At 63.5% G+C, this 57,671-nt stretch carries 48 protein-coding genes and 1 pseudogene (2 of these 49 only partly in view); 32 read left to right on the forward strand and 17 right to left on the reverse strand.

Annotated elements, in window-relative coordinates:
• Positions 1-535, forward strand: partial view of a hypothetical protein gene (locus tag D2E22_RS06060; protein WP_126032207.1) — the 3' portion only. The gene continues 341 nt to the left of window position 1, outside the view; the window shows 535 of its 876 coding nt (coding positions 342-876); its start codon lies off the left edge, out of view; the stop codon is at positions 533-535.
• Positions 536-607: 72 nt separating this feature from the next.
• On the opposite strand, the gene D2E22_RS06065 is transcribed toward D2E22_RS06060, so the two are convergent.
• Positions 608-970, reverse strand: a complete 363-nt coding sequence (locus tag D2E22_RS06065) for a DUF488 domain-containing protein (protein WP_126032208.1) — start codon at positions 968-970, stop codon at positions 608-610.
• Between the two features lie 183 nt (positions 971-1,153).
• On the opposite strand from D2E22_RS06065, the gene D2E22_RS06070 reads away from it, so the two are divergent.
• The 5 genes from D2E22_RS06070 to D2E22_RS10680 all read left to right on the forward strand — a co-directional run bounded on the left by D2E22_RS06070 (position 1,154) and on the right by D2E22_RS10680 (position 9,441).
• Entirely contained in the window at positions 1,154-2,716 is a 1,563-nt protein-coding gene (locus D2E22_RS06070; RefSeq protein WP_126032209.1) for a DUF3375 family protein, read from the forward strand.
• Positions 2,713-3,945: a DUF4194 domain-containing protein gene (locus tag D2E22_RS10675; protein WP_241218243.1), complete on the forward strand. Its 1,233-nt coding sequence runs from the start codon at positions 2,713-2,715 to the stop codon at positions 3,943-3,945. Before D2E22_RS06070 ends, D2E22_RS10675 begins: the two co-directional genes overlap by 4 nt.
• A gap of 53 nt (positions 3,946-3,998) precedes the next feature.
• The gene (locus D2E22_RS06080) at positions 3,999-7,487 is read left to right on the forward strand and encodes an ATP-binding protein (protein WP_126032301.1); all 3,489 of its coding nucleotides are present in this window, start codon (positions 3,999-4,001) and stop codon (positions 7,485-7,487) included.
• Positions 7,487-8,665: a DUF3322 and DUF2220 domain-containing protein gene (locus D2E22_RS06085; RefSeq protein ID WP_126032210.1), complete on the forward strand. Its 1,179-nt coding sequence runs from the start codon at positions 7,487-7,489 to the stop codon at positions 8,663-8,665. Before D2E22_RS06080 ends, D2E22_RS06085 begins: the two co-directional genes overlap by 1 nt.
• 137 nt (positions 8,666-8,802) lie before the next feature.
• Positions 8,803-9,441 (forward strand): DUF4190 domain-containing protein, encoded by a 639-nt coding sequence (locus D2E22_RS10680; protein WP_241218246.1) that lies wholly within the window; start codon positions 8,803-8,805, stop codon positions 9,439-9,441.
• Positions 9,442-9,969: 528 nt separating this feature from the next.
• On the opposite strand, the gene dtd is transcribed toward D2E22_RS10680, so the two are convergent.
• The 6 genes from dtd to D2E22_RS06120 form a co-directional block, all read right to left on the reverse strand.
• On the reverse strand, positions 9,970-10,449 hold the full coding sequence (gene dtd / locus D2E22_RS06095; protein ID WP_126032211.1) for a D-aminoacyl-tRNA deacylase: 480 nt from the start codon (positions 10,447-10,449) through the stop codon (positions 9,970-9,972).
• A gap of 97 nt (positions 10,450-10,546) precedes the next feature.
• Positions 10,547-11,446 carry a carbohydrate kinase family protein gene (locus D2E22_RS06100; RefSeq protein WP_126032212.1) on the reverse strand — a complete coding sequence of 300 codons (900 nt, stop codon included), beginning with the start codon at positions 11,444-11,446 and terminating at the stop codon, positions 10,547-10,549.
• Between the two features lie 117 nt (positions 11,447-11,563).
• Positions 11,564-12,787 carry an ROK family transcriptional regulator gene (locus D2E22_RS06105; RefSeq protein ID WP_126032213.1) on the reverse strand — a complete coding sequence of 408 codons (1,224 nt, stop codon included), beginning with the start codon at positions 12,785-12,787 and terminating at the stop codon, positions 11,564-11,566.
• 225 nt (positions 12,788-13,012) lie between these two features.
• Positions 13,013-13,699 carry an NAD(P)H-binding protein gene (locus D2E22_RS06110; RefSeq protein ID WP_126032214.1) on the reverse strand — a complete coding sequence of 229 codons (687 nt, stop codon included), beginning with the start codon at positions 13,697-13,699 and terminating at the stop codon, positions 13,013-13,015.
• 296 nt (positions 13,700-13,995) lie between these two features.
• Entirely contained in the window at positions 13,996-14,523 is a 528-nt protein-coding gene (locus D2E22_RS06115) for an NUDIX hydrolase (protein ID WP_126032215.1), read from the reverse strand.
• Entirely contained in the window at positions 14,520-16,103 is a 1,584-nt protein-coding gene (locus tag D2E22_RS06120) for an aminopeptidase P family protein (protein ID WP_126032216.1), read from the reverse strand. The genes D2E22_RS06115 and D2E22_RS06120 overlap by 4 nt, the downstream gene beginning before the upstream one ends.
• 308 nt (positions 16,104-16,411) lie before the next feature.
• Between D2E22_RS06120 and D2E22_RS10685 the strand changes: the two genes are divergently transcribed.
• The 11 genes from D2E22_RS10685 to D2E22_RS06170 all read left to right on the forward strand — a co-directional run bounded on the left by D2E22_RS10685 (position 16,412) and on the right by D2E22_RS06170 (position 33,928).
• Positions 16,412-17,569, forward strand: a complete 1,158-nt coding sequence (locus D2E22_RS10685; RefSeq protein ID WP_206431379.1) for an SNF2-related protein — start codon at positions 16,412-16,414, stop codon at positions 17,567-17,569.
• An 85-nt stretch (positions 17,570-17,654) separates the two neighbouring features.
• On the forward strand, positions 17,655-19,574 hold the full coding sequence (locus D2E22_RS10690) for a helicase-related protein (RefSeq protein ID WP_126032218.1): 1,920 nt from the start codon (positions 17,655-17,657) through the stop codon (positions 19,572-19,574).
• Positions 19,571-23,644, forward strand: a complete 4,074-nt coding sequence (locus tag D2E22_RS06135; protein ID WP_126032219.1) for an Eco57I restriction-modification methylase domain-containing protein — start codon at positions 19,571-19,573, stop codon at positions 23,642-23,644. Before D2E22_RS10690 ends, D2E22_RS06135 begins: the two co-directional genes overlap by 4 nt.
• Positions 23,645-23,654: 10 nt before the next feature.
• Positions 23,655-27,377, forward strand: coding sequence for a DISARM system helicase DrmA (drmA, locus tag D2E22_RS06140; RefSeq protein ID WP_126032220.1), 3,723 nt, complete (start codon positions 23,655-23,657; stop codon positions 27,375-27,377).
• On the forward strand, positions 27,370-29,463 hold the full coding sequence (drmB, locus tag D2E22_RS06145; RefSeq protein ID WP_126032221.1) for a DUF1998 domain-containing protein: 2,094 nt from the start codon (positions 27,370-27,372) through the stop codon (positions 29,461-29,463). Before drmA ends, drmB begins: the two co-directional genes overlap by 8 nt.
• A complete protein-coding gene (gene drmC / locus D2E22_RS06150; protein ID WP_126032222.1) occupies positions 29,463-30,239 on the forward strand; it encodes a DISARM system phospholipase D-like protein DrmC in 777 nt (258 codons plus the stop codon). Before drmB ends, drmC begins: the two co-directional genes overlap by 1 nt.
• Before the next feature lie 208 nt (positions 30,240-30,447).
• Positions 30,448-30,600: a hypothetical protein gene (locus D2E22_RS10520; protein ID WP_164518437.1), complete on the forward strand. Its 153-nt coding sequence runs from the start codon at positions 30,448-30,450 to the stop codon at positions 30,598-30,600.
• Between the two features lie 261 nt (positions 30,601-30,861).
• Positions 30,862-31,422 carry a GNAT family N-acetyltransferase gene (locus D2E22_RS06155; protein ID WP_126032223.1) on the forward strand — a complete coding sequence of 187 codons (561 nt, stop codon included), beginning with the start codon at positions 30,862-30,864 and terminating at the stop codon, positions 31,420-31,422.
• Positions 31,423-31,591: 169 nt separating this feature from the next.
• Complete coding sequence (locus tag D2E22_RS06160) at positions 31,592-31,873, forward strand: hypothetical protein (RefSeq protein ID WP_126032224.1); 282 nt, start codon at positions 31,592-31,594, stop codon at positions 31,871-31,873.
• A gap of 224 nt (positions 31,874-32,097) precedes the next feature.
• Positions 32,098-32,376, forward strand: a complete 279-nt coding sequence (locus D2E22_RS06165) for a hypothetical protein (RefSeq protein WP_126032225.1) — start codon at positions 32,098-32,100, stop codon at positions 32,374-32,376.
• Between the two features lie 313 nt (positions 32,377-32,689).
• Positions 32,690-33,928, forward strand: a complete 1,239-nt coding sequence (locus D2E22_RS06170) for a hypothetical protein (RefSeq protein ID WP_126032226.1) — start codon at positions 32,690-32,692, stop codon at positions 33,926-33,928.
• Positions 33,929-34,079: 151 nt separating this feature from the next.
• On the opposite strand, the gene D2E22_RS06175 is transcribed toward D2E22_RS06170, so the two are convergent.
• Positions 34,080-34,808 carry a response regulator transcription factor gene (locus D2E22_RS06175; protein ID WP_241218248.1) on the reverse strand — a complete coding sequence of 243 codons (729 nt, stop codon included), beginning with the start codon at positions 34,806-34,808 and terminating at the stop codon, positions 34,080-34,082.
• Between the two features lie 95 nt (positions 34,809-34,903).
• Between D2E22_RS06175 and D2E22_RS06180 the strand changes: the two genes are divergently transcribed.
• Positions 34,904-36,526, forward strand: a complete 1,623-nt coding sequence (locus D2E22_RS06180; RefSeq protein WP_126032228.1) for a bifunctional folylpolyglutamate synthase/dihydrofolate synthase — start codon at positions 34,904-34,906, stop codon at positions 36,524-36,526.
• Between the two features lie 551 nt (positions 36,527-37,077).
• Here D2E22_RS06180 and D2E22_RS06185 read toward each other — a convergent pair.
• Together D2E22_RS06185 and D2E22_RS06190 are read right to left on the reverse strand one after the other, a co-directional pair.
• Positions 37,078-38,070 (reverse strand): annotated as a pseudogene (locus D2E22_RS06185) (lipid II:glycine glycyltransferase FemX); the annotation flags it as partial.
• A gap of 48 nt (positions 38,071-38,118) precedes the next feature.
• Positions 38,119-39,648: a UDP-N-acetylmuramoyl-L-alanyl-D-glutamate--2,6-diaminopimelate ligase gene (locus tag D2E22_RS06190; protein WP_126032229.1), complete on the reverse strand. Its 1,530-nt coding sequence runs from the start codon at positions 39,646-39,648 to the stop codon at positions 38,119-38,121.
• 168 nt (positions 39,649-39,816) lie between these two features.
• Here D2E22_RS06190 and D2E22_RS06195 point away from each other — a divergent pair, with 168 nt between their 5' ends.
• Both D2E22_RS06195 and D2E22_RS06200 read left to right on the forward strand, forming a co-directional pair.
• Complete coding sequence (locus D2E22_RS06195; RefSeq protein ID WP_338142153.1) at positions 39,817-40,530, forward strand: sigma-70 family RNA polymerase sigma factor; 714 nt, start codon at positions 39,817-39,819, stop codon at positions 40,528-40,530.
• Between the two features lie 47 nt (positions 40,531-40,577).
• A complete protein-coding gene (locus tag D2E22_RS06200; protein ID WP_420897246.1) occupies positions 40,578-40,817 on the forward strand; it encodes a hypothetical protein in 240 nt (79 codons plus the stop codon).
• A 99-nt stretch (positions 40,818-40,916) separates the two neighbouring features.
• On the opposite strand, the gene D2E22_RS11005 is transcribed toward D2E22_RS06200, so the two are convergent.
• Positions 40,917-40,991, reverse strand: a complete 75-nt coding sequence (locus tag D2E22_RS11005) for a 50S ribosomal protein bL37 (protein WP_369803150.1) — start codon at positions 40,989-40,991, stop codon at positions 40,917-40,919.
• 85 nt (positions 40,992-41,076) lie between these two features.
• Positions 41,077-42,030 carry an aldose 1-epimerase family protein gene (locus D2E22_RS06205; protein ID WP_126032231.1) on the reverse strand — a complete coding sequence of 318 codons (954 nt, stop codon included), beginning with the start codon at positions 42,028-42,030 and terminating at the stop codon, positions 41,077-41,079.
• Positions 42,031-42,235: 205 nt separating this feature from the next.
• On the opposite strand from D2E22_RS06205, the gene D2E22_RS06210 reads away from it, so the two are divergent.
• Positions 42,236-43,261, forward strand: a complete 1,026-nt coding sequence (locus D2E22_RS06210; RefSeq protein ID WP_277600010.1) for a 4-hydroxy-3-methylbut-2-enyl diphosphate reductase — start codon at positions 42,236-42,238, stop codon at positions 43,259-43,261.
• 49 nt (positions 43,262-43,310) lie between these two features.
• On the opposite strand, the gene ybaK is transcribed toward D2E22_RS06210, so the two are convergent.
• The 3 genes from ybaK to D2E22_RS06225 all read right to left on the reverse strand — a co-directional run bounded on the left by ybaK (position 43,311) and on the right by D2E22_RS06225 (position 45,925).
• Positions 43,311-43,820, reverse strand: a complete 510-nt coding sequence (gene ybaK, locus D2E22_RS06215; RefSeq protein WP_126032233.1) for a Cys-tRNA(Pro) deacylase — start codon at positions 43,818-43,820, stop codon at positions 43,311-43,313.
• 107 nt (positions 43,821-43,927) lie between these two features.
• Positions 43,928-44,986, reverse strand: coding sequence for a type I glyceraldehyde-3-phosphate dehydrogenase (gene gap / locus D2E22_RS06220; RefSeq protein ID WP_095613388.1), 1,059 nt, complete (start codon positions 44,984-44,986; stop codon positions 43,928-43,930).
• Positions 44,987-45,172: 186 nt separating this feature from the next.
• Positions 45,173-45,925, reverse strand: coding sequence for a thiamine diphosphokinase (locus tag D2E22_RS06225; RefSeq protein ID WP_126032234.1), 753 nt, complete (start codon positions 45,923-45,925; stop codon positions 45,173-45,175).
• A 402-nt stretch (positions 45,926-46,327) separates the two neighbouring features.
• Between D2E22_RS06225 and infC the strand changes: the two genes are divergently transcribed.
• The 11 genes from infC to D2E22_RS06280 all read left to right on the forward strand — a co-directional run bounded on the left by infC (position 46,328) and on the right by D2E22_RS06280 (position 57,368).
• Entirely contained in the window at positions 46,328-47,017 is a 690-nt protein-coding gene (gene infC, locus D2E22_RS06230; protein ID WP_026645145.1) for a translation initiation factor IF-3, read from the forward strand.
• Positions 47,018-47,034: 17 nt separating this feature from the next.
• On the forward strand, positions 47,035-47,226 hold the full coding sequence (gene rpmI, locus D2E22_RS06235; RefSeq protein ID WP_095613566.1) for a 50S ribosomal protein L35: 192 nt from the start codon (positions 47,035-47,037) through the stop codon (positions 47,224-47,226).
• Positions 47,227-47,273: 47 nt separating this feature from the next.
• Positions 47,274-47,657, forward strand: coding sequence for a 50S ribosomal protein L20 (gene rplT / locus D2E22_RS06240; RefSeq protein WP_095613567.1), 384 nt, complete (start codon positions 47,274-47,276; stop codon positions 47,655-47,657).
• A 355-nt stretch (positions 47,658-48,012) separates the two neighbouring features.
• A complete protein-coding gene (gene xerD, locus D2E22_RS06245) occupies positions 48,013-48,936 on the forward strand; it encodes a site-specific tyrosine recombinase XerD (RefSeq protein WP_126032235.1) in 924 nt (307 codons plus the stop codon).
• A 107-nt stretch (positions 48,937-49,043) separates the two neighbouring features.
• Positions 49,044-49,883, forward strand: a complete 840-nt coding sequence (locus D2E22_RS06250) for a ParA family protein (protein ID WP_126032236.1) — start codon at positions 49,044-49,046, stop codon at positions 49,881-49,883.
• A gap of 234 nt (positions 49,884-50,117) precedes the next feature.
• Positions 50,118-50,927: an NUDIX hydrolase gene (locus D2E22_RS06255; protein ID WP_241218250.1), complete on the forward strand. Its 810-nt coding sequence runs from the start codon at positions 50,118-50,120 to the stop codon at positions 50,925-50,927.
• Between the two features lie 97 nt (positions 50,928-51,024).
• Positions 51,025-52,437, forward strand: a complete 1,413-nt coding sequence (locus D2E22_RS06260) for an MFS transporter (protein WP_126032237.1) — start codon at positions 51,025-51,027, stop codon at positions 52,435-52,437.
• Between the two features lie 238 nt (positions 52,438-52,675).
• Complete coding sequence (typA, locus tag D2E22_RS06265; RefSeq protein WP_126032238.1) at positions 52,676-54,610, forward strand: translational GTPase TypA; 1,935 nt, start codon at positions 52,676-52,678, stop codon at positions 54,608-54,610.
• Positions 54,611-54,724: 114 nt separating this feature from the next.
• Complete coding sequence (locus D2E22_RS06270) at positions 54,725-55,225, forward strand: alcohol dehydrogenase (protein WP_126032239.1); 501 nt, start codon at positions 54,725-54,727, stop codon at positions 55,223-55,225.
• A 5-nt stretch (positions 55,226-55,230) separates the two neighbouring features.
• Positions 55,231-56,268 (forward strand): prephenate dehydratase, encoded by a 1,038-nt coding sequence (locus D2E22_RS06275; RefSeq protein ID WP_126032303.1) that lies wholly within the window; start codon positions 55,231-55,233, stop codon positions 56,266-56,268.
• A 56-nt stretch (positions 56,269-56,324) separates the two neighbouring features.
• Positions 56,325-57,368 (forward strand): prephenate dehydrogenase, encoded by a 1,044-nt coding sequence (locus D2E22_RS06280; RefSeq protein WP_241218270.1) that lies wholly within the window; start codon positions 56,325-56,327, stop codon positions 57,366-57,368.
• On the opposite strand, the gene D2E22_RS06285 is transcribed toward D2E22_RS06280, so the two are convergent.
• Complete coding sequence (locus D2E22_RS06285) at positions 57,358-57,606, reverse strand: DUF6725 family protein (protein ID WP_126032240.1); 249 nt, start codon at positions 57,604-57,606, stop codon at positions 57,358-57,360. The two genes, D2E22_RS06280 and D2E22_RS06285, sit on opposite strands and share 11 nt — an antisense overlap.
• A protein-coding gene (locus D2E22_RS06290; protein ID WP_164518438.1) for a CdaR family transcriptional regulator crosses the window boundary here: on the reverse strand, positions 57,603-57,671 show its final stretch. Its footprint extends 1,071 nt past the window's final position; only the last 69 of its 1,140 coding nucleotides appear in the window; the start codon falls outside the window, past its right edge; it ends in the stop codon at positions 57,603-57,605. The genes D2E22_RS06285 and D2E22_RS06290 overlap by 4 nt, the downstream gene beginning before the upstream one ends.

Below are 57,671 nucleotides of genomic sequence, written 5' to 3' on the forward strand. Positions count from 1 at the left end.
GGGCGCGAAGAACCTGCACGAGCAGTCTTGGCGTGCGGATGGCAATGACGTTGAAAACGGATTGGCGCTGCATCGGTCGCTGCGCGCCATCGGACAGGTCGAGGAAGCCAATGCGCTGGAGCGGCAGCTGCGCCTGCGTTTTCGTGGCGATGACCATGTACGAGCCGCACTGAACGACGCGCGATTCTCCGACAGTTGGATCCACGCGCGAACGTCGCAATCGAAGGCAGCCTCGGCTACATCGGATGGACGGCCGTTGGCGCGGCACGGTTTCACGGCGTGGCTGAAGCGCTTCCTCAATGTAACCGAGCAGGGAAGGAACCCGTTCGCGGGACTCGGCTTCGGGCAAAAGATGGTGCTGGGCGGCAAATGGATGCTGGCCGTAATCTGCATCTGCCATGTCGCCGCGGTCATCGTCGGCGCGCTCGCCGTATGCGTGATGGAGCCAGCCGGATGGCTCCTCCTCGGAGTCGCCGCCCTGGTCATGACCTCGAAAGCGCGAGGGAAGCAGCATGGACGCCGCAAAGAGGAGTGAGCCGACTTATGAAGCTTATGAAGCTCCGTTCAGACATGAAATGAGACGTCGAAGTCATCCCGTCTCCGTGACCTACTTCGCTGCCATGCGCTCCTCGAGGTAGTCGCGCAGCAGACGGGCGTGGTTGACGTCCGGGTCTCGCGCGCCATAGATGAGCGTGACCTTCGGATGGTCGCGGATGATCCGCTCGAGCTGCTCGACCGCCGGGTTCGCGTCGAGCTCGAGCCGGTAGCTTTCAGCGAACTCGAGAATCCGGTTCGGGTCGTGGCCCCACGCCTTGCGCAGCTCGGTGCTCGGAGCGATCTGCTTCATCCACAGGTCGAGATGCTCGCGTTCCTTGGACATGCCGCGCGGCCACAGCCGGTCCACGAGGATCCGGTAGCCGTCGTCCTCGTCCGCCGGCGCATACGCGCGCTTGATCGTCAACTCCGTCATACCCGCCAGTCTAGGATTCGCATCCGGCTGCGCAACCGATGTTCGCCCGTCACGCAATGGTTCCGTATCTGCACCCGGATCACCGTTGCCTCATCGGTCCGCGCGCCGCGCTTTCGCTACAATGGAAAATGGCATGTCCACGGACGAACGGACGTGCGGAATGATGTGAGAGAAAGGCGGCAGATGGCGGATGTGAGGACCGAGCTCGCGCAGTTGCGGCCTGTGTACGAGACCGGCGTGCTGCGCATGCTGCTGCACAAGTACGCGGACGTCTACATCGCGATGCTGCGTTCGTGCTTCGATCCGCTGACCGCCGAGGTGCCACAGGAGCGGCTGCTGTCGAGGATGCGCGAGGCGATCGGCGAACTGGCCGCCGCCGGCGAGTACGCGCCGCGCGAGGGCGAGGACGACATGATGGCCGCGCGCCGCATCCTCAAGGAGCTCAAATCCGAGGATGCCGGCGACTATGCGTGGATCGCCGACTCGATGGACCGGCGCCAGCACCGCGTCATGTGCCGCCTCACGCAGCGCGCGCACCGCGCGATCGAGGCGCTCGCGACGTTGCAGCGGCGCACCGTATCGCTCTCCGGCGCGCAGGTCAATTCGATCATCATGGAGATCGAGAACGCGCGCAAACAGCTCACCGTGAACGTCGGCGAACGCATCGAGTTGCTGGAGGACGAGATCGCGCAACGCCAACGGCAGATCGACGAGCTCAAGGCGCACGGCATCGAGGACCGTCCGACGCGCGAGCAGGTCTCCGACATCATCAACGTCGTCTACAACACGCTGCGCGGCGTGCCGGTGGATCTGCGGGAACTCGTCATCGCCGAGCGCGACAACGGCGACGCGCTGCGCCGGCGCATCGACGACGGCACGATGAGCGGCGACGAGATGCTCACGTTCTACCATGAGCAGTTCGACCGTGTCTACAACCTCAGCGACGAGGGCCGCCGTTTCAACGACGCGTTCCAGGTGATGTACGCGCCGGAGAGCCGCGCCGAACTCAACGAGGCGCTGCAGGACATCTCGAACAGCGAATGGCTGCATGGCGAAGCCGACGACCTGATGAGCGTCGTCAACCGCGAGTTCGACGACATCTACCGCGGCATCGACGACGTGCGCCGCCAGATCCGCGTCACCGACGAAAGCATCCGCCTGATCGTGCGCCAGCAGACCGATATGCAGTTCCGCACGATGTCGCGCAGCCTCGCGCGGCTGTTCACCCGGTTGAGTGACGAGGCGCGCACGAAGTCGAGGCGTCGTTTCGACGCGGGCGTCGCCGAGGCGTCGCTGCCGACGCTGCGCCGACGCCCGAGGCGGACGCCGGCGCGGGCCGTCGCGCCGGCGATCGCGGAGACGTCGGCCGCCCCGATCGCCGATCTGGCCACGATCGTCGCGGCCGGCGGCCCGCGCGTGCGCCACATGGTCGCTCTGATCGCCGCGAACCCGGTGCGGGTCGGCGCCGACGTGGACATGGCGGCGAGTTTCAACGCGTTGCCCGCCGACGAACGCAGGGAAAGCGAGGTCGTCGGTTTCCTCAGCTATTTCGGCGGCGAAGGCGATGCGGAGACGCATGACGGCGATGATGAACGCGTCTGGCGCTGCGTCGGCGCCGACGGCCGGGAACGCCGCTGGCGCACGCGTGCGCTGCTCGTGCCGCAGCGGGCGCTCGACGGTTTCCTCGAGGAGACGGACGCGGCGCCGATGGCGGCGACCGTGCGCGGCGACGGGGCGGCGGCATGACGGACGACGGCGTGAACGACGACATGACGAGTACGACGGGCCAGGCGACCGGGCCGACGATGACGGATGGAAAGGTGGCAGAGGCGATGACGAAGCACAACGATGCCGACGTGGACGCCGGCGTCGTCTCCGCGGCGAGCGGCGGCGACTGGCGGGAGGGCGTCGACGACGGGGCCGGGGTCGCCGACCTCGCGAACGTGCACGCACTGTTTGACGGCGACATCGGCGACATGCCGGCGCCGGCGCGTGAGGCGGCGATCGCGCTCAAGCGCAACCGCGCGATCAGCGGCGAGCTGTACCGGCAGGCGCGCGAGTACATGGACGACGTGCGCCGTTCGCTCAACAACGACCTGCTCGTGCCGGTCGTCGACGAATACTACGGCGTCATGTACGCCGAGCCGATCCGGGCCGACGAGTACGCCATCCGTTCGCTCAAGACGCGCGTGACGCTCAGCGCCGAGGAGGCGGCGGTCGTCGCGATGCTGCGCCGCAAGGTGCTCGAATACGAGAACGTGGGCGTCGACGCCGCCTCGTGGATCGTCTCGCGCGAGGAGATCGTGCAGGCGTTGAGCGTCGGCGGCGGTCCCTTCGCCGGCCGCAACAGCGAGGAGGCGGTCGTGCAGCGCGCCGACCGGCTCATCGGCGCGATGCGCACCTACGGGTTCCTCGAGGACGGCGGCGACGACATGATGTACGTGATCACGAAGCTCGTACCGGTCGTGCTCAACGCAGATCGCATCAACCGCTGGCTCGGCCTGGACGACGAACATGACGCCGCGGATGACGATGTCGCCGATGACGACGCCAACCGCGACGCCGCAGCCGTCGGCGACGACGACGGACACGCCGAAACGGAAGCCGCGACGCCGGACACGGACGTCGATATGGCCGCGACGCGCGCGCCGCGGACGTCGGCTCACGCGGACGATGTGGACGCCGACGGCGACTTTGGCGACATCCTCGGCATCATCGGCGCGTCCAGCGCCGCACCCGACGAGCGCGACGAGGACGACGATGCGACCATTGTAACTGACGGCATCGTAACCGACATGACCGCAGCCGACGATGCTGCAGCCGACGATGAAACGACTGCGGAAGCCACTGCGGACGACGGCGACGCGGACGATGTGGACGACGACTCCGTCGCCGACGGCAACGCGGATAGCGGAACCGCCGACGACGTATCCGCAGGCGCGAGAAGCACGACGACTGAGGAGGTGCTGTTTTGAGCGGGACGACCGATGAACTGTATGCGCCGATCGAGCTGCTGCCGCAGCATTGGATGCTCAAGGAACGCCAGCTCGTCAACTGGGGGTCGTACGACGGCCGCCACATCTTCCGGCCGTCGATGGCCGAGGACGGCACGGTGACATTGCTGACCGGACAGAGCGAATCGGGCAAGTCAACGCTCGTCGACGCTCAGGTCTCGCTGCTGTACCCGGCGAACGCGGCCTTCAACAAGGCGTCGAACGCCGGCCGCTCCGACCGTTCCGACTACTCGTACCTGCTCGGCCTGCGCGGCATCCGCAACAACAACGGCCACGACGAGCCGCTGTACCTGCGCGGCCACGACGCGAACGGCGACCCCTACGCCGTCTGGGGCGCGATCGTCGACGAATACGAGGACACGGCGAACAGCGGATCGCTGTGGATCGCGAAGCTCATGTGGCTGCCGGCGGACGGCGCGTCGGAGTCGATGACGAAACTGTACGCCGTGTCCGAGCGTCCGATAGACCCCGTCCTGCTGGACGCGCGACGCGACGAGAAGTTCACGATCCCTCTGCTCAAGCAGCTCTATCCGGGCGTCGTCGCCTACAACTCGGCCAAGCAGTTCCACGAGGACGTCTGGAAACGCTTCGGGCTGACCGAGGCCGCGTGCAGGCTGCTGCACCGCATGCAGGCGTCGGACGCGCCGTCGCAGCTCGACGACATCTTCCGCAAGGGCGTGCTCGACGAACCGCGCGCGATCAGGTCCGGCCGCGACGCGGTCGAGGACTACGAGCAGTACGCGCAGAACTTCTCGAGCATGGAGCGCAACCGTGCGCGCGTGCGCCAGCTCGAGGCGATCATCGACGAATACGGCCAGTACGAGTCCGCTGACTCCGGCGTGCGTGCGCTGCGCGCGATCGATCCGGAACGGGACGCCGCCGCCGAACTGCGCGCGCAATGGCTTGACATGCGTCTGACGCAGGACGTCGTCAACGTGCTTCCGGAATACGAGCGCCTCGCCGAACGCAGCGCCGAAGCCGCCGACGGGACGCATGCGCGCGTCGCGCGGCTCGAAGGCGAGGTCGCCTCGCTCACCCGCCAGCTCAGCGGCTCCGGCGGCGACGAGATCGAGGGGCTCGAGCATGACCTCGCGCAGGCGAAGCGGGATCTGGGGCAGGTAGCCGAACGCGCCGAGAAGCTCGCGCCGTACTTCACGAAGGCCGGCGAGGAGCTGCCCGGGACGCGCGAGGAATGGCAACGGCTCGCCGATGACTATGCGGCGCGCGAACGCGAATACGACGCGCGGCGCGAGACGCTCAAAGGCCGGCAGTACGAGGCCTTCACCGCACACAAGCAGGCGCAGGAGCGACTCGACGAACTCAACAGGGACTATGCGCGCAAGGAGCGTTCGCGCACGCGCATCACTAAGGAGATGGACGAGACGCGTGCGATGATCGCGCGCGCCACCGGACTGCCGGCCGCCGAACTGCCGTATGTGGCCGAGCTGATGGACGTCGCCGACGACGCCGAGGACTGGCGCGCCGCGATGAACGTCGTCTACGCGCCGATCGCGCCGATCCTGCTCGTCGACCGCCGTCACGAGGACGGCTTCGCGGCGAAGGTCTCGACGATCCCGCGCGAGGCGATGCCGCGGCGCAACTGGCAGTTCGTCGACGTCGACGACGCTGCGGACGCCGCGCCGCGCTCAGGATGGCTCTCCGGCAGGCTCATGTTCAACGACGAGTCGCCGTTCGCCGCGTGGGTGCGCCGCCGCGTCTGCGAGCCGCGCACCGATGCGCGATGCGTCGAGGCGATCGACGACCTCGACGAGGACGGCCGTCAGGTGCAGCGCGACGGCCAGATCAAGGACGGCCGCCGCGGCAGCCATGGCACGAAGGGCATGACGCAGGTCATCGGCTTCGTCACCGAAGGCTACCTCGCCGAGCTGCGCCGCGAGATCGGGCAGGCCGGCGATGCGCTTGCGCATGCGCAAGCCCGGGTCAAGGAGCTCGACGCCGAGTCACGCAGGCTCGAGGACGCCCATGCGCTCGCCGAACGGCTGCACGACTACAGCTGGCAGGACGTCGACGCGAATGGCGTGCAGTTGCGGATCGAGGCGCTGCTGGCGAGGATCGACGAACTGAAACACGATCCGCAGATCGCGCAGATCAGCGCCGCGCTCGAAGCCGCCCAAAAGGAACTCGCGAAGGCACGTGCCGCCGCATACGGCGCCGAGGACGACCAGCGGCGCGCACAGGCGGCGCTCGCTGCATCACGCAAGTGGATCGCCGACCGCGAACAGCAGATCCGGGACGGCGCCCCGGCCGTTGACGAGGCGTGCGCGACGCTGCTCGAACGCTGCTACTTCGCCTATTTCGGCGACGGCACAAAGGAGGCCGGCGAACGCGTCCGCCGCCTGCTCGCCCTCGACGACCAGGCGAACGGCTCGCACGGCGGCCATGCACGCGCGAACGCGACGTCGGCGCGTCGATTCGTGGAGCTCAAGGCGTCCATCACCGACGGCGTGCGCGCCAGGATCGGCGAACTCGCCGCGCAACGCGAAGCCAGACGCCGCTCGTGCGAGGCGAGCATGCGCACCTATCTCGACCAGTACGCGTCCGGGGACGCGCGCATCAGCGCCGACGTCGAGAACGCGAAGTACTTCATGCACGACTTCGAGGAGCTCAGACCGAACATGATCGGCGACGAGGCGGTGCACGTCGAGTACTTCAACTCGCTCAACAAGATCTACCAGGACCTCGCCGAGCTGCAGCAGATGCTCAAGGTCGACACGCAGCGCATCCGCGAGCAGATCGACAAGATCAACCGGCTGCTCGAACGCTATCCCTTCGGGGCGCGGCACGGTCGGCTGTCGATCGTCGTGCAGGTGGATGGGCCCGATCCGGCGTTCCTCGCCGCGCTGGGCAGGCAGGTCGAGCAGATGAGCGCGTTCCGCGAAGGCGGCAGCCGCGACGTCGACCGTTGCAGGACGTTGTTCGCCCGGTGCGCGCCGTTCATCGCGCAGCTCAAGGAAAGCTTCGACGACTCCGCCGGCAACGGGCACGGCAACGCGAATCTCGATCCACGCAGACGTTCGCGTTTCTACGGATCGGTCGCGCACGCGGATGGCCTGACCGAACGCATCAACTCGACCGGCGGCGGTTCCGGCGGCTATCTGCAGGAGCTCACGTCCTTCGCCTACGGCGCGGCGCTGATGTACCTGCTCGCCAACGACAACGCGACGCGGCCGTCCTACGCGACCGTCTTCCTTGACGAGGCGCTCATCAAGGCCGACGGCCAGTACACGCGCCGCGCGCTGAGCGTATTGCCGGGACTGGGCTTCCAGGTCATCGTCTCGGCGCCCGAATCGAAGACGAACGAGATCATGGGATCGGCGTCGAAGACGGTCATCGCGAGGAAGGACCCGGACAGCGGGCGCACGATGCTCGAGATCGCGCTCATCGATGGCGACGGGAAGACGATGGATGGTGTCGGCGGTGGAGGGGCGGCCGATGTCTCCGAAGCCGGCGCGCACGACGGGGACGACAAGGACGACGCGTGATGAGCGGCACGCGCGCCGCGCATCCGCAAGGTACGGCGACGCCCGACGATCTGCGTGCATGGGTCGCGCGGACCGTCGAGCGTGAGATGTTCGCCATCGACGATCCGTGGCCGCGCACGAAGGCGGTGCGTTGGCCGAAGGAAGCGACGCTCATCGCAGACGTCAACGCCGTGCACGACGCGAACAACGCGCTCAAGGACTTCGCCGCGCGCCACGGCTGCGACGTGACATGCACGGCGCGGCGGCTCGGCGCGCGCGTCATGCTCGTCGACCACGTCACCGTGCCGGACGAGCGCACCGCGCTCGCGATCGCCGGAGCAACGCTGCGGCGTGAACGCGAACGGACACTTGTACGCGCCGCGCAGCTCGCGCGGGAGTGCAGCGTGGCGCCGGCGATTGCGATGCAGGCGGTGCAGCGGCTTCGCGACGAGACGGACGTCGATTTCGCGCTGTTCGCGAGGGCGGCCGCATGGTTCGCCGCGCATCGCGACGATATCGCATCGATGACGGCGCGCGAGGTGCCGCTCGAGGGGTTCTCGGCGAAATGGCTCGGCGGCGCGCGCTCGCGGCGGCGGTCGGCGATCTGCATGGTGCTCGGCGTCGACACGCTGCCGTTGCGCGAACGTCCCGACGAGCTGCGCTACCGTTACCTCGATCCGGCGGCCGCCGGCGAGCCTGACCGCATCGCCGTGACGCCGCAACACACGCCGGAACGGCCGGTGCGTCGCGCGATCATCGTCGAGAACAAGGACACCTATCAGGCGATGCCGGCATTCTCCAACGCGGTATGCGTGTTCGGCTCCGGCTTCGCCGCCGTGCGCGCGGCGAGGCTGCTGCCGTTCCTCACCGATTGCGACGTCGTGTACTGGGGTGATCTCGATGCCTCCGGTTTCGAGATCCTCTCCGCCGTGCGGGCGTCCGGCATCGACTGTACGAGCATGCTGATGGATCGGGAGACCTACGCATACTCCATGCGCTTTGGTACAGGACTTGATGCGCGCAGCCACGCAATCGGCGTGCGTGAGCCGCTTGCGCGCGCGGCGATGCGGCTCGACGACGACGAATACGCGCTGTACCGCACGCTGTGCGGGGTGGGGGAGGCGGGGGTGCCGCGCATCGAGCAGGAACGCATCCCGATTGCGCACGCAGTCGCGGCGTTGCGGTCGATGGGCTGGTGAGACCGGCGCAAGGCGATGGGCGTGCCGTGGATCGTATGCCAAGGAGACGGGCCGCATGCGGGAACGGATTGTGAGGGTCGTGCGTACGATTCGCGGTCAATGCGCGGGATTTTCGGAGGTCCTTTAGGATGGAGGGCATGGCAAACGAGAATGGACCCTCGCCGATGGACGCGATGGGCGGCGACGCCCAGGTCCCGTACGGCGATGCGGTGAAGGGACACGACGACGATGCTGCCGCCGGCGCCGGCATGACGCCGAGGCAGCCGGAATACGGCGCCTACGCCAATCCAGGGATGAGCGACGACGAACGCTATCCCTTCGGCAAACCGGAGGAGCCGGCGGCGAATGCTGCGGCGCAGCCCGGACAGCCGGGGCAGTATCCGCAGGCGCCCTATCCGGGTGTGCAATACCCGGACGGCCAGCAGCAGGGCGCGCCGTACGGCGGCCCTTACGGGCAGCAGCCCGGCGGTTACTACGGTCAGCCGGACCCTTACGGAACGAACCGCCAACGCTACCAGAGCTATGAGCGGCGTACCGGGACGCCGGAAGGCAACGGCTATGACGGCATGTGCATCGCCGGATTCGTGATGTCGCTGATCATTCCGCTGTTCGGCCTCATCTTCTCGATCATCGGGCTCGTGAACGTGCGGCGTACCGGCAAGCGCGGACGCGGATTCGCGATCGCCGGGATCATCATCAGCGCGCTGTCGATGCTCATGTCGTTCCTGATGCTGAGCACCGGCATGCTGCAGCACATGATGAACATCCTGATGTGATGTCGCGTGTGGCGCGGGACGCCTAAGGCGCATGCCATACGCCATACGGGACACTGAGGCGCGTGGAAGTGCGCCCTGCGGCGCATGCATACGCACTGCAGGACGCTGGGGCGCGAAGTAGCGTCACGCAGTGCGCGCGCATACGCGATGTGAGACGCTGGAGCGCCGGGGTGCGGCACGGATTGCGCATGCATACGCTGCGCGGGACACGGGGTGCATATGTGCTCCCCGAGGGCGCATATGTGCGCAGAGTAGGGCGCTGGGGCACCGGCGCGCGTGCCGGCGCGCGTATGCGTGCGCTGGGCGTGACGCTGAGGTGGGGCGGTGTGTGCCGGAGCGCGTACGGATGCGCTGGGCGTGACGCTGGGGCGCCGGTGCGCGTGCCAGAGCGCGTATGCGTGCGCGGTGCCGTACGCATACGCACCGGTGGTGGTGTATAGTGATGTGCATCCGCGTTTCCGCGGGTGACTGCGGGAAGAAGTACGGGAATTCGGGCGGCGATCGGTGACGGTCGCCGCCCGAATTGCGTCAGATGCCGAGTTCCTCGGTGTCGAAGAGAATCGTGACGGGGCCGTCGTTCGTCAGCGACACGTTCATATGCGCGCCGAAGCGGCCGGTCTTCACGTCGAGTCCCTGCGCGCGCAGCGCATCGTTGAACCCGAGCCAGACCTCTTCGGCGTGCGCGGGCGCGCCGGCGGCGACGAAGCTCGGGCGGTTGCCCCTGCGCACGTTGCCATAGAGCGTGAACTGCGAGATCGACAGGATCGCGCCGCCGACGTCGTGGATCGAACGGTTCATCCTGCCGTCCTCGTCATCGAAGACGCGCAGATTCGCGATTTTATGGGCGAGCCACGCGACCTGCCGCTCGCCGTCGGCGTCGCTCACGCCGACGAGCAGCATGTAACCCACGCCGATCCGCTGTTCGGGGAAGGTCGGGTCAATCTCGCCGGTCGTCTCGTCGGTCACGGTCACGGACGCCCGACTCACTTTCTGCAATACAACGCGCATGCCTGCACTGTAGCGCGGCCGGCGGAACGGCGATGGCGCCCCGCGGCGGGTTGCCACGGGGCGCGTCGGCGCGCAATGCGCGGGGCGCGGATGCGGCTCATTGGCCGAGGATGTCCTTGAGGTAGTCGGGCATCGTCTGCGGATAGGCCGGCCATGCACCCTCCTGCGTGCACACGAACGCGGCCGTGTTGACGGCGGTGCGGTGCGCCAGACCGAGCGAATCGCCCGAGAGGATGCGGCCAGTGAAGGTGCCGGAGAATGAGTCGCCCGCGCCGACCGTGTCGACGACGGTCACGCGCGGCGTGCTCAGCGTCGAGATCTCGCCGTCGTTCGACATGATCGTCGAGAACGTCGCGCCGCCGGTGAGGATCAGGTAGCGCAGGTCGTACTGCTCGATGAACCATTTGCAGGCCTCTTCGTCGGAGGTGTCCTCGATGCCGAACATGCCGCGCAGCAGCAGCAGCTCCTCGTCGTTGATTTTGAACACGTTCGCGTATCCGAGCATCTCCTCGATGAGCTTCTTCGAATACATGTCGCCGCGCAGGTTGACGTCGAAGAACCTGAGCGCGTCCTTCTTCGTGTGCTTGAGCAGTTCGATGATCGTGTCATGCGATTCGGGGGAGCGCAGCGCGAGCGTGCCGAAGCACACGGCGTCGGCCTGCTCGATGATGTCGATGAGCTGACGGGTGTAGGAGATGTGGTCCCAGGCGACGTTCTCGACGATCGTGTACTCGGGGATGCCGTTCTTGAGCGCGACCTCGACGGTTCCGGTCGGCCATGCGTTGCGCTGCAGGACGGCGTGGATGCCGGACTTCTCGGCGGCGATTGCGAGCTCGTCGCCGAGGTCGTCCTCGCCGACCGCGCTGATCGAGTACGCCTCGGCGCCGTTCATCATCGCATGGTAGGCGAAGTTGACCGGCGCGCCGCCCGCGCGCTTGCCGGTGGGGAGCATGTCCCACAGGAGCTCACCGAGGGAGACGACGATTGGCTTGGCCATGATGACCCTTCTTTCTTCTGTTGGTTGTTGATGGGTTGGTCTGTTGTGGTTGGTCGTTGATTGGCGGATCGGCCGGCCGGGTCCGGCGTCCGGGGGGGGGGGAGACGTGCGGATACGTCAGTCGCCGCGTCGTCGCCGCGCAAGGTCGGCGAAGCGTGACGGCTGCTCCAGGAACGCGGTGATCGCGACGGCGGCCGCGCCGGTGACCGCCGCGTCGGTCGGCAGTTCGGAGAGCGTGACTGCCGTCGTCTCCGCCAGCTCGGGCAGCACGCGGTCGTCGACGACATGCATGGCCGCTTCAAGCAGCGGCGCGCCGGCATGCGAGACGATGTCGCCGATGATGATGCGCCGCGGATTGAAGGCGTTGATGATCGTGACGAGACCGTATCCGACGTACGTGCCGGCGCGGCGCACGAGTTCGAGGGCGCGCGCGTCGCCGTTCGAGGCGAGCGTGAACAGCGCCTCGCACGCCTCGATGTGCGTCATCCGGTCGGAGCCGGCGACGATGCCGCCGTCCTCGTCGAGCGTCGCGTCGAGCGCCTCGTGGATCGCGACGGCCGAGCAGTAGCGTTCGAGGCAGCCGTAGTTGCCGCAGTCGCAGCGCCTGCCGTTGACGTCGATGCTCACATGGCCGATCTCGGTGGCGGTGCCGCGCGCGCCGTCGATCGTATGGCCCCGTTCGACGACGCCGAGGCCGACGCCTTCGCCGATCAGATAGTACGCGAGGTCGTCCTGCGCGTCGTCGGCGCCGAACAGCTGCTGCGCGAGCGCGCCGGCGCGTGCGTCCTGTTCGATGAACACCGGCACCGCGAAGGCGTCGGCGAATTCGGCGGGGAAGTTGACGTCGCGCCACTGCCGCATCGACGAGACGACGGCCGTGTGCCCGCAGTCGCGCAGATAGGGGCCGGGCACGGCCATGCCGATCGCGACGACGGTGTTGAAGCGCGCCATGATGCGCCCGATGAGCGCTTTGAGGGACGCGATCATGTCCGCGATCGACGGATGGTCGGCCGTCATATCCACCCAGATCTGCCGCGCGTCGCCGGCCAGGTCGAACAGGCCGACCTGGATGAGGCTGCGGGCGAACTTGACGCCGATGACGTGGAAGCGCTCCGGATTGAGCAGCAGGCCGATCGAGCGGCGGTTGCGAGCGCCTTCGATTTCGCCGGTCTCGCCGATGAGGCCCTCGTCGATGAGTTTCGCCGTGATCTTCGTGATCGCGGCGGGCGTCAATCCGAGCGCCTTCGCGATCTGCGCGCGCGAGGAGACGCCGTTGTTGTACAGGAAGCGCATGACGCGCGAACGGTTGTACTCCGACTGGTTGGGTTGCTCGGCCGCCATCGCGCCTCCCTGTGTCCGCCGCCGCGTCCGTGGCTTCCATAGCCGCGGACGTTATTTGATTAACTGCGTTAAATGTTAACGTCGTTAATTTATGATGGCAAGTCGACACGCCGAGGCGTGGGGGGATGGATACGACGACGGCCGGCGTCGCTCTGCTGCATTCATGCAGACGCGGCGCCGGCCGTCACGGTCGGAGAGGAAGAGTCGGCGGAAGAGCCGCCTGTGTCACTCGGACAGGTGCTCGGTCGAATTCGACAGCATCCACGACGGACGGTCGCCTTCGGTTCCCGGCTTGTCGAGGCCGATCGATGCGCGGAGCTCCTCGCCCGGATTGAGCAGCAGCGTGACGACCTCGCTCGCGACGGACTTGCGCGACACCTCGGTGCCCCGGAACAGTTCGCCCTTCTCGGTGGTCTCGAAGTCCACCTCGTCCTTGTCGGTCAGCCATGCCGGGCGGATGATCGTGTACTCGAGGTCGCTCGCCTCGATGACGTCGGCGGCCTTGCGGTAGTTGATCAGGTAGTCGCCGAGGATGCGCGCGTTCCACGCGCCGAACTCGCCGGGCACCTCGCCGTGGATGCCGAGCGACGAGATCCAGATCAGGCGCTTGACGCCGGCCTTGTCCATCGCGGACACGGTCGCCTTCGCCATCGGGATGATGTCCTCGCTGCCGTCGCGGCCGCCGGCCAGATTCGCGTAGACGGCGTCGGCGCCTTCGATCGCCGGCAGCACGTCGGCTTCGGACTTCGCGTCGCCGGTGACGACGGTCACATGGTCGTTGTCGAGCATCGCGGCGCCGAGCTCGTTGTCGCGGTGGATGAACAGCGTCAGTTCGATGTCGTCATGCTCGAGCAGCATCTGCTCGGCGATGCGCGCGATGCGTCCGTTCGCTCCGAGAATCGTAATCTTCATGGGTATCACCTCGTATGATCCGGGCGCCCGTCGGGGCGTCGATGGTGGCGGACGGGGCATGTGGCAGCCCTCGACCGCATTGCTGCCGTTCATCTTAGGATGGTTCGGACGATGATGCGCCGTGCTTGCTCTCAGCTCATTTTTGCGAAAACTGGGTCCGGCCGCGCCGCGGTGTCGAGCCGGGACGCGATGTTGTGCGCGAACGGATGAATCGGGAATACGGCATGCGCATCGCCGACTCCATCCCCTTGGCGGCGTCCGGGCGATGACGGCCGCCACCAAGCGGACGAAGCGGGTCAGCGGCGGATCGTCGTGCCTCGGAACGTGAACTGCGCGCGGGCGTCGCCGTCGTTGCGCCGGCGCAGGAAGTCGCGCGCGGCCGCGATGCGCTCGCGCGAGCTCGCCGTCATCGGCTCGGGCAGCTCGTCGGGGTCGAACCAGCCGACCGACAGCGATTCGTCGTCGGCGACGCGCGGCTCGCTGCAGCCGTCGGGGGCGACCTCGGCGACGAACAGATGGTCGAGGTACTGCGTGCGGTCGCCGTTGGCGTAGACGGTGACATGGTCGTCGGCTTCGACGGAGACGAGGTCGGTGACGATGACGTCGACACCGGTCTCCTCCTTCGCCTCGCGCGCGACCGTGTCCGCCGGCTGCTCGCCGGGCTCGATGATGCCGGAGACGAGCGCCCACTTGCCGGTGTCCGAACGTTGTTCGAGCAGCAGCAGACCGTTGTCGTCGACGATGTACGCGCAGACGCCCGTGAGCCATAGCGGCGCGTGGCCGATATGCTCGCGCAGTTCGAGGATGAACGTCGGCGTCGTCATCGTGCGTCCTTCGCGCCCTCGGCGGCCATCTGCGCCATCCAGGCCTCGACGTCGTCGATCTGCTTGGGGATGCCGGCGGAGATCCATTCGGGGCCGTCCTCGGTCATCAGCACGTCGTCCTCGATGCGGATGCCGATGCCGCGGTATTCCGGCGGGATCATCAGGTCGTCCTCGCGGAAGTAGAGCCCCGGCTCGATCGTGAACACCATGCCCGGCGTGATCTTCGCGCCCTGATACGACTCGTAGCGGGCCTGCGCGCAGTCGTGCACATCGAGGCCGAGGTGGTGCGCGACGCCGCAGGCGAGCCAGCGGCGATGCTGCTGGCCTTCCGGGGACAGGCTCTCCTCGACGTCCACCGGCAGGATGCCCCAGTCGTGCAGGCGCTCGGCGATGACGCGCATGCAGGCGTGGTGGATGTCGGAGTAGGTCGCGCCCGGCTTGGCGGCCTCGAAGCCGGCCTGCTGCGAGTCGAGCACCGCCTGGTACAGCTTCTTCTGGAAGTCGGTGAACCTGCCGTTCGTCGGGAACGTGCGCGTGATGTCGGCGGTGTACAGGGAGTCGACCTCGACGCCGGCGTCGATGAGCAGCAGTTCGCCGGCGTCGACGGTGCCGGTGTTGCGGATCCAGTGCAGGATAGGCGCATGGGCGCCGGATGCGATGATCGTGTCGTAGCCGACCTCGTTGCCCTCCTCGCGCGAGACCGAGTTGAACGCGCCTTCGAGGATGCGTTCGGAACGCGGCTTGCCGAGCGCGCCCGGCAGCTTGCGCAGGATGTTGTCGAAGCCGTGCTTCGTCGCGTCGACGGCTCGGCGGATCTCGCGTACCTCGAAGTCATCCTTCGCCATGCGCGCCTCGGAGGCGAACTCATGCAGCCTGTCGTCGCGCACCGTGTTGTCGGCCTCGTCGGGCAATCCGTGCCCCTCGCGCAGCTCATTCACCGTCGCCGTGACCTGCGGGTCGGTCTCGCGGATCACGCGCAGCCGCACGGCGCCGGCCTCGGCGCCGACGTCCTTGCCGAGCATGTCGGACAGCTGTGCGATGTCATGCGTCTCGATGCCGGTCATCGCCTCGAGCTCCTTGAGTCCCGCGCGGGGACCCACCCAGTACTCGCCGTAGTGCGGGTCCTTGAAGAAGTCCTGTGTGTAGTGGTCGGCGCGGGGCGCGACGAACAGCATCGGCGTGTGCGTGCCGTCGGCGTCCGGGTCGAGCACGAGCACGGCGCCCGCCTCGTAGTCCTGGCCGAGGCCGGTATAGTAGGAGAACGCCGAATCGGGGCGGAACGCATAGTCGCAGTCGTTGTTGCGCACCTTCGGCTGCCCCGCCGGAATCACGAGCCGCTCGCCCGGAAACGCCTCGCTGAGCGCCTGCAGGCGCGCGGGAATGTAGTCCGCCGACTCGAGACGCTCCATCTCGGGCTCGTTGTCGTCCCACCCACTGCTCATGAACTCGACGAACGCGTCGGAACGCGGGCGCAGCGAACGGTTGTTCACGCGGTCGCCCATCGGCTGGTCGTCGCCCGGCGCGTTCGCCTCCTCGCGCGCCTCATACTGCTTGTCCTGCTCCGTGATCACTTCACTCATATCTGCTCTTTCTGCGCGGTTTGGCTCCAATACGAACATATCCGTTGCGCAACATGGTAGTCACGGGCCGGAACTGTTTGTGCGGCGGTAGAAGCAGATAGTGATAAGTATGTGCATGGTTTTGTAGATGGTCGCTGAACATGGGTGTTCAATTGGAGAGACGGACACGGCAATAAGTTGAAACCATGCACTGACGTTGTTATGCTCAATACCGTTATATTGCACGTATATCGCACGTTTTCCGAGGAGGGACTACGAACATGGGGCGCACGGCTGGGGAGATGCCAACGTTGCCAGACGTTGGCAGTGTGGTTGAAGTACGTGGTGCCACATGGGCCGTGACTGACGTTACTGAACAGCGAATATCTCGAAGCCCTGCGGATGAATACATTCAGGGAACACAGCATGTGGTGTCGTTGCAATCCATTGAGGAAGACCGCATGGGCGAGGAGCTCTCTGTTGTGTGGGAGCTGGAAGTCGGTCAGACCGTGTTGCCGGATCAGGGATTGCCGAACCTTATCGATGTGCACTCGTTTGATGATCCTAATCGGTTGGGCGCGTTCGTCGATGCCATGCGATGGGGTGCTGTTACGAATGCAGACGCGAAACGATTCCAGGCGCCATTCCGTACTGGTGCCACTCTTGAACCGTACCAGCTTGAACCGTTGCGCCGCGCGCTCTCCGCACCGCGAGCCAATCTGCTCCTTGCCGACGACGTGGGTCTTGGCAAGACGATTGAGGCAGGCATGGTTGTGGAGGAGCTGCTCTTGCGCCATCGTGCCCGCACTGTCATCATTGTGTGCCCACCGTCGCTATGCATCAAGTGGCGTACCGAAATGCTTGAGAAGTTTGGTCTTGATTTCACCATTGTGAATGCCGAAACCCTCGCTGATACGCGCCGACGCTATGGATTGGGCTCGAACCCGTTGCGCTTGTATCCGCGCGTCATCATGTCCATGGCATGGATCTCCTCGATTACCGCACAGCGCATGCTCAACGAAGTGTATGCGCAGGCGGATGCAAACTCAGTGGCAAACCGTTACTCGTTTGACATTCTTGTTGTGGACGAGGCACATCATGTGGCACCGGCTGCCCCATCGTCGAGTCGTGTGCGTGGCTATGCCGTGGATTCGAATCGCACGCATAATGTTCGTAAACTTGCCGAGCATTGCGAGCATCGTCTATTCCTGTCCGCCACACCGCACAATGGCTATACGGAATCGTTCACCGCGCTGCTTGAGATGATTGATTCACGCCGCTTTGCCCGTGGCGCCTCCATTGATGAGAAGGCATTGGCAGATGTGGCTGTGCGACGACTCAAAACAAGCATTACAAGTCTCAACTTCAAGGAACGGCAGATTGAGAGCCTGCCCTTCACTCCAACGGATGATGAAGTGGAGCACTATACGCTGCTTCAGGACATTCTGAATCGCACTGAACGTGATCGGGGGGGGGGTAGCCCATAAAAGCGCATTAGGCGTAACTGCGCTGCTCTTCCGTAAGCGGCTATTGTCAAGTCCTTGGGCTTTCGGCCGCACATTATCGCGATACTTGGATTCCGATACCGGCGAAGGGGAAAGCTGGGAAGGCGATGGCTATTATGCCGAAGTCATGGGATCGGGGCAGTCTGACGAGGAAGAAGGCTGCGAAACACAGCCGGAGTTCGTGGCACTGACCCAAAACCGCAATGACGATCCGCTTGCATCTGCCACGGAACAGGAAATTGCCGAACTGACCGACTGGGCGACCCGTTATGAAGGCCAGCCCAATGCACGTTTGAACAAACTCATCGAATGGTTGGACTCGGTATGCCGTCCAGATGGTAAGCGCAATTGGAATAACGAGCGTGTTGTCATCTTCACGGAATATGCTGACACGCTCGAATGGATACGTGGCATTCTTGAATCGCGCGGCTATACGAAAGAGCGACTTGCCACGATTAGTGGCAGCACGAGCGCCGAAGAGCGCGAATTGATTCGTACCCAATTCAATAAAGCCCCAGATGAATACCCGCTACGCGTATTGCTGGCTACCGATGCGGCTGGCGAAGGCATTGACTTGCAGAAATACTGCCATCGCCTTGTCAACTTTGACATACCGTTCAATCCTTCACGACTCGAACAGCGTGTAGGGCGTATTGATCGGTATGGGCAACAGCACGCGCCGGAAATCTTCTATTTCAAATCAGACAGCAAATCTGGTTTGGGTGACGACAGTGATTTCCTGGAACGTCTGGCGAATAAAATCTCCATCGAACAGCAGGATCTCAAAACCGTCAATCCACTCATCGATAAACAGATCTATGCACACTTCTGTAAACGTGATGCTGCAGCAGTGACACTGCCTACGGAAACCACCGAGGCTGCTGCTGAAATGAACAATGTTCTTGCGCGGGGCAAGGAACTCAACCGCAGTCTTACCGAACTGGAACGTGACTATGCCGCCAGTCGTACGCGTATGCATTTGAGCGAGAGTGCGGAACGGCGTGTGGTCGATGAGGCACTTGAACTCACCAATCAGCCACCGCTTATTCCGACCAACCATGCAGGTATCTATAAGCTTCCTTCGCTTAATCCTGGTTGGCAGCCGATTGCAAATGCCCTGCGGTCGATTCTCGATCCCGAGAAGATTCCCCTCATCACTTTCAACGAGATCATTGCTAAGGGCAAAGATGACAAGAATACAGGCGCTACGGATAGCAGTGTTGAAGATGAAGTCAAGTCAGATGACATTGCCTACATGCATCTGGGAAGCACGCTGCTAGACAAAGCTGCACGCACATTACGGAGCAACCTCTATGGGCAGGAATCCAAACTGCATCGCGTTACTGCAGTGGTTGTTCCAGGATTGGAGTACACATGTGCGGCGGCTGTGGCACGTCTTGTGCTCGTTGGTCGCTCAGGACTACGCGTTCATGAGGAAATATTCGTGACAGGCATACGCTTTGGCGCACAGAACATGGCTGAGGAAAAGGTGCTGGAGCTGCTGGACGACACGCTGGATGCCGAGCGCCCATTGCAATTGGCCGATGAAGCCATCCTCAAGCATTTGGAAGCAGCATGGGATGAACACCAGGGGCGCATGAAGCAGCGTCTTGAAGATGCTGTCATGCGGCGTGCCGAGATACGGCAACAAGCGGTGGAGACAAGCCTGCATAAGCGGGAGGAGGACGATAAGCAGCGTGTGCATGGCATCTTCTCGCAGTTTCGAGCCAATCTACAGGCTTCACTCCAGCGCTTGAAGGAAGAGGAAGATCAAGAGCAGATGACGCTGTGGCTTGATGAGGAGCAGCGCCAACGCGCACGCGACATAGCAAACATGACGGAACGCCTTGGTGCATTGGACGACGAGGAACGCAAGGAAATCGAACTGGTCGATTTGCGCTACCGCAATATTCGGCCATACGTGTCGATTGCGGCACTCGTTTTTGCCGTGAATGAGCGTGATGCGCAGCAATGGAGGCAACAATGAACATACGACGCCGTATGCCAGCCGAAACCGGATCACAGGCACATCGCGATTGGCTTGCCCTCGTTGATGCAGCAGGACCATTCCTTGCCGTTCCCGAACTGCTTCAGGTGTGGCCACAAGGCATGCCACCGCTGCGCATTCAGCCTGCAGGCCCGGAACGGCTCAGGCAATTGCATGCGCGGAAAGAGCTTTTCGAGCCGGCATGGGATGCTTGGAGGCGCACTGCCCTGCAATCTGATGATGAGCAGGCGCTCGCTGATGCGCTGACGCTGTACCGTGAGCAGCGTGATGTCTGGGTGCATTTTGTGTTGACGGCCTTGTTGGATTGGCAGACTGACTATGAGGAGCTTGACGAATCGGGTATGGAGGCATACCGCGCGATCTCACCCAATGAATTGGTAAGCGTTGTTCCGAATGGTCGCTTGCGGTTGCGTGGTACCACGGGAGCGCTTGTGCTCATTACGGATCCGGTGGCATCTACCCTAACGGATACGCCTGATGATGGGTGGAACGCGAATCCGCTTGACCGCATGCAGCTCATGCTGCGTCAGCGCACGTCGGATTGTTCGATTGGCGTGGTCACCGATGGACGCTGGTGGGGCATCGTGAGTGCACCGAAGGATGGTCCAGCCGCATGGGGACAGTTCGATTCGCAGATGTGGATTGATACGCCGAATGTACGCGATGCGTTCACCAATCTGCTCAGTGTATCGCAGTTGGTTACGGACAAGCCTGAGAATCGTTTGCCGGCATTGTTTGCAGGATCCGTGACGGCCGCGGAAGAGATTACGGAAACCCTTGGTTCGCAGGTACGGCAGGCGGTTGAGCTCATCGTGGCTGCGTTCGGCGAATCCGCTACGAGGAACCAGACCGGTGTTTTGCCGGAGGGTGACGAAGTGTATCAGGCCGCTGTCACCATCATGATGCGCATCATCTTCTTGCTGTTTGCGCAGGAGCGTGGACTCCTGCCGCAGGGTGGCCTCTTCGATGCATCATATGGCATGGCAGGTGTGCTTGACGACCTTGAGGTACGTGCCTCGGCGGAAGGCGAGGAGGGCATGGACGGCACGAGTCTGTCATGGCACCGTCTGCTCGCCACATCCCGTGCCTTGTATAGCGGTGCCAACTTCGAAGACATGAGGCTGCCGGCCTATGGTGGCTCGGTGTTCGATCCGGAACGCCATCCATTCCTCACGGATGTGGATGAGCAGGGCGAACTTGTCATCACGGTAACCGACCGCGTCATGCTGCATGTATTGCGGTCCATTCAGGTTGCACATGTGAACAGTGAAGCGCGCCGTGTGTCCTTCCGAGATATGGATGTGGAGCAAATCGGCTATATTTACGAAAGTCTCTTGGGGTATACGTGCAAAAAGGCCAGCACAATCATGATGGGATTGGATGGCAAAGCTGGATTTGAACCAGAGATGCCACTTGACGAGCTTGAACGCATCGCACGCAAATACGATGATGATCCGAGTGGTATGGAGCGCGCCAAGGCGATACAGGCATGGGTGAAAATGCACGAACCTGGTGCACAGACTGTTTCCGAGAGAAAACTCAGTGCACAGTTGACGGCCACGCCAACAAAAGACGATGAACGTGCATTGCTGTCAGTCACTGGTGACGCAGTATTGCGTGACCGCCTACGTCCTTGGATTGCGTTGACTCGGCGCGATATGCGCGGCAAACCATTCATTTTGCTGGACGGCATGATGTATGTGTCAGAAACATCATCGCGCAAGGATGCGGGCGCACATTACACGCCGCGCTCATTGGCGGAGGAAGTCGTGGAACATGCGCTCGAACCGCTCGTCTACAACCCGGGACCATTGCAGACAAGCGATCGAAGCAAGTGGGGGCATATCAATTCCGATGCATTGCTCAATCTGCACGTCGCAGATATTGCCTGCGGTTCCGGCGCGTTCCTTGTTGCAGCGGCACGGTATCTCGCGCGTGAACTTGTGGAGGCATGGCGGCAGGAGGATGCGTTGCCGGCCATGGAACCCGACCGGATCCTGTTGAGTGCAACACGCAAGGTGGTGTCGTCCTGCCTGTATGGCGTGGACATCAACGACATGGCCGTGGAAATGTGTAAGCTGTCGCTTTGGCTCATTTCATTAGACAAGGCACAGCCATTCAGTTTTGTGGACAACAAGATTCTGCATGGCAACACATTGCTCGGTGTGACCAATCTGGCACAGGTGGAGCGCAAACGCATCAATGACGAGGAGGCGTCGCTATCGCTGCTGGATATGAATGCGGCAGGCCAATATGCGCTCGCCAACGATACGAATGAAGCAATGCGCACCGTGCGTCGTTTGCGCAAACAACTTGCCGAGGAGATCAACAACAACGATCCACAACGGTCGACTAAAGCGAAGCAACGGCAAATGCGTGAAATTGACAAAACGCTGGAACGTACACGCACGATTGCAGACGGTGTTGTCGCTGCTGGATTGCTTGCCGACGGCAAGCCAAGTAAGGAATGGGGCACAAGCTATGAGGATTTGTCGATTGCCGTCGGGCGGGCGTACCCGGCTGAAGGCGATGGCGATGCCACAATGCTCGATTCCATTATCGATCGTGGCCTTACGCCGACAGTCCCCACGGACTACGAACGATGGAAATGCGTGCATTGGCCACTGGAAATCCCCGAGGTCATGGAAAATGGCGGATTTGATGCTATTATCGGCAATCCGCCATTCCTCGGTGGTCAAAAATTGACGGGAACCATGGGGGCGAATGTGCGCGAATGGCTTATTACCACCATTGCTGATGGCAACCGCGGTAGCGCCGATTTATGCGCATATTTTTTCCTACGTGCATTCTCTATTATGCGTTCTGGCGGTACCTTGGGGTTACTCGCCACGAATACGATTGCGCAAGGCAAGACGCGAGAAGTAAGCCTTGACCGCATGTTGCAAGAGCATTTCACAATCTACCGTTCCATCCGTTCCCGGTCATGGCCAGTGAAAAGCGCCAATTTGGAATACTCGACCATTTGGGGAGTCAAAGGTGCGGTTCCTGATGCTGTTCAACGTAACTGCGATGGTGTGGAAGTCGCGCGAATCTCATCGTTGTTGGAACCGCAAGGACGAGTTGCCGGAAAGCCTGAACCGCTAGAAGAGAACGACAATATCAGCTTCCAAGGCTGCATTGTGCTTGGGCAGGGATTCATTATCTCACAAGAGCAAGCGAATGAGTGGATTGCGGACGACCCGCGGAATAAGGAAGTACTCCATCCGTATTTGAATGGTAAAGACCTCAATTCGAGACCAGATTGCAGTGCATCACGATGGGTGATCGATTTCAATGATTGGTCTGAGGAACGAGCAAGGACCTATTCACTGCCGTACAAGCATATTCTTGAAACCGTCAAGCCTGAACGGCAAAAAAAGAAAGCGGATGGTACGTATAAGTTACGGAAACCCTTACCGGAACGATGGTGGCAATACGCTGAGAAACGGCCAGCTCTACGAAAAGCCATTGCCCCTTTAGACCGTGTGCTTGTTATAGCACAAGTCAGCAAGACATTGATGCCGCAACTGGTAAGCAGTAATCAGATACTGGATGCAAAGCTGATTGTGTTTGCGACAAGCAACTATGCCGATTTAAGTGTGTTGTCATCATCGATGCATCGCGATTGGGTAATGAAATACGGAACCACCATGCGGCAGGATTCTACCTATGTTCCAACAGCTGTGTTTGTTCCGTTCCCACGGCCAAAGGCAACTGATGCGCTTCAACGCATCGGTAGGATGCTTGACGAGGAACGACGTGAAATCATGTTGCGCCGTCAACTCGGATTGACGGATTTATACAACCGGATTAACAACTCTGACATTACCAACGATGATGACGCCGATATTGCACGCATGCGTGCCATCCACCGGGAACTCGATGAAACGGTCATGGCGGCGTACGACTGGTCGGATATCGATTTGCAACATGGGTTCTACGAATACCGTGATGTGACGCGGTGGACCGTATGTCCGCAGGCGCGCGTTGAGATTCTCGACCGTTTGTTGGAAGAAAACCATCGGCGTGCCGACGCCGAACGAGAGTAGGGAGTACCATATGGCCCAACACACATCCCCGTTCAATCTGACCGAACCATTGGATGGTTCGTCGTACATGTGCCGGGAAAACCTGCAGGACATTCTCGCACGTGAATTGCTCGGCCCCGCCCAAGGAGACGACGAACTGCTCGAAACACGCCCGCAGAACAAATACATCCTCGGTCGTATTGCTCCTGTGCGCGTGGGCCTCGATGAGGAGGAGGCTGCCCGGCAGAACTCCGACGATCAAGATTCCGAGGACATCGACAATGCGCAGACTGCGGGGCCTGACGGAGAGGATGGCGACACGGCGCCACGGCGTGGCCTCATGATTCCATCGTCGATGGGCCTGCGTTTCCAGGTGTCCGATGATCTCGATGTGTTCACGGTGCATTGCTCGTGGGCGCGGTATGAGAATAAAAAGGTCGAAGTGCAGGGGGAGGACGGCAGGGAGACCTCCAAAACGCACTATCAGCGAGTGCCAATGGAGGGAGCGGTAAGGATTCCTCTGAGCGATCTACGCGATGGTGTCACCACATCATTCCCCGTACAGGATCATGTGGTGCTGCGCGTCGACCGGTATGACGACTCAGATCTCAAGCGATGCCTCATTGAAATCGCATTGTGCAACGACATGGAGTCCGAAAAGCCGGTTCCCACGGCAAAATGGATGTTCCAAACCCTACTCAACGTGGACGCCGACGGGCGTGCGGTGTTCCTGCCGGTGCATGACTGGAATGAGGACGCCTCATTCGAGGAGGAACCGGATTACGAACAGCGTTGTTTGCGATTGCAGTACCGCAATCGGCTCGAGTTCGCCGTGGGACGTACGTGTTCCGCCGATTGGACGGTTGCACCGGAGCACCCGCGTCGTGCGACGAATGTGCGGACAACGTGGCTGCCCACTGCTGATATTCCCCAGACTGAGGCGCGCATGGTCGAAGGCGTCGAACTGGACATGACCAAGCTGGCCACGATGGATGGCGATCAATTGCGAGCGGCACTGTCTCCGATCGCCACGGAATACGCCACATGGCTCAATGAGCAGGAAGCCTCCATCGATGCGTTGCCGAGGCATTTGCAGCGCACCGCTCGCGATGTGGTGGGCACAGCACGTCTTGTTGCTCGTCAACTGCAGGATGGCATTGATTTCCTGTGCAATGATGCCGAAGCACAACGTTGCTTCCACTTCATGAATACGGTTATGGCCGAACAGCGCGTGCATACGCAGATCAGTGCACTCCGTGCCAACGATGAGATACTCTCCATTGATGAGGCGCGTGCAAAAGCGCTTGACAGCCAGTATCCGCATCATTGGCGCATGTTCCAGCTTGCCTTCATTCTCATGCAGATTCATGCGCTTACTGAGCCGCATATTGCGGAACGCTCCGGTGAAGGCGTGGCGGCCCAAGCGCAGTTGCTCTTCTTCCCGACCGGTGGTGGTAAAACCGAAGCCTACCTCGGTCTTGCCGCATACTCGTTCGCCATTCGCCGGCGTCAGGGCATGATCGGAGAGGGAGCCGACAGACTTGACGGGTCCGCAGGCGTGACCGTTCTCATGCGCTACACGTTGCGATTGTTGACCTCGCAGCAGTTCCAACGTGCATCCACACTTGTGTGCGCCGCCGAACTCGAACGTCGAAAAGATCCCAAGACGTGGGGTGAAGCACCCTTCCGCATCGGTCTATGGGTGGGCACGAGTGTGACGCCAAAGCGCGTTGAGGAGGCCAGAGAAGAGATTCGCAAGTCGTACCAACGCGCGAATACGAACCCTTCGGTGCTGCAGATTATGGCGTGCCCATGGTGCGGCAATGCGTTGACGGGTGCCGACGTGAAAGTCGACCTGACCGCGGGACGCGTGTACATCCACTGCTCCGATAAGAGAGGAACCTGCCCGTTTACGGAGGGCGGACCGGTGGAAGAAGGCATTCCCGTGCTCATGACCGATGAGGAGATCTATCGACTCGTTCCCGCATTCGTGATTGCGACGGTCGACAAGTTCGCTCGTCTTGCGCGTGAAGGAATGGCATCAAGCCTCTTCGGCTATGTTGGGCGCAAGTGCGACCGCCACGGCTATGTCCCCAAGCTGGACAAGCTTGGCAAATCTGATTTCCGGAGCTGCGAGATCCAAGACGATTCACAGCACAAAGCGGCCAAGGGCCATCCGGCTGCCTATATTCATCCGGCCACGCGACTGCGGCCTCCGGACCTCATCATTCAGGACGAATTGCATCTCATCACCGGCGCATTGGGTACCTCGGTGGGTCTCTTTGAAGCCGCCGTCGATGTGATGTGCACGTGGAAGGATGCCGAGGGACGTGAGGTCCGGCCGTTGGTCATTGCATCATCGGCAACGGTGCGCAATGCGCCTGACCAAGTGCATAAGCTCTATGCGCGCAGTACCACGATGTTCCCACCGCAGGTGCTTGATGCATCCGACACATTCTTCTCCCACGAGAAGCCGTGCGACCGTACTACGCCAGGGCGTCGTTACATTGGGCTTTCCACGACCGGCGTGCGTTTGAGCGCAGCGGAGATTCATACTGCAGAGACTCTGTTGAAGGGTGCCCAACTCCTCATGGATAGCGCGGATGGTGGCAATGCCGCCGATCCGTATATGACACTAGTTGCATATTTTTCAACAGTGCGTGAATTGGCTGGCATGGCTCGATTCATGCAGGACGATATCGGTCTGCATACCAAGCAAGGCCGCGTTGGTAGTCGGTTACCACGCCGCTTTGGCACTGATGCCGGAAACCTGCGTGTTGGCGAACTGACATCGCGTATCTCGTCGGGAGACATCGTGCGCACATTGAACGAGATGGCCGCATCCTTCGACGTGGAATATGACGCCAACCTCGTAGGCACACCAAACAAGGAACTCGACATCAAGGAGCCGGAGAGGAAACGACGCGCATCCGAAGAGGCTCGTCCGTTTGATGCCGTGCTCGCAACATCCATGCTGCAGGTCGGCGTGGATGTGCCCCGACTGGGTCTCATGATGATCGTGGGGCAGCCGAAGAACACGGCTGAATACATTCAGGCATCGTCGCGTGTCGGGCGAGATGCAAAGCGTCCTGGACTTGTGGTGACCTTGGGCAACTGGGCTCGGCCGCGAGACCTTGCGCATTATGAACAATTCAAGGCATACCATGAATCCTTCTATGCACGCGTCGAACCACTCTCGGTCACACCGTTCTCGGTCACATCATTGGACAGAGGACTTGATGGATTGCTCGTGAGCGCCGCACGCGTCATGGACGCCACGCGGCAGAATGGTCTCAACCCTGAGATGAACGCAGGACGAGCAGCCGAAGAGCATCAATTCCTCGAGCACATCGTTGATCTGCTGAGCGAGCGCATTCGCAATGCCGGTGGCGAAGACGCGTCGCAGGAGGCCATATCGCGTCTTCGCAACCGCATCGGTGTGTGGGAGACCTTGGCGAATGCCGATAACGGGGACGGCAAGGTGCTCGCGTATGAACGCGTCCCGAAAGACGACGACAGATTTGACCGTCTCATGCGTTCCGCCGAACAGCTCGCCGAATCGGATGCCACGATGGCAGACAGGCGATTCGTCGTCGCCAATTCGATGCGTGAGGTGCAGCCGGAGATCAACATTCTTGTATCTCCCGACCCCAATCGTCTGGGGTATGACGATTCCGACGATGCACCACAATGGCAGCCTCAGGGTGTGTCAGCACATAATAAGAAGGATGAGAAGGATCCGAATCATGAGTGACAAGAACACTACCGCCGAAATCGAGGCAGATGAAGCCTGGATCTACGATCCAGAGAATGACGTCGATCCGCTTGGCGACGCCGAACGCCTGCAGGGTGCAGGGAAAAACCACGCCAAGGTCGGTGGCGCGCGTGGCACGACACTGCTGTATACCTATGGTCCCGGTGCCATCATGGACATGCCGCATTTCACGGTCATGCCCATGGGCCTTGATTCTTGGCAATACATTTGGCAGCGTCGCGCAGGTATCCCAACGGTTACCGCACCGCGTCTATTGGAAAATGTGCAGCTTATGCTGGGCCCGCGCGTCACCGAGTTGCGTCCATTCCCATGGCAGCCCAATCCGGATGGCAACGCCCGCCAAGGAGATGATCTGGGCGTACCCGCACGCATATTCCCGCAATGGTTGCGTTGCACCGGCTGCGACTTGCTCGCGCCGGTCTCGACCTTTGCCAACGGGTATGCAAACACCAATCCATATCGGCCTGATCGCGCCGAATTCGTGCATAAGAATTGCCCGGGGAAAGCTCGCCGGAGCACGAAGATCAAGAATGCGCCATGTGTGTCAGCCCGTTATCTGCTTGTATGCGAAAACGGCCATATGGATGAATTCCCATATGTCTGGTGGGTGCATAATGGTGGATCATGCCCCAACGCAGAGCGCCCTCAGCTCCGCATGGTGGAAAGCAGTCGGAACGCAGTAGGTACCCGAATCATCTGCAAAAGCTGCGGTGCAATACGTTCCATGCGAGAAGCGCAAGGTTCCGAGAATCGCGTCAAGTTGCCCCGGTGTCGGGGACGCATGCCGCAGCTCAACGCATTTGCCGCCAAAGGATGTGACAAGGTGCCGCGTCTCATGCTCATCGGTGCATCCAATCTGTGGTTCCCCGTTGTACAGAGCATCATCGATATGCCGCGATTGAACAAGATGGACGAAACCATGGATCAATACCATGAGATTCGGAAAATACTCGGTGCTGCTGATTGGATGCTTGATGAGGAACTGGAAACCAACATTCGTACCATATATAAATCCTTGAGCAAGGCCCAATATCATATAACCGAAACAAAGCTTCGCCAGCTCATTCTTACGGCGCAGAACGTTCGCGAACTCACGGAAGAGGAACGCCGTAAGGCAAGAGCAGCATGGGAACCGGTTGATTTGCTCGTCCCGGAATGGGAGTATCTTGACCGGGACGACATTAAGGACGGTCGGGAGACCGATACGCAAAGCGGTCTTACCGTACGCAACCAACTGGTCACGCTGACATTGCAGAATATGGGTGTGCGGCGTCTGCTGGCTGTGGATCGGCTCAGGAAGGTCAACGCACTCATTGGTTTCACCCGGGTCGATGACTATGACCGCGCGAACGATCCCAGCTCGCGTCTTGTCCGTCTCAATCTCGAACCCGACATTAACTGGGTTCCCACCACCGAGGACTTCGGCGAAGGCGTCTTTATCCAGTTTGATGAACACAAGATAGCTGAATGGCAAGAGCACATCCTCGGAACTCCGCTGTGGAAAGCATATGTTGAAGCACATCGGCGCAACTTCTACAACCGGTTCTCGGAAACATCCAAGGAAGTTGACCCCGACACACGTCTTCCTCGGCCACGGTATTGGCTGATGCACACGCTTGCACATGCGCTTATCAAACGCATGGCGCTGTCGTCGGGTTACGGCATGGCAAGTTTGACGGAACGTCTATACGCATGGGACGCGAAGGATGAACGTCCAGCAGCCGCAGGCATTCTCATCTCCACGACGGCTTCGGATTCCGACGGCACGTTGGGCGGTCTCGTGGCATTGAGCGAACCAGAAACGTTCGAACAGATCATGAAGGATGCACTGCGGGGAATGCGCCGTTGCTCATCCGATCCAATCTGTGCCCAGCGTGTTCCACAAGATCCTGAAGACTTCCTTCATGGAGCCTCGTGCCATTGCTGTTGCATGCTGTCGGAAACCTCATGCGAGCGCGCGAACCGTTTCCTCGACCGCCGATTCATTGTGCCGCTGCCCGGTGAGTATGAGCATTGCCTATATAAGGATTGCGCATTCTTCACAGCAGATGAGGATATGGGTTGATGAACGTGCAAGAGGCCTGCATACGACTCGGTCAGTGTCTTACCGGCACGGAGGCCCGTGACCTTGCCAATCTGCTGCAAAAAGGGTACCCATTGTCCAGTGCGTTGGGGCAAGCCATTCCCAAGCTTGCCCGACGCACAGAGATTGACGAGTTGCTTACCACTATTGCGCAGGGCAACTGCGAGTTGGATCGTACTGCCACGATGGTGGAGAATGTTGTGCTGATGCACATCATCCAAGGTGCTCACAGCAACAGTTATGAGGTGACGCCAGTATGGACCGCCCCGTTGGGATTGGTGCATACGGGAGAACTCAATTCCGTGCGCAGTCGTCTCTTGCTGGAAGCACAGGCGTCGATCATGTGCTCGACGTTTAACTTCCAACGTTCGAGCGACCTATGGAAGGCACTCGAAGAGGTGTCAAAACAACCGGGGCTGGAGATCACGATCTACGTGGATGGCTATGCCAATCGGCAAGAGGATGATCGGGATCATTCATCGGCTGAGGATATTGCACGCGCGTTTCCGCAAGCCCAGGTGTTCCGTACGAAGGTTTGTGCGGATGATGATGGGAGAGGGAAGCGGTATCGCAATCATGCGAAGTTCTTGTGCGTGGATCACCGTCACTTGCTCGTGACGAGTGCAAACTTCTCCTACAGTGCGGAGACACTCAATATTGAGCTGGGACTGCGCATTGACGATCCTCGAATTGCAAAATCCATCGAGCGGCAGATGCATATCTTCGAATCCAAGCTCTATGAGCTTGTGAATCCGTGATATGCAGTTGCACTGTGCGCCTATACGTGTGCCCGTAGCGCTTTTCGTGTTACGGGCACACGTATAGGCGAACTGTATCACTTCATGCGCATGCCTCATGCCTTCCTTTTCTACACTGTTCGATGTGAACATATCCATCGCGCAACATCGTAGCCGCGAGGCGGAACTGTTCGCGCGGCGATAGAGATAGGAGAAGGTATCTTGTTAAGTGACCGGGAACGGCATACGAATAGAGGAGCGGATAAATGCGAGTGATCTGACACCGCATGAAATTGCTGATGTTGTGGTTCCTCTGGCGCGTGAGTATGGTGTTGATGAACTGTATCTTTTTGGTTCCATGGTACGTGGTTCGGCAAAATGAATACTCTGACGTTGATTTCATCTATAATCTTCTTGATTCTTCTGACAATTATCTAAAAATTATTGATTTTTGGCATCGCTTTCAGTGGTTGCTTGGGAAGGCCGGTAGACCTGGTTCGCACATCTTATGTGGAAAATCCTAAGAATGATATGGATTCAGGGCGTATTCGACGTGCGTTCATGCACAACCTTCAGCGGCATCCGATCTATAGAATCCTATGAAGGCGCGGGAATGAATGAAATGCGGCGGTAGAATGGTGGCATGAGCATCTACGAGAACTGCCCGGAACTGTGCGACGACGCATACCGCATCCGACTCATCGAGCCACGCGACGCCGAGGACCTGCTCGCCGTGTACGGAGACAGGCTCGCCCTCCCGTTCTTCAACTCAGACAACTGCCACGGCGCGAACTTCTACTGCCGCACACTGCACGACGTGCAGGAGAGCATCAAATACTGGCTCGTCGAATACCATGAGAACCGCGCATTCGTGAGATTCGCCGTCGAATCATTGGAGACTGGAAAAATCATCGGAACGCTGGAGATGTTCCGGCGCACGGCCAACGATTTCTACGACGACTGCGGTATCCTGCGCATCGATCTGGGCACGGCATACGAGTCCACGCCTGTGATCGAAGACATGCTCAACCTGGTCTCCGTGCCGTTCATGCGGTTGTTCGGCTGCTCGAAGATCGCGACGAAGGCGCCGATCTACGCGGTGGAACGCCGTGCCGCGCTCGCCAATGCCGGGTATGTGGCGAAGCCGCAGCCGCTCATCGGGCACGACGGCACGCATTACTACGATTATTGGGTGTACGCCTGATGCATATGTGACCATTGTGGGGACAGCATCAGATTGCATGTTGATTTTTCATGGAATAGTATGTGAGAAATAATACTATTTTTACCATGAAGAGGTGGTTGAGATGGGTTGGGGGCAAACGTATCGGATCGCCGCTGACGGCGATGGCACTCACGGGAATGGTTGCAGCGTGCGGGCAGGTGGATTCCCCGCAGGCGACGCCTTCGGCGACAACGGCACGACCAAGCAGCAAGACAGTGTGGGGCCCGCGCTGACCGAGGATCAGCTCAAGCTGTTCAACGAGACGATGGACCAATGGCAGCGCAAGAATGACGGGACGCTCGTGGAATCCATGGGGCCGACCCTGCTTGAGGGGTCGACGATGAATGTGTCTTCGAAGGAGTACCATGCAGGCGATGCGTATGAGATTGGCGTGTGGTGCATGGGTCACGGCAGTGTGAAGGCGAAGTAGACCCTTGGCGACACGCAAAGCTACACGGCCGACGTGCAATGCTTCCCGCAGATCGGTGCAGAGGATCGGCGATGACGCCAAGGAGAGCACGATGACGCTTATGGCGCAGGGTGACACGATGGCCCAGGTTGCATACCGTATCATCAAGGTAGAGAACCATAAGAGTCAGTCCGATTCATGATGTAGCCATGAAGTTGGATGGCGCTGGGAAGGATGTGAGTGTAATGATGCAGTTGAATAAACGGATGAATATTCATCTTTTTTCCAGAGTGTGTCTCATCTTTCTGATTATATGGTCAGTTCAGATCATTGCGGAGATGATCTGGAAAGGAGGCCCCTCCACACCGCTGATTCAAGCGCTGGGACTGGCGTTCTGTGTGTTTGGTGTAGCGTTGGGAGCATTCACCGATAAGGAGAACCGCTTGCCGGTGTACGGCCTGATTTTGTCTGCATTGCTTCCCATTCCCGTTGCGGTGGGCGTGATTCTACTGGGAATGCTGTAGGCAGACGTGCCGTCCGTATTGTGCGCAACGTCGTGGTAAGTCGTGGTAAACAGCATCGCTGCATCTGGTGACCGGCTACCACTGCCATGCATCTCGCTTACGTACCCGCCAATTCTTATCTACATGCCGGTATCGGGCTCTCAGCCCCGTTGATTGGGCGGCCTTTCGCAGCTGGCGGATGTCACTTTCCGGGAATTGGCGGGTACGTAAGCGAGATGCACCCACTGATATTTGATATACAACCGTTTGGGGGACAGTTCCGACTGGATTCGCCACACTGCACGGCTTACGATGAGGGAAGGAAACGGTTGCAGTGAGCGAGGAGGCCCCAATGCGTGGATATAAGCAGTGGCGCAAGGTTCACAAAGCCGTGCTGCAGGCGGTGGCGCTGGTGTGCGCATGCCTGATGGTCGGCGCATGCGGTGTGCAAAAAACCGAGCCCGATCGTGTGAATCTCGCGGATGTGGTGCTGGCGGTCGGCCTGAATCCGCATTCCAAGGACGTCATTCGCGCCAACACGGGTCTCGTGGCGCTTGTACATGAGGACGGCACGGCCGATTTCATCGACACGAGGGGCATGGCCCCGCAGAACATGACGTGGAATACGGCGGGATTGTTCTTCGACGATTCCGAAAACCATTTCTATATTTCCCGCGATCGCGGGCATGGATACGTGAGCAAGCGTGAGAACTCCTCTGCTCCGGGGATCGCCATGGCGCCCGTGGGTGACGATGCGGTGCTGGCGATGTACCAAGGCGGGTATGCGCAGGCTGATGACAGCACCACCGTGCAGACGCAGTGGTTCACACCGAAGCCGCAGACACTCGTGACGAGTCCGGCGGCGTTGCCCGACGCCGTGGCGCAATGCCCGAGCGGCACATTCGCCACCGCCAGAAGCAATGACAATCCGGGATCCTACGTGCTCTACGAAATCAGTGAGACCGGTGGCATGAAGCAGATTGACTCGAAACCCGTGACCGAGCAGTTCGTGCCGGGCACGTCCACGGGTGCCGTGCCATGTGTGGGCGACGAGCTGGTACTGTTCGGCGGTGTGCGCGACGGTGCCAAAGGCAATGGTTATGGCTCGCAGACGCTCACCTTGCTCAAGTGGAATGTGAAAACGCACAAGCTCACGCAGGAGAATGCGGCCCAGAAGAACGGCGAACCGCAGCTCTACGTGGGGGAGGCGAGTTTCTTCTACGGTCAAGACCTGACGACCGACGCCGGTGAGATGATCGCGATGAGCACCGACGGCGATGTCGAGTTCATCGACATGCGCACGATGCAGATCACGCGGTCGAAGGAGCCTCCGCAGCTCTTCGATGTGGGCACTGCGCAGTATGACATCGCCGGTTCCGATGCCTACGCGTACATGATCTTCACGCCGACAAGCGGTTCCAAAGACGATGCGAAGATCTTCGTCTACCGCACATCGGATTGGGCACTCGTACATACCATCGACGCACAGGGCACGCTCAATGATCTGCTGAGCAATCGCAAGGAACTCTACCCGACGGTGTTCGCCGCGAATCCAACGATGAGCTGGGGCTGATGCCATGCTGACGGCATGATGGGAGGTTGTATATGAAGAGGCGGATGAAGGTCGCGATCACACTGATTCTGGTGATTGCGGGGATCGCAGCTGTGGCCTGCGTCGTGGCGCAGTGAGGAAAACCGTCGACCGTGGACCAGCTGCAGGCGGATTACCCGACGTACTCGTCGGTCGAGCAGGCGGTTGATGCGGCCGATCTCATTGTGACCGGCGCGCCGGTGGCATCGTCGGAGGAGACATTGCAGCCGTCGGCGACGCAACGCTCGAACGACCCGTAGGCCAATCCGCAATATGGGGCCGTGGAAGGGGCAGGGACACAACAGGAGCTGGGCGTCCCCGTCGCCGTCACCTCGGTGCGCGAATGCACGCCGAGCTTTTTGCACGCGCTTTTCACGAATGTTTTCACACTCGATTCGCTCACGTGCATGGTGTGCGCGATGCACGGGGTGGCCTTGCCCTGCGCGTAGTGGTCGAGCGTCTGCAATTCGCTTGGTGAGAGCGGATTGGTTCGCGCGGGCTGCTCATACCAGCGGATCAACGACTCGTCGTGCAGCAGCATGCCTGCGAGATGCACGATCTCCTCGATCCTCGACTCCTTGGGCAGCACCACGAGGCCGGGCTCCTCAACGGAGTCGGGGAATGCGGAGATGCCGATGACCACGAGGTTCGGGTGGTGCGCGCGAAGTCTGTGGAACAGTTCGCGGCCGTTCATACCGGGCATCTCGATGTCAGTGAGCACGACCTGCGGGCGTGTGGACTCGTCGTCGCAGGCAAGCCATGCCTGTTGCGGGTCGGTGAACGCCCATCGCACGCGCAGCGGCGCGTTCAGCGTGCCGAAACTGCGGGCGAGCAGATCGAGCACGAGCGGATCGTTGCCCACAATGCCGAGCGAATAGTGGTTGAGCGGGAGCGGTCGAATGTGCGCATAGAATGGACACGGTTCACGTATTTTCGGGAAACGAACACGAGGTTTTCATGGCAGACGCACAACCCACCATCCACGACGTCGAACGCGACATCATGAGCCGTCCGAGCGAAAGGAACACGACGAACCTTGACCTCAGGCGGATGACGATGATTCTTGATCTGCTCGGCAATCCGCAGGATTCGTTCCGCGTGATCCACATCACCGGCACGAACGGCAAGGGGTCGACGGCGCGCATGGCCGAGGCGATCTGCCGCGCGTACGGCATGCGCACCGGCCTGTACACGTCGCCGCACCTCGAACACGTCAACGAACGCATCGCGATCGACGGTCAGCGTCTGTCCGACGACGACTTCGTCGAGCTGTGGGACCAGGTCAAGGACTTCGTCGCGCTCGTCGACAAGAAAATGGACGAGGAAGGCGCGCCGCGCATGAGCTTCTTCGAGGTGCTCACGGCGATGGCGATCTGGAAGTTCGCGGACGCGCCGGTCGACGTCGCGATCGTCGAGGTCGGCATGGGCGGCCGCTGGGACGCGACGAACGTGCTCGACGCGGACGCCGCCGTCATCGGGCCGATCGACATGGACCACATGGCATGGCTCGGCGACACCGTCGAACAGATCGCCGAGGAGAAGGTCGGCATCATCAAGCCGGGCTGCACGGCGGTCATCGGACGGCAACCGCATGAGGACGAGGTCATGCCGATCATCGAGCGGGCGGCCGCGGAGAACCACGCGACGCTCGTGCGCGACGGCGTGGAGGCGGAAGTTGTCTCGCGCATGCCCGCCGTCGGCGGACAGATGGTCACATTACGCACGCCGAACGGCACCTACGCCGACGTGCCGCTCGACAAGTTCGGCGAGCATCAGGCGCACAACGCGCTCGCGGCGCTGTGCGCGGCCGAGGTCGTCATCCCGGTCACCGGCGCGCTCGACGGCGATCTGGTGGCCGAGGCGTTGAGCTCGGTGAAGATCCCGGGGCGCATCGAACAGGTGAGGAACTCGCCGACGATCATCATCGACGGCGGCCACAACGTCAACGCTGCCGAGGCGTTGCGCGCGGCGATCGAGGAGAACTACGACCTCACGCAGCTCGTCGCCGTCGTCGCGATGATGGAGGACAAGCAGGTCGAGGAGTATCTCGGCGTGCTCGAGCCGATCGTCAGCGAGATCATCGTCACCGAGAACTCGTGGAAGGATCGTGTGATGCCGGCGGACAAGCTCGCCGAGATCGCGCGCGACGTGTTCGGGCCGGAACGCGTCACCTGCATTCCGGCGCTGCCGGATGCGATTCAGGAGGCCGTCAACCGTGTGGACGCCGACGACGAGCTCGGCGTCGGCTACGGACACGGCGTGCTCATCTGCGGCAGCTTCGTCACGGCCGGCGACGCGCGCATGCTGCTCAAGGAATCGATCCATCCGGACCTGCAAAAGCCGAAGGAGGAGCGCGTGCATCAGGTCGCGGTGACGCCGCGGACGCGCGATGCGGCCGCCGCGCAGACTGCGGCTGGCGCGGCTGGCGCGGCGGGCGATGCCGGAATGGACGCCGCCGAGCGCGAATACGAGTCCGACGAGGACACCGACTTCGACGTCTTCGACGTGCGCGGCATCATCGGCGCGGATGATGACGGTGATGGCGAGGACGGCGACGGAGGCGACGCGGCCGGCGACTGATTCAGTCGTCGTGGGCGGCGTTCCATGGGTGGCCCCATCCACAGAACGCCGTCAGACGGATAAATGAAAAATGGTGGAGGTCGGCGACTATGGGCAGTCGCCGACCTCCACCGTTCGCAAATAGGCAAGTGGGGGTGGCCGCGCTACTTGGCGGAGTCCTCATTCCGCGCGACGTCGGGCTTGTCGGCCTGTGACGCCTCCTTCGCATCCGGCTGCGTCGTTGTCGCGTCTTCCGCCTGCGTCCGGGGCTGTGCCTGCCGCGTCGTCGGCTGCGGCTGCGCAGACGCAGCCTGCCGTTTCGCATCCGCCTGTACTGCCTTTACATCCTCCGTCGGCGCCTGGGGCTGTTTCGCATCAGCCTTCGCCTGCGCCGTCTGCTGCGGCTTCGCCGATCGCTTCTGCGTCTGTTGCCCATTCGCCGGTTGCGCCTGCCTCCGCTGCACTGGTTTCTGCTGCGCCGCCGCCTTCGTCTGCTGCGCTTGCGTCTCAGCCTGCGCCTTCCTGGCGGCCTCACGCTGCTCGGCCTTCTCCGCGTTGCCGTGCGTCTTCGGGCGCAGCGCACGCCGCACGTCCTGCAGCATCCGCAGCGATCTGTAGAAGAGTTTCTTGATCGGGATGTCGCGGCCGGCGGCGATCGTCGTCGTGTCGTCGGCGAACTTCGTCTTGAATTCGTTGAGGGATTTGAGCGACGGCGCGAAGTCGTTGCCGATGCCCATCAGATCGAGCTTCTCGTAGCCCATCTGCCCGAGTGCGCATGCGACCGTGTACAGCAGCTTGTCCGGCACATGCTGCCGCTTGACGGACGTGAGCATCGACGCGTAGTAGTAGACGCCGGTCTTGCCCTGCAGCGTGACGATCGTCCACGCGACGACCTTGCCGTCGATGCGTGCGCCGAACACGCGGCAGTGCTCGGGGCCGAGCGCCTTGATCATGTCCGTGTAGTCGCTCATCGGCGCCGGTGTGAAGCCGTCGCGCCGCGCCGTCTCCACCATGACCGCGTAGTAGTCGGCGAAGTCCTTCGTCGCGATCTCGGTCTCGTCCGCGCACGTCGCCGGCGACTCGCGCAGCGCCTTGCGCACGTCGCGCCTGCCGCGCCTCTTCATGCGTGCGAGAACCTCCTCGTCGCCGCCGGTTATGTCGAGTACGACGGTCTCGTTGTACGGCACCGTCGACAGCACCGGATAGGTGCCCTCGTCCGACCATGTGTCGATGCGCAGGAACGCGACGTGCTTGTCGTGCGTCCTGACGAAGTCGACGAGTTCGGCGACGACCGCCTGTTCGAGCCGCTTGTCCGGCTTGCTCTTCCAGACCGGCCCGTGCATCGCGCGCAGGTAGTGGTAGCCGTGCGTCTCCATGTCGATCAGCGAGACGACGGCGACGATGGCGTTGCCGTCGCGGATGATCAGGCATCCCCACGGCGTGCGTCCCTCGACGCCCGCCTGGAAGTCCGCCCATACCGACGTCTGTTCGATCGGCAGTTCGATGCCGTTGGCGTCGGCCTCGCGTTCCATCGTCTGCGGACTGACGCGTTCGATCGTGATCATGATGTCCTTTCGTTCCTTGGCGTCCCTTATTCTATGCGTTCCGCGCGTTCAGCCGAACAGACGCCTGATGATGCTCGAATCGCCCTCGTACGGCACATGCTTGTTGTGCATCTTGATCCAGCGTTCGTCGCCCTTGCCGATGAGCAGCAGCACGTCGAATCCGTCATGTTCGCGCGCTTCGGCGACGACGTCCTCGACGGCGGCCGCACGGTCGATGATGATCGACGCGTCGACGTCCGGATTCGTCACATGGCCGAGCATCTGCTCGGCGATCGCCATCGGATCCTCGGTGTTCGTGTCCTCGGTGGTGAGCACGATGCGCTGCACGCGGTCCTGCGCGGCCTCGATGATCTCCTTGCGCCGGTCGATCGCCTTGTCGCCGGCCGACCCGGTGAGCAGCGTGATCCGCGGACGCCGCGCGCCGTATTTGCGTGTCACGAAGTCGAGCAGCGCGTTGACCGAGGCGTAGTTGTGCGCGTAGTCGACGATGGCGACCGTGTCCGAGCGCGGATCGGTCGTCTCCTCCATCCTTCCGGCGATGCGTACGTCGGCCATCGACTGCAGGGCGCGCGGATCGTGGATGTCGATGCCGACGAGCTGCGCGAGCGCGAGCGCTGCGCAGGCGTTCGCGTAGTTGAAGTCGCCTTCGAGCGCGAGGCTCAGTTCGCCGATCGGCTGACCTTGCGTGAACATGAAGGCCGTATGCTCGTCGTCGATCGGCCGCGCGGTGACGTCGGCGGTCGGCTCGTCGATCGAGAAGGTCGTGACCGGCACGTTCGCGATCATCGCGTCCTCGGCGACGAGTCCCGCGTAGGCGCCGGGGACGCCGAGCACGAGCGCGCGCGTGTTGCGCACGATCTGGCGTTTGCAGTGCAGGTAGTCCTCGAAGGAGGGGTGCTCGATCGGGCTGATGTGGTCGGGTGAGATGTTGAGGAACGCGGCCGCGTCGAAGGTCAGGCCGTAGACGCGGTTGACCTTGTATGCCTGCGAGGAGACCTCCATGACGAGGTAGCGCATGCCGCTGTCGACCGCCTCGCGCATCATGCGGGCCGCGTCGAGCGATTCGGGCGTCGTCAGGTCGGATTCGACGTAGTGCACGCCGTCGACGCAGTTGTCGACCGACGAGAACAGCGCGCACTTGTTACCGCTCATCGCGTTGATGATCGCGTGCGTGAAGTACGAGGTCGTCGTCTTGCCTTTCGTCCCGGTGACGCCGATGAGCCTGAGCTCGCGCTCCGGATAGTCGTAGAAGGCCTGCGCAAGCAGGCTGAGCGCCTTGGTCGCGTCGTTGACGATGAGGCCGGGGGCGCGGGTGACGCCGCTGTAGTCGTGTTCGGCGACGTAGGCGGCCATGCCGTGCCCGTCGGCGTCGGTGAGGTATTCGGCCTTGAAGTTGCCTTTGCAGCACATGAGCGTGCGCGGCTTGATCTGCTTGGAATCGTAGGTGATATGCGCGAAGGGGACGTCGGAATCGGAGACCGTGGACGCGAAGTCGGTCCAGCGGTCCGGTGTGATGATCTCCCGCAGCAGGTCGTGCTCGCCCAGTAGTGCGGCTGCGGATTGCAATGTCAACGTCATGGCTCGTGCGCTCCTTGAGGTACCCGGTGATGTCGTCCAAGCATTCTACCGCGCGGCTTGCATCGGCCCGTCGGCGCATGTGGGGCCGGCATGTAACGCCGTGGGCTTGAGCGCATGCGATTGCGTACAATAGGGGGCGTGAGCGAACAAGAGACGAAAGCCGAGACGATGGAGGCCAAGCGCGCGCGCTTCGAGAAGCTCGCGATGCCCGCCGTCAACGCGCTCTACCGTCAGGCGATGAAATTCACCAACAATCCGGAGGATGCGCAGGATCTCGTCCAGGACACCTTCGAACGCGGCTTCAAGGCCTTCGACTCGTTCAAGCCGGGATCGAACTTCGAGGCGTGGATGACGACGATCGAGCGCAACGCCTTCTTCAACCAGTACGCGAAGGCGAAGCGCCGTCCGCAGCGGGCGAACGACTCGACCGGCGAATACGACGACTGGGACATCTATGCCGCATCCGAACATGCCTCGCAGGGGCTGCGCTCGGCGGAGCAGGAGTATCTCGAGGCTTTTGCGCCCGAGGAGATCATGGCGGCGCTCAACAAGCTGCCCGAGGAACGCCGGCAGGTGTTCATCGACGCGGCGATCGACGGCAAGTCATACCAGCAGGTCGCGGATGAGCAGGGCATCAAGATCGGCACCGTCATGAGCCGGCTCAACCGCGCACGCACGCAGCTGCGCAAGGAGCTCGCCGAATACGCGGCGGCGCGTGGCTACGGCAACGGTGCGGACGGCGCTAAGCCGACGCGCGGCCGGGGGCGCAAACCTGTCGCCGGGGTCGTCGCTGTCGTCGGCGGAAATAAAAAGACGTCGAAGACCGTTGAATCTGATGGCGACCACGAACTCGTGGCCAATACGGCGAAGGGCGGTGCGTGATGAGCACGGATGAACGGCCCGGACAGGAACGACTGGGAAACGACGAGATGAACGAAGCGAACAGGGAAGCGGCCGGCGGCGACTGCTTCGATCCGGACACCTGCTGCGACCGCTATGAGCAGATGATGATCCGCGCGATGCGGGCGGTGCTGCGGCCCGAGGAGGCGCCCGAATGCCTCTACGAGAAGCTCAGGATGACGCTCGATGCGTGCTGCGGGCACGCCCATGTGACGCATACGGTCGTCACGCACGCCGTCGTGCACCATCACGGCGCCGACGGGCGGTGACTGGCCGGACCTCGCAAAACGGCCGTCGGATATGCGAAAGCCCCTTGGAAACCAAGGTTTCCAAGGGGCTTTCGCATTGCTCAGGCCGAAGCCGGCGAATCAGGCGTTTGGCCTTTTGCCGTGGTTCGCAGCCTTTTTACGACGAGCCTTACGCTTGCGTCCGCGCATTCCCATGATGGACTCCTTTGGATAGAACAATCAATGCTAGCCTTGATTAGCCTACAGGATTATCGCATGGCGTGCCGACGTGGCGGCCCGCTCAGTCGCGCACGCCGATGAACAGGCGCGTCTCGCTCGTCTGTCCCGGCTCGATGCGGATCAGGTCGACGCCGGTGTTGAACGCGTTCGCATACGCCGTCTGCGGTTCGACGGCGACGCCGGCGGGACGGATGTCCGTCGGGAAGCCGGTGCCGGTGCAGATCTGGAACGACGTGATCGTCTCGTCGCCGCCGACGACGACGCGCCTGCCGTCCGTCCGCGTCAACGTCGCCGTCGCATCGCCGTGCGCGTCATGGCGCACGTCGGTGAGCGCGTCGTCGTACGGCTGCTCGTCGAGCGGGCGCGGCGCGCGGAAGTCGAACTTCGTGCCTTCGACCGGCTCGGTGCCGATCGGAATGAGGTTCTTGTCGACGCGCACATGGGTGTCGGCATCCACCTCGAGCGTGCACCGCGCGTTGTGCGCGTCGATCTCGTCGCCGTGGCCGTCGAGGCCGTTGGCGATCCACGGGTGGATCGCCAACGCCCACGGCGCCGCCTGATCCGAGCGGTTGTGCGCGCACACGAGGATATGCAGGCCGTCGTCATCGAGCGTGTAGGTCACGGTGACGACCAGGTCGAAGGGGTAGTAGGGCGCCGGAGGCATGCGCCATGAGAGCGTCGCTTCGCATTCGGTGAGCCGTTCGAGACGCCAGTACTGGTCCTTCGCGAAGCCGTGGATCGCGTTGTTGCGGTCCGGTTCGTTGATCGGCAGCTGGTAGTCGACGCCGTCGAAGGTGTATCGCCCGGCGGCGATGCGGTTGGGGAACGGGATGAGCAGCTGGCCTTCGCAGCATGCGACGATGTCGTTCGCGCCGAGAGGAACGGTCACATGCACGCCGTCGCAGGTCAGCACGCGCAGCGTCGCGCCGAGTTCTGCGATGACGGCGCGGTACCGGCCGTGTTCGATCGTGTACTGGTCGCCGGTGCGCGGCGGCATGGTGGTCGTCAATGACATGGCATGCTCCCTTGGTTGCCTGGGGCGGTGCGGGTCCGTGCGTGCGCCGGCCCCGCACCGGAAAGTGGATGGTTCACCGGGCCCATCATAGTCGTCCGCATCGGTGGATGCGCACCGTCCGCGCGTACGCCTGCGCGCCGCCAGCTGCGAACGCCGACGTGCGGGGGAGGCGAAAGACGGGAGCGGGGTGCTGTGCGGCGTGCATATGGTTTGGTATCGTGGGGAGTCGGCCGAAACAGGGAGGGCGCATATGGCACGACGCATCATTCTGGCGAATCCGCGCGGATTCTGCGCGGGGGTGGACCGCGCGATCCAGACGGTCGACACGATCCTCAAGACCGCGCGCGGACCGCGGGAGGACGGGCTGCCGCCGGTCTACGTGCGCCGTCAGATCGTGCACAACCGGCATGTCGTCGAACAGCTCGCCTCCCGAGGCGCCGCCTTCGTCGAGGAGCTCGGCGAGATCCCGGACGAGGCCGCGGCCGCCGGCATTCCGGTCGTGTTTTCGGCGCACGGCGTATCCCCGGCCGTGCAGCGCGAGGCCGACCGGCGCGGGCTGGCGGTCGTCGACGCGACGTGCCCTCTCGTTGGCAAGGTGCACCGCGAGGTGCTGCGCTTCGTGCGCGAGGGGTATGAGATCGTCTACATCGGCCACGACGGCCATGACGAGGCCGTCGGCGTCGTAGGCGAGTCGCCGGAGCATGTGCATCTGATCGAGCACGCCGTCGACGTCGACGGCCTGGCGTTCACGCCGGACGCGAAGCTTGTGCTGCTCACGCAGACGACGCTCAGCGTCGACGAGACGGCGGATGTCATCGCCGAGCTGCAGCGGCGCTTCCCATGGATCGAGCTGCCGCCGAGCTCGGATATCTGCTATGCGACGTCGAACCGGCAGGAGGCCGTCAAGCTCGTCGCGCGGCAGGCGGACTGCATGGTCGTCGTCGGTTCGGCGAACTCGTCGAACTCGGTGCGGCTGATGGAGGTCGCGAACGAGGCGCTCGGCGCGCGCGGCGACGCGCACCGCGTCGACGACGCCGCCGAGATGGATCCGGCATGGTTCGACGGCGTCGGGACGGTCGGCGTCTCCTCGGGCGCCTCGGTTCCCGACGAGCTCGTCGTCGGCGTCGTCGAACGGTTGCGGGAACTCGGTTTCAGCGAGGTCGACACCGTCGAGACGATCCGGGAGAACATGCACTTCGTGCTGCCGAAGGAGCTGCGCGCGCGGCGATGAGACGCTCGTGACGCTGCGCGCGCGGCGTCACATAAGCGTTCGGTGCGGCTCAGTACGATTTGTTCGTCGTGCCGATCGGCGCGACGGCCGCGTCGAGCACGTCGGCCAGATCGTGCGGATCGACGCCGAGGCTCAGGCCGCGTCTGCCGCCGGAGACGAGGATGACGTCGAAGTCCATCGCCGAGGCGTCGAGCACGGTCCTGTGCCGCGTCTTCTGGCCGAGCGGGGAGATGCCGCCGACGACGTAGCCGCTTTCACGCATCGCGACCTTCGGGTCGGCCATCTCCGCCTTCTTCGCGCCGACGGCGTGCGCGAGCTCCTTGAGGCTCATGTGGCCGTTGACCGGCACGACGCCGATGACGCGCTCGTCGCCGGTGTCCGCCATCAGCGTCTTGAATACCTGCCGCTCGTCGTAGCCGAGCTTGCGCGCCGCCTCGAGGCCGTATCCCTCCGCGTCGTCGTTGCTGTGTTCGTATTCGTGGATCGTGAACGCGACGCCCGCCTGTTCCAACTGCGCGATCGCCGGCGTCGCGGCCGCCTTGTGCTTCTTCTTGCCCATGCGCACCAGTGTAGGACCGGTGCACGGCAACGAAGAAGGGGGGCTTCTCGCATCGGCGAAAAGCCCCCTGTCGTCAACGATGCCGTTCAGCGGGCATCATCGCCGGTTCACTCGGAGATCTCGGCGAAGTACTCGAGCGTGCGCACCATGTTCGACGTGAAGCCGTACTCGTTGTCGTAGAAGGCAACGGTGCGGGCCATCGTCACGCCGTCGACGGTGTTGACGTCGGTCTGCGTCGGATCGAAGACGCCGCCGTGGGTGTCGCCGACGATGTCGCCGGAGACGATCTCGTCATCGTTGTAGCCGTAGTAGGCGCAATCCTCGAACGCGTCCTTGAACGCGGCGTTGATCTCGTCGACGGTCGCGTCCTTGTCGAGGACGGTGAACAGCTCGGTGATCGAGCCGTCCGGGACCTGCACGCGCTGGGCATGGCCCTGCAGCTTGCCGTTGACCTCCGGGACGACCTTGCCGATCGCCTTCGCAGCGCCGGTCGAATGCGGGATCGTGTTGATCGCGGCGGCGCGCAGCGCACGGCCGCTCTTGTTGCCGCGCGGGCCGTCCAGGATCATCTGGGTGCCGGTGTAGGCGTGGATCGTGGTCATGAAGCCGGCCTTGATGCCCCACTTGTCGTTGAGAAGCTTGACCATCGCGGCCATCGAGTTGGTCGTGCAGGAGCCTGCGGAGACGATGTTGTCGTCCTTCTTGAGGATGTCGTGGTTGACGCCGAAGACGACGGTCGGGGTGGTTTCGTCCTTCGCCGGGGCGGAGATGAGGACCTTCTTGGCGCCGGCGTCCAGGTGGGCCTGGGACTTCTCGGCGGAGGTGTAGAAGCCGGTGCACTCGAGCACGAACTCGACGCCGTCGTTGGCGACCCACTTGAGGTCGCGCGCGTCGCGCTCGGCGTAGACCGGGTATTCCTTGCCATCGACGACGATGGCGGTGTCGGTGGCCTTGACGTCGACCGGGGTGCCGTCGACGTGCTTGAAGACGCCGTGGGTGCTGTCGTACTTGAGCAGGTAGGCGAGAGCGGCCGGCGAGGTCAGATCGTTGATCGCGGTGACCTCGATGTCGGCGGCTTCGCCGCCCTTCTCCTGCAGCTCGAAGATGCGGCGGAACGCGAGGCGACCGATGCGGCCGAAACCGTTGATACCAATCTTAACTGTCATGTAGTTTCTCCCTTGGGGACAGCTTCGGGGCGTTCTCACGCCCTTCGGCTTGGTTAACCAACACCTTCACTGTAGTGGCTTTGCTTGACTTAGGCCATTCCTCGCGCGCCGGCAAAGCGTTGTGATTGCTTGCAAACGTATGCACGCCGCGCTGTACGCGAAGCCGCCGCCGAGGCGGCCCGGCCGTCAGCGTCTGACGAGCGCGGGCGTGACCTCTATCGACGGCTCGCCGAGGTCGCCGTGCGCCCGCGCGCCGACGAGCGCGGGCGTCGGCGCCGCGTCGTCGAAGACGACGATCAGGACGCCTTGGGCCACGCTGATGCGCGACCCGAGGCCGTCGACGAACTCGTTGCTCAGGCCGTTGACCTCGAGGTTCGTCATCCTCGCGTCGTCGAGCCGGTATTTGAGGCCGTCCTCGCACACGCCCCGCGCGACGTCGGTGTGCGAGAACACCGAGACGTACTGCGTCGACGGCACGGCGTGCGCCGGGAACTCGAGGGCGGCGTCTGCGACCGCCGTGACGACGCGGCCGTCGCCGTGCAGATACATGATGCCGCCGTGCGCCGCGACGAGCGCGGTCTGCTGGATGTTCGAGATCGTATGGTCGACGCGGCCTCCGAGTGCGCCGTGGACGTGGAACTCGCGCGCGCCGTGCCTCCATCCGATCTTCAGCGCGCTCAGCAGATCCGGGTCGTCCTTTTCCGAAGGCAGCGCGACGGTGCGCGCGCCGATCGCGACGCGCGGCGTGGAGGTCGAGTCGAAGTCGCCGACGACGACGTCCACATCCACGCCGAGCGCGCGCGCATGGTCGTAGCCGCCGTCCGCGGCGACGACGAAGGCGCCCCGCGGCACGGCGATCGGCGCGCCGTAGTAGTCGCCGGCGGCGAAGACGACGCAGACCGGCGACGACGGGCGTGACGGCGATGATGGCTGCGGCATGGTTCCTCGATTCCCTCGCTGATATGATCTCGATGATAGCCACGGACGTGCTCACCGCCGCCGTCTGGATCGTGCCCGGGCGTTCCGCCGGCAAGTGCGCCGTGGTTGCGCGTCCCCGGCATACCCGTGTCGCGAAAGTCCGGGGGTGTGGTATTATCGTTCAGGCTTGAGAAATCAAGAAAGTGGGAAACCCACCTGGAAGTCCGTCATGACTTCGGGTCATAGGCACGGCCTGCGCGCGGCGGTTCGCGGTGTGGGCGCTGCGTGCGCACGGTGGACGGCATGTCCGCACGGTGCCGCGCGGCAGGGAACGGCGCGTCGATCGTCGGCGATGTTCCTTGGTGCCCATGAACCAAGTATGATGACGGCGCGGATGGCGCGACCACTGCAGGAAACCATAGGATTGGAGTCATCATTAGCGACGAACCACGCATTAACGACGAGATTCGCGTCTCACAGGTGCGCCTTATCGGACCGAACGGCGAGCAGGTGGGGGTCATCGCGACTTCCGTCGCACTGAACCTGGCCAAGGAAGCGAACCTCGATCTCGTCGAGGTGGCACCCAACGCGAAGCCTCCGGTTGCCAAGCTGATCGACTACGGCAAGTTCAAGTACAACGAGAAGATCAAGCAGCGCGAAGCGCGCCGCAACCAGAGCACCGCGGAAATCAAGGAGATCCGTTTCCGCCTCAAGATCGACGAACACGACTTCGAGGTCAAGAAGGGCCATGTCGAGCGCTTCCTCAACGGCGGCGACAAAGTCAAGGTCACGATCATGCTGCGCGGCCGCGAACAGTCGCGTCCGATCGGCGGCGTCGAGCTGCTGCAGCGCCTCGCCGACGAAGTCGCGGAATCGGGCACGATCGAATCCGCGCCGAAGCAGGAGGGCCGCAACATCATCATGACCCTCGCCCCGAAGGGCAAGAAGGTGCACACGCAGTCCGAGCAGCGCCGTCGCGGAGCGGAATCCCGCGCCGAACGTCAGGCGCGCCAGGCCGCGCGCCTCGCCGCCAAGCAGGAGGCCAAGGCCCAGGAGGCGAAGGAAGCACAAGCCGTCGTCGCCGAAGCAACCGAGACTTCAGCAACGAAGTAACAACAAGGAGGGCAGCAATGCCGAAGATGAAGACAAAGACCGCGGCCGCCAAGCGCGTTCGTGTGACCGGTTCCGGTAAGCTCATGCACGCTGGCTGCGGCATGCGCCACAACCTCGAGCACAAGTCCGCTCACAAGCGCCGCGACCTGAAGCGCGACTCCGTTCTGCCGACGTCGCAGGCCAAGAAGATGAAGGGCCTGCTGGGCTGAGACCGGCAAGTCGAGATCGTTTCAAGAAAGAAAGCTGAGGAACAACAATGGCACGTGTCAAGCGCGCAGTGAACGCCCACAAGAAGCGTCGTACGGTACTCGATAGGGCCTCGGGCTACCGCGGCCAGCGTTCCCGCCTGTACCGCAAGGCGAAGGAACAGCTGCTGCACTCCTTCAACTACAACTACCGTGACCGCAAGGCGCGCAAGGGCGACTTCCGCAAGCTGTGGATCCAGCGCATCAACATCGCCGTCCGCAACGAAGGCATCACCTACAACCGCTTCATCCAGGGCCTGCGCCTCGCCGGCATCGAGCTCGACCGCCGTGCGCTTGCCGACCTCGCGGTGAACGATCCGGATACGTTCAAGACGATCGTCGAGCAGGCGAAGGCCGCACTGCCCGAGGACGTCAACGCTCCGGTCGCCGCCTGAACCGAAGACGCCAAGCGGGCGCGCCGGGACATCGGACGATGAGCCGGCGCGTCGCATACGTCGCAAGAGCCGAACCCAGCCTCGCGCGGGTTCGGCTCTTCGTATAGCCGACGTCTGCCGTCGCGCCGGCCGATCGTCTGCGGATTCCTGCGGCATCCTGTGGGTGAGGTCAGCTATGGATGCCGTGTCGGCTGCCGCAGACGGCATTCTGCGCGTGGGCTCACCCAAGGAACGTCTCCGAATGCCGGCGGAGGCGGCATGGCCGTACCATGGCGGTGGCTATCGGCGTATATATGCATGCGCGTCGCCGGCACGGGGCCGGCGTGCACGGACGGGATCGGCGAAGGAGGGTCGGATGACGGACGGGCTGCGGATGGCGGAAGCGAAGTTCCTCGCGAGCATCGACGTCGAACGCGGGCTGGCGAAGGCCACCGTCGAGGCCTACGAGCGTGACCTCGACCGTTATCTGCAGTGGCTCGACGCGCGTGGCATCGACGATGCGCGCGCGATCACGCCGCTGCACGTCGAGGCCTTCATACAGTCGCTCGCCATCGACGGACAGAGCGCGACGAGCCGCGCGAGGCACCTCGCGAGCGTGCACATGTTCCACCGGTTCATGCTCGGCGAGCACCTCGTCGACGACGACGTCTCGCGGCAGGTGAAGGCGCCGAAGGCCGCCTCGACGCTGCCGGACGTGCTCGACGTGGACGAGGTCGCTGCGCTGCTCAGGGCGGCGCAGCCCGAGAGCATGGACGACGCCGCCGGGTTGCGCGACGCCGCGCTGCTCGAGTTCATGTACGCGACCGGCTGCCGCGTGAGCGAGGCCGTCGGCACGAACCTCGACGACTTCGACTTCGACGAACAGGTCGTGCGCCTGACCGGCAAGGGCGACAAGCAGCGGCTCGTGCCCTTCGGTGATTACGCGCGCGAAGCGCTGGACGCCTACCTCAGATGCGGCCGCACGCCGCTGCAGGAGAAGGCGAAGGGGACGCCGGAGCTGCGCGCGACCTTCCTGAACCTGCGCGGCCGTCGCCTGTCGCGCCAGTCGGTGTGGGAGATCATGCGCCGCACAGGCGAGCGCGCTCGCATCACGCGTCCGCTGCACCCGCACACATTGCGGCATTCGTTCGCGACGCACCTCATCCAGGGCGGCGCGGACGTGCGCACCGTGCAGGAGCTGCTCGGGCACGCGTCGGTCAAGACGACGCAGATCTACACGCACATCAGCCCCGAAGCTCTCATCGAGACGTACATCACCGCTCATCCACGCGCCAAATAGCCGGTCGTGGTGCGCATGAAGCGGTACACTGGGCATTTATGAAGACAGGACGTCGCCGATGCGCCGGCGTCGTCGGCAAATGCATGACCTGATATAAAGTGAGCGGTATGCCTACGGATTTGCTTGGACGAGAATACGAGACCTTCCCGGTACCCGAGCCGTTGCAGCAGCACGGTCCGGCGCGGGTCATCGCCATGTGCAACCAGAAGGGCGGCGTAGGCAAGACGACGAGCTCGATCAACATCGCCGGCGCGCTCGCGCAATACGGCAGGCGCGTGCTCATCGTCGACTTCGACCCGCAGGGCGCCGCGACGGTGGGCCTGGGCATCAACGCGAACGTGCTCGACAACACGATCTACACGGCGTTGTTCAATCCGAGGATCGACGTGCACGACATCATCCAGCCGACGAAGTTCGCCGGACTCGACATCATCCCGGCGAACATCGACCTGTCGGCCGCCGAGGTGCAGCTCGTGACCGAGGTCGGCCGTGAGCAGATCCTCGCGAGCGTGCTGCGGCCGGTCATCAAGGAGTACGACGCGATCATCATCGACTGCCAGCCCTCGCTCGGCCTGCTCACCGTCAACGCGCTGACCGCGGCGGACGGCGTCATCATCCCGGTGGCCGCCGAGTTCTTCGCGCTGCGCGGCGTCGCGCTGCTGATGCAGTCGATCGAGAAGGTGCAGGCGCGCATCAACCCAGGACTCGAGGTCTTCGGTGTGCTCGTGACGATGTACACGCACACGCTGCACTGCGACGAGGTCGTGCAGCGCATCTACGAGGCCTTCGGGGACAAGGTGTTCCACTCGGTCATCTCGAGGTCGATCAAGCTGCCCGACGCGAACGTCGCCGCGGCGCCGATCACCTACTACGCGCACAACCACAAGACGGCGCGCGAATACCGCGAGGTCGCGCGCGAGCTCATCGCGAAGGGGATCATCGCGTAGCGGCGGCGCAAGGACGACGAAGGCTCCGCGCCCACGGCAACGATCGTGGGCGCGGAGTCTTCGTCGTCCTTGCGCCGTGCGCCGCACAGGGCTCCCGCACGGCGTCCGCGGCATCGACCACTATATGGGCATCACTTATAGTCATATTGACTATAAGTGATACGCTGACGGTGGGCGCGCGGCGCACGGGACTTCGACCGCGCACGCGCGCATGGACATGGAGGAGCGTGGACGATGGGCATCGGCAACGTCAGCGAACGTCGCGACGAGGCGCCCCAGGTGGGCGTCACGTCGGTCATCCTCGCGCTCGGGCCGGCCGACGACGGCGATCGCCGGCGTCTGTGGTTGCCGCTCGTGCGCCGCGTCCGCGAGCCGTTCCTCGGCGCGTGGGCGCTGCCCGGCGGTCCGCTCAGGGCGTGCCGTTCGCTCGAACGGTCCGCATACGAGACGCTCGCGTCGACGACCGACCTGCATCCGGGCTACCTTGAGCAGCTGTACACCTTCGGCGACCCCGAGCGTTCACGCGGGGGAGTGCCGATGGTCTCGATCTGCTACTGGGCGCTCGTCGGGCAGGTGGACGTCGCCTCGCTCGAGCCGAGGCACAACGTGGCCTGGTTCGCCGACGACGCGCTTCCCGATCTCGCCTTCGACCACCGCCGCATCGTCGACTATGCGATCTGGCGGCTGCGCCATCGCCTCGACATGCCCAAGGTCGTGCGCGAACTCGTCGGCGCGACCTTCACGCTGCGCGAACTGCACGCCGTGAGCGAGGCGGTCGAGGGCCGGCCGATCGACCTGGCCAACTTCCGACGCCGCACGCTCGCCTCGGGGATGCTCGAGGAGACCGGCGAGCGCCGCCGCGTCGGCCGCCAGCGTCCGGCCGCGCTCTACCGCTTCCGTGCCGACGCCGATGCGCCGGCGGACGACGGATCGCTGCCGCAGGGCTTCGACGCCGGCGAGTTGTCGAGGATCGCCGCCGCGGCGCCTGCCTCGCATGGGCATGCCGGCGCGCTTTCCGCGCTGACGACCGACATGCGGCCGTGAACGTCCGCGACCGGCGTCGCGCGGCATACGGGCCGTCATCGACCGCTTCCGTCCATACGACATTACACCAATCACCCGCAGCACATGGGAGGTACCAATGACCGCTGCAGAACGACCAATCACTGTGCCCTCGCGAGGCGCGAGCGCGCAGCCGCGGCCGCCGCGCAGGCGAGCCGGCGCCGATGGCGCGCCGCTCACACGCAACGAACGCCTCGACCGTCTTCCGTTCAACCGCGCGCACCGCAAGCTGCTCGTCGCCTCGGGCATCGGCTGGGCCTTCGACGCGATGGACGTCGGCCTCGTCTCCTTCGTCGTCGCCGCGATCGCCGCCGACCCCCACTTCAACCTCGACTCCGTGCAGAAGTCGTGGGTGCTGTCGATCGGCTTCATCGGCATGGCGCTCGGCGCGGCGCTCGGCGGCTGGTTCGCCGACCGTTGGGGGCGCAAGACCGTGTTCACGGCGACGATGATCGTCTTCGGCGTCGCCAACGGCGCGATGGCGTTCTCGTGGACGCTCGCGATGCTGCTCGCCGCGCGCTTCGTCATCGGCCTGGGGCTCGGCGCCGAACTGCCGGTCGCCTCGACGCTCGTCTCCGAATTCTCGCCGGCGGCGCAGCGCGGCCGCATCACGGTGCTTCTCGAATCGTTCTGGGCCGTCGGCTGGATCGTCGCGGCGGCCATCGGCTACTTCGTCATCCCGAACACCGGCGACTGGGGCTGGCGCTGGGCGCTGCTCATCGGCGCGCTGCCGCTGCTCTACGCGATCGTCGCGCGTCGCCAGTTGCCCGAATCGGTCCGCTTCCTCGAGGCGCAGGGCCGCGACGGGGAGGCCGAGCGTTCGGTGCGTTACTTCGAGGCGGCGAGCGGCGTCGAGCCGGTCGAGAGCCGCAAGGCCGTCAAGCTGCCGAAGATCCGCACCCGCGAACTGTTCGGCAGCCGCTACCTCGGCGTGACGGTGGCGATCTGGGCCACGTGGTTCTTCGTCAACTTCTCGTACTACGGCGCCTTCACGTGGATGCCGAGCCTGCTCGCCGACCAGTTCGGCTCGCTGACGAAGTCCTTCGGATACACGCTGGCGATCTCGCTCGCGCAGCTGCCCGGCTACTTCCTCGCCGCATGGCTCGTCGAACGCTGGGGCCGACGCCGCACGCTGAGCGTGTTCCTCGCCGTCTCCGCGCTCGCCGCGTTCCTGTTCTCGCGCTCGGCGAACGCGACGCAGGTGCTCGTCTTCGGCATGCTGCTGTCGGCGTCGAACCTCGGCGCATGGGGCGTGCTCTACGCGGTCACGCCGGAGATCTACCCGACGCGTCTGCGCGGCGCGGCCTCGGGCGCCGCCGCCGCATGCGGCCGCGTGGCCGCGATCATCGCGCCGCTGCTCGTGCCGTGGTTCCTGTCGATGGCCGGCGGCGACAAATCGGTCGCCTTCGTCGTCTTCGCCGTCGCGTTCGTCCTCGCATGCGTCGCCGCGCTCTTCCTTCCCGAGAAGACCGGCGAGACGCTCGACGACTGACCTCGCGCGCCGTGCGGCCGCCTATGTCCGGATCGCCCGCCAGCTGCGGCGGATCCGGACGGGGCGGCCGTTTTCGCGTCCGTCCTTGCCGCCGGGCGCCGCGAAGTCGGACGCCGGGTCTGCATATGCCGTGTCAGCATCGTCGCGTACCATGTTGATGGTTTGCGCACGAATGGCGAGCCCGTCGGGGGTTCGGCACGGTTACGCAGGAAATCAATGGCTTTAGGAGAAAACATTCATGGCGGTTCGCGGCGATATTCGTAATGTGGCAATTGTGGCTCACGTCGACCACGGCAAGACCACGCTCGTCAACGCAATGCTTCAGCAGTCCCATGTATTCAACGAACGCGAGGAAGTCCCCGATCGCGTGATGGATTCCAACGACCTCGAACGTGAGAAGGGCATCACGATCCTCGCGAAGAACACGGCCGTGGAATACACCGGTCCGCTCGCCGAGAAGTACGGGCATCCGGAAGGCATCACGATCAACGTCATCGACACCCCGGGCCACGCCGACTTCGGCGGCGAGGTCGAACGCGGCATCTCGATGGTCGACGGCGTCGTGCTGCTCGTCGACGCCTCCGAAGGCCCGCTGCCGCAGACCCGTTTCGTGCTGCGCAAGGCGCTCGAGGCGAAGCTGCCGGTCATCCTGTGCGTGAACAAGGTCGACCGTCCCGACGCGCGCATCGAGGAAGTGGTGGGCGAGGCCTCCGACCTGCTGCTCGGCCTCGCGCAGGACGTCATCGAGGAGGGCGTCGACCTCGACCTCGATTCGCTGCTCGACCTGCCGGTCATCTACTGCGCCGCCAAGGTGGGCTACGCCTCGACGGACCAGCCCGCGAACGGCGAGCTGCCCGACAACGACAACCTCGAGCCGCTGTTCGATTCGATCATCAAGAACATCCCAGCGCCCGAATACGACCCGGACGCGCCGCTGCAGGCGCATGTGGCGAACATCGACTCCTCCGACTTCCTGGGCCGCCTCGGCCTCGTGCGCATCTACAACGGCAACCTCGAGAAGGGCAAGACCTACGGCCTGTCGCGCGTCGACGGCTCGATCGAGAACTTCCGCGTCTCCGAGCTGCTGCGCACGCAGGGCCTCGACCGCCTGCCGGTGGAGTCGGCCGGTCCCGGCGACATCGTCGCCGTCGCCGGCGTCAACGACATCATGATCGGCGAGACGATCGTCGACCCGAACGACCCGCGTCCGCTGCCGCTCATCCATGTCGACGACCCGGCGATCTCGATGACTTTCGGCACGAACGACTCGCCGCTCGCCGGCACCGAGGGCAAGGACCACAAGCTGACCGCCCGCATGATCAAGGACCGTCTCGACCGCGAGCTCATCGGCAACGTCTCGATCAAGGTGCTGCCGACCGAACGCCCGGACGCCTGGGAGGTGCAGGGCCGAGGCGAACTCGCGCTCGCCGTCCTCGCCGAGCAGATGCGCCGCGAGGGCTACGAGCTGACCGTCGGCCGCCCGCAGGTCGTCACGAAGACGATCGACGGGCAGCTGTGCGAGCCGATGGAGTCGACGACGATCGACGTGCCGGAGGAGTACATGGGCACCGTCACGCAGCTGATGGCCGACCGCAAGGGCCGCATGGAGTCGATGTCCAACCACGGCTCCGGCTGGATCCGCCTGCAGTTCACGGTCCCGTCGCGCGGCCTCATCGGGTTCCGCACCGCGCTGCTGAGCGCGACGCGCGGCACTGGCATCTCGTCGTCGCTGTCCGCGGGCTACGCGCCGTGGGCCGGCCAGATCGTCACCCGCCAGAACGGCTCGATGGTCTCCGACCGCCAGGGCGTCGCCACGCCGTACGCGATGCAACGCCTGCAGGCGCGCGGCAACTTCTTCGTCGATCCGCAGTCGCCGGTCTACGAAGGCCAGGTCGTCGGCGTCAACAACAAGCCCGACGAGCTCGACGTCAACATCACGCTCGCCAAGCACATGACGAACATGCGCTCGGCGACGGCCGACGTGCTCGAGACGCTGACGCCGCCGATCAGGATGAGCCTTGAGGAGTCGCTCGACTTCGCGAACGAGGACGAGTGCGTCGAGGTCACGCCGGAGTCGATCCGCGTGCGCAAGATCATCCTCAACCGCGAGGATTGGTACAAGTGGCGCGCCAAGCAGCGCCGCGCGAACAACAACGCGCAGAACGCGAAGTGAGCCGTCGCCGACGGCATGCGACCTGACGGGGACCCGCGCATGATGTGCGGGTCCCCGTCGTCGTGGCGCCGAATCCGTCACGGGTCTTCGTGCGCTGCGCCTACACTGGGTGCTATGAGCACCACCGACCCCAATCCGAAGCGCCCGCGCGACGCCGCGCGACGCCGCGACGACCTGCCGTGGAGTCACCGGCAGAACGCCTTCGTCCGCAGCCTCGTCACGATCGCCAGCGCCATCGCGGCGGGCGTGCTCGGCACGCTCGCGCACCGCATGGGCGCGTCGGCGAACGTGCCCTACGGCCTTGTGCTCGCGTTCGTCCTCATCGGCGCTTCCGCATGGTGCGCCCGCGCGCGCGGCGGCGTCCTCGGTTTGGCGCTGCATCTGAGCGTCTCCTATCTGGCCGTCTGGTGCATGGCGATGCCGGGTCCCGGCGGCGACCTGATGCTGCCGGTCGGCTTCCATTCGGCGGCGATCCCGTGGTGGTCGCAGCATGCGGGCTACATCTGGCTGTACGGCTCGCTCATCGTCCAGGTCGTGCTGCTTGTGTGCCCGTCGCGATGGTTCCGCGTCACCACGGGCATGGCGTCCGGCGCCGCCGCCAGGAAGGCCGTGTGACGGGCATGCGCCGGCTGTATTATCTGGGCCCGGAGGGCACCTTCACACATCAGGCCGCGCTCGAGGCGTCGCGGCTGCTCGCCGGAACCGGCGCCGCCGGCGACATCATGCTGGAGCCGTGCGCCGACGCGGCGTCGATCGTGCGCGCCGTCGGCGAGGGCAGTGGCTGGGGCGTCGTCGCCTGGGAGAACAACGTCGAAGGCTACGTCGTGCCGAACCTCGATATGCTCATCGACGCGCGGGACGTCGCCGGCTTCGCGCGCGTCGGCGTCGACGTGACCTTCTGCGCCTTCGTCACGCAGGCGACCCATAGGCAGGCGATGGCGTCTCGCAGGGACGGCGAATCCGAGCTCGACGCCGTCTGCCGCGTCTGCGCGAGCGCGGCCGCGCATCCGCACGGCCTGGCGCAATGCCGCCGCTTCACGCAGGCCCATCGGCTGCGCGAGGTGCCGGCGGCCTCGAACGCGGCCGCCTGCCGCGACCTCGCCGACGGCCGCATCGCCTTCGGCCCCGAGATCTGCGGGAGGCTGTACGGGCTGCGGCGCGTGGCGCGCCACGTCGAGGATTTCCAAGGCGCGCGCACCGAGTTCCTCGTCATCGCGCGGCGCGCCGACGCGCGCGCCGAACTCGAGTCCGCATGCGCGCGAGGCGTCGCCGAATTCGAATCGATCCTCACCTTCATCCCGTTGGCGACCGGTCCGGGCGTCCTCGCCGACGCGCTCGACGCGATCCGAGACGCCGGACTCAACATGACGAGCTTCATCTCGCGGCCGATCAAGGGCCATGACGGCACCTACAGCTTCATCGCGACGCTCGACGCGGCGCCGTGGGAGCCGCGCTTCCGCGCGCTGCTCGCCGAAATCATCGAGCATGGCGACTGGATCAAGACGCTCGCCGTCTATCCGCGCCGCGAGAGACCGCATCCTCCGGTGGACGAATGGATGCTTCCGCAAGGCGGGGTACGATGCACTATGGAGGCCAACGGGGCATCGTCCGCTTCCCGAAGCGACGGTGCGACGATGCGAAAGGAGCTGCTGTGGTAGAAGAGGTAGCCGCCTGCGTCGAGATGACGGAGGCAACGATCGAGGCGACGGCGACGATGCCGGCCATCGGGCCGGAGGGCATCGAATGCCCACGGCACATCGCGATCGTCGGGCTCGGGCTCATCGGCGGTTCGCTCGCGCTGCGCCTGCGCTCGGCGGGCGTCCATGTGAGCGCGTGGAACCACCGTCCGCACCCGTACGCGGCTGCGCGCGCCGCCGGCATCGACTGCAAGGACGGCCTCGAGGAGCTCGTCGCCGAGCATCCGGACGTCATCGTGCTGTGCAACCCGCTCGTCGCGATGCCGAAGATCCTCGAGACGATCAGGCCGATCATAGACCCGGCGCGCACGACGCTCACCGACGTCGGCAGCGTCAAGGGGCTTGTGCGCGAGCAGGTGCACGCCGCCGGCATCACCGACTGCTACGTCGGCGCGCACCCGATGACCGGCAACGAGCATTCCGGATGGTCGGCCGCCGATCCGTCGATCTTCGAGAACGCGCTGTGGGCGCTCACCTACGACAGCCACACCGAATACGCGCGCATCGTGCAGGTCGCCGGCATGATCACGCGCGGACTGCGCAACACGATGATCGTCATCGACGACACGACGCACGACCGCGCGGCCTCGCTGATCTCGCACATGCCGCACGTCGTCTCGACGGCGCTCATCAACGAGCTGACCGCGAGCGCGGACCGCAACATCGCGGCGGCGCTGTCCGCAGGCTCATGGCGCGACATGACGCGCGTCGCGCTCACCGACCCGGAGCGCACGGCGGCGATGGTCGTCGAGAACGCCGGCAACGTCGAGGAGCTGCTGCGTACGATGGCGCTGCGGCTGCAGTCCATCGCCGACGCGCTCCACGACGGCGATTCGACGGCGATCCACGGCTTCTTCACGGAAGGCCAGCCGTATCGCGACTATAAGGCGAAGCAGCGTGCGGCGTGCGAGACCGGCGAGACGCAGACGGTGTTCACGACGCTGAAGATCAGCGCCGACGACTGGCGTCGCGACCTGCTCGACTCGGCGAAGCGCGGCGAGCACATCGTCCGGTTCACGTCCGGCCACCACGCGCTCGCCGAACGCCAGTTCACGATCTGACCGGCCGCTCCGGCACCGGCTTGAGGACGGCGATCTGCTCGGGGCGTATGCTGACGTCCTGCGCCGGCCTCGAGCCGTTCGCGGCCGCGTCGCGCGTCAGCTCGAGCGTCGTGCCGTCCCATGAGCGGACATGGCCAACGACGTCGCGGTACTGCATGCGCCCGGTACGTTCGTCGACCCCCGCGTAGAGGCGCACGACGACGCGCGCCCCGGGGGGGATGTGTTCGGGAAGTCTCATCGTTTCTCCGTTCCGCGCCCGTCGGCGCCGCGTGACGCGACGCCGGCGAAGCGCAGGTAGTCGTG

Origin of the sequence: Bifidobacterium castoris (assembly GCF_003952025.1) — a bacterium.
Classification (GTDB): domain Bacteria; phylum Actinomycetota; class Actinomycetes; order Actinomycetales; family Bifidobacteriaceae; genus Bifidobacterium; species Bifidobacterium castoris.

What these genes read in the sequence shown, in the direction of transcription:
- D2E22_RS06275 (WP_126032303.1), top strand. Translation starts at nt 55,231, where the DNA reads ATGCGCCGGCTGTATTATCTGGGCCCGGAGGGCACCTTCACACATCAG.
- D2E22_RS06250 (WP_126032236.1), top strand. Translation starts at nt 49,044, where the DNA reads ATGCCTACGGATTTGCTTGGACGAGAATACGAGACCTTCCCGGTACCC.
- D2E22_RS06225 (WP_126032234.1), bottom strand. Translation starts at nt 45,925, where the DNA reads ATGCCGCAGCCATCATCGCCGTCACGCCCGTCGTCGCCGGTCTGCGTC.
- D2E22_RS06100 (WP_126032212.1), bottom strand. Translation starts at nt 11,446, where the DNA reads ATGGCCAAGCCAATCGTCGTCTCCCTCGGTGAGCTCCTGTGGGACATG.
- gap (WP_095613388.1), bottom strand. Translation starts at nt 44,986, where the DNA reads ATGACAGTTAAGATTGGTATCAACGGTTTCGGCCGCATCGGTCGCCTC.
- drmC (WP_126032222.1), top strand. Translation starts at nt 29,463, where the DNA reads ATGAACGTGCAAGAGGCCTGCATACGACTCGGTCAGTGTCTTACCGGC.
- D2E22_RS06085 (WP_126032210.1), top strand. Translation starts at nt 7,487, where the DNA reads ATGAGCGGCACGCGCGCCGCGCATCCGCAAGGTACGGCGACGCCCGAC.
- D2E22_RS06260 (WP_126032237.1), top strand. Translation starts at nt 51,025, where the DNA reads ATGACCGCTGCAGAACGACCAATCACTGTGCCCTCGCGAGGCGCGAGC.
- D2E22_RS06105 (WP_126032213.1), bottom strand. Translation starts at nt 12,787, where the DNA reads ATGGCGGCCGAGCAACCCAACCAGTCGGAGTACAACCGTTCGCGCGTC.
- D2E22_RS06200 (WP_420897246.1), top strand. Translation starts at nt 40,578, where the DNA reads ATGAACGAAGCGAACAGGGAAGCGGCCGGCGGCGACTGCTTCGATCCG.
- rplT (WP_095613567.1), top strand. Translation starts at nt 47,274, where the DNA reads ATGGCACGTGTCAAGCGCGCAGTGAACGCCCACAAGAAGCGTCGTACG.
- D2E22_RS06120 (WP_126032216.1), bottom strand. Translation starts at nt 16,103, where the DNA reads ATGAGTGAAGTGATCACGGAGCAGGACAAGCAGTATGAGGCGCGCGAG.
- D2E22_RS06280 (WP_241218270.1), top strand. Translation starts at nt 56,325, where the DNA reads ATGCCGGCCATCGGGCCGGAGGGCATCGAATGCCCACGGCACATCGCG.
- D2E22_RS06065 (WP_126032208.1), bottom strand. Translation starts at nt 970, where the DNA reads ATGACGGAGTTGACGATCAAGCGCGCGTATGCGCCGGCGGACGAGGAC.
- D2E22_RS06195 (WP_338142153.1), top strand. Translation starts at nt 39,817, where the DNA reads ATGGAGGCCAAGCGCGCGCGCTTCGAGAAGCTCGCGATGCCCGCCGTC.
- typA (WP_126032238.1), top strand. Translation starts at nt 52,676, where the DNA reads ATGGCGGTTCGCGGCGATATTCGTAATGTGGCAATTGTGGCTCACGTC.
- D2E22_RS10675 (WP_241218243.1), top strand. Translation starts at nt 2,713, where the DNA reads ATGACGGACGACGGCGTGAACGACGACATGACGAGTACGACGGGCCAG.
- D2E22_RS06270 (WP_126032239.1), top strand. Translation starts at nt 54,725, where the DNA reads ATGAGCACCACCGACCCCAATCCGAAGCGCCCGCGCGACGCCGCGCGA.
- dtd (WP_126032211.1), bottom strand. Translation starts at nt 10,449, where the DNA reads ATGCGCGTTGTATTGCAGAAAGTGAGTCGGGCGTCCGTGACCGTGACC.
- D2E22_RS06135 (WP_126032219.1), top strand. Translation starts at nt 19,571, where the DNA reads ATGAACATACGACGCCGTATGCCAGCCGAAACCGGATCACAGGCACAT.
- D2E22_RS06115 (WP_126032215.1), bottom strand. Translation starts at nt 14,523, where the DNA reads ATGACGACGCCGACGTTCATCCTCGAACTGCGCGAGCATATCGGCCAC.
- D2E22_RS06255 (WP_241218250.1), top strand. Translation starts at nt 50,118, where the DNA reads ATGGGCATCGGCAACGTCAGCGAACGTCGCGACGAGGCGCCCCAGGTG.
- drmB (WP_126032221.1), top strand. Translation starts at nt 27,370, where the DNA reads ATGAGTGACAAGAACACTACCGCCGAAATCGAGGCAGATGAAGCCTGG.
- D2E22_RS06110 (WP_126032214.1), bottom strand. Translation starts at nt 13,699, where the DNA reads ATGAAGATTACGATTCTCGGAGCGAACGGACGCATCGCGCGCATCGCC.
- D2E22_RS06205 (WP_126032231.1), bottom strand. Translation starts at nt 42,030, where the DNA reads ATGTCATTGACGACCACCATGCCGCCGCGCACCGGCGACCAGTACACG.
- D2E22_RS10680 (WP_241218246.1), top strand. Translation starts at nt 8,803, where the DNA reads ATGGCAAACGAGAATGGACCCTCGCCGATGGACGCGATGGGCGGCGAC.
- D2E22_RS06070 (WP_126032209.1), top strand. Translation starts at nt 1,154, where the DNA reads ATGGCGGATGTGAGGACCGAGCTCGCGCAGTTGCGGCCTGTGTACGAG.
- D2E22_RS06190 (WP_126032229.1), bottom strand. Translation starts at nt 39,648, where the DNA reads ATGACGTTGACATTGCAATCCGCAGCCGCACTACTGGGCGAGCACGAC.
- D2E22_RS06155 (WP_126032223.1), top strand. Translation starts at nt 30,862, where the DNA reads ATGAGCATCTACGAGAACTGCCCGGAACTGTGCGACGACGCATACCGC.
- D2E22_RS06210 (WP_277600010.1), top strand. Translation starts at nt 42,236, where the DNA reads ATGGTTTGGTATCGTGGGGAGTCGGCCGAAACAGGGAGGGCGCATATG.
- drmA (WP_126032220.1), top strand. Translation starts at nt 23,655, where the DNA reads ATGGCCCAACACACATCCCCGTTCAATCTGACCGAACCATTGGATGGT.
- D2E22_RS06285 (WP_126032240.1), bottom strand. Translation starts at nt 57,606, where the DNA reads ATGAGACTTCCCGAACACATCCCCCCCGGGGCGCGCGTCGTCGTGCGC.
- D2E22_RS06180 (WP_126032228.1), top strand. Translation starts at nt 34,904, where the DNA reads ATGGCAGACGCACAACCCACCATCCACGACGTCGAACGCGACATCATG.
- D2E22_RS06080 (WP_126032301.1), top strand. Translation starts at nt 3,999, where the DNA reads ATGCTCAAGGAACGCCAGCTCGTCAACTGGGGGTCGTACGACGGCCGC.
- xerD (WP_126032235.1), top strand. Translation starts at nt 48,013, where the DNA reads ATGACGGACGGGCTGCGGATGGCGGAAGCGAAGTTCCTCGCGAGCATC.
- rpmI (WP_095613566.1), top strand. Translation starts at nt 47,035, where the DNA reads ATGCCGAAGATGAAGACAAAGACCGCGGCCGCCAAGCGCGTTCGTGTG.
- D2E22_RS06165 (WP_126032225.1), top strand. Translation starts at nt 32,098, where the DNA reads ATGATGCAGTTGAATAAACGGATGAATATTCATCTTTTTTCCAGAGTG.
- ybaK (WP_126032233.1), bottom strand. Translation starts at nt 43,820, where the DNA reads ATGGGCAAGAAGAAGCACAAGGCGGCCGCGACGCCGGCGATCGCGCAG.